Origin of the sequence: Micromonospora sp. CP22, from assembly GCF_009712475.1 — a bacterium.
In the GTDB taxonomy this organism is placed as follows: domain Bacteria; phylum Actinomycetota; class Actinomycetes; order Mycobacteriales; family Micromonosporaceae; genus Micromonospora.
This window is the reverse complement of sequence record NZ_VCJO01000014.1, coordinates 1-56,971: the sequence shown is the minus strand read 5'-3', so window position 1 is coordinate 56,971 and position 56,971 is coordinate 1. Positions and strand designations below refer to the sequence as shown.

Below are 56,971 nucleotides of genomic sequence, written 5' to 3'. Positions count from 1 at the left end.
TCTCGCTCGCGTGCACCCGACCCTCGACGGTCACCTCACCCGTCGGTGCCGGTGGCACGTCCGGCTGGGCGAGCGCCCCACCCGGGGCGGGTGGGATCCAGCCCCGGTCCACCAGGACGGCGGTGCCGTCGGCGAGCACCAGCGGGGTGACCACCTCGAAGCCGACCCGGCTGTCGACCGTGCGGCCCCGCACCAGGACGATGTTGTCCGTGTCGTACCGGCCGGTCACGGTGACCCGGGTGAAGGTCCGCTCCTGCTGCGGCGGCGCACCGACCGTGCCAGGGCCACCGGTCGGCGCGGGCACTGCCTCCCGCAACGGCACCGGGTCCATCCGCAGGCCGGCGTCGATGCGTTCGTTGACCGCCGTCCGGCCGTGGTAGCGCTCCAGCTGCCAGTTGCCGAGCAGCACCATCACCGTGGCGGCGGCCAGGGCCAGCACGAGAAGGCCCAGCCAGCGGGGCGTCAGCAGGAAGCGGTACACGCCACGAGATTACCCGTGTGACCGCCGCCACTGGTCCGAGCCGTCACCGTGCGCGCCCGCCGGGCCGTCGTAGGCAGTGGTGTCGGTGGGGGCGGGGCACGGACGGCGTCCGGTGGCGGAGCGTACCGGCGTGGGGGCGGTCCGCCACGGACTCGGCTGACCTGGACGGGACGCGGCGGCGAGGGGTGCCTGTGGGGCGTCGGGTTCAGCTATCGTCACGCGGGCGGAGCGCGCCGACGGTCGGCACGCCGACCGCTCGCGAGGAGTCGATGATGACGGGCGTGCCGCGTCTGGTGCTCAGTGCCCCCTCCTCTGGACACGGCAAGAACACGCTGGCGATCGGGCTGCTCGCCGCGTTCGCCGACCGGGGTCTCGACGTGGCCGGCTTCAAGGTCGGACCGGACCAGGTGGACGCGGCGTATCTGGGGCTCGCCAGTGGTCGACCGGGGCGCACGCTGGATCCGCGGTTGGTGGGTGCCGATCGGGTCGCCCCGCTGTTGTCGCACGGTGCGGCCGGCGCGGACCTCGCCGTGGTGCAGGGCAGCATGGGCCTGTACGACAGCCTGACCGGCCGCAGCGAGACCGAGTCGACCGCCGCCGTCGCCACCGTGCTGCGTAGCCCGGTGGTGCTGGTGGTCGACGTCGCCGCGATGGGCCAGTCGGTGGCCGCCCTGGTGCACGGCTTCCGGGCGTACGACGAGCAGTTGTGGATCGGCGGGGTGATCCTCAACCGGGTCGCCTCAGCCCGGCACGAGGCGCTGCTGCGTGAGGCGCTGGACGACATCGGCGTACCGGTCTACGGCGCGTTGCGCCGCCAGGACCTGCCCTCGGTGCTGCCGTCCCGGCGGTACGGGGTGGTGCCGGTACTCGAAGGCGCGGGCGAGGCCACCCGGGCGGTCCGGCGGTTGGGTGAGGCGGTGACCGCCACGGTGGATCTGGAGCGGCTGCTCGGGCTGGCCCGCTCGGCACCCGCGCTGGGGGTGCAGCCGTGGTCGCCGTCGGGTGCCGACGAGGTGTCCGCACCCCTGCCCGCTGGCGCCGACCGTCCGGTGGTGGCGCTGGTCGGTGGCCCGGGCGGCAGCTTCAGCCACGCCGAGACGGCAGAGCTGCTGGCAGCCGCCGGTGCCCAGGTGGTCACGCTCGACCCGTTCACCGACGAGGTGCTGCCCGCCGGGACCAAGGCCCTGGTGGTCGGTGGTGCTCTGCCCGAGTCGTACGCGGAGCAGCTCTCCGCCAACCGGCGGCTCTGCATCGCGGTCGCCGAGTTGGCCCGCACCGGGCGGCCGGTGGTCGCGGAGGGGGCCGGCCTGCTCTGGCTGGCTCGGGAACTGGACGGGTTGCCGATGTGCGGGGTGATCGACGCGATCGGCAGCCTCCGGGACGGGCTGGTGGTCGGCTACCGGGAGGCCACTGCCCAGGGTGACAGTGTGGTCGCCACGCGGGGCGAGGTGGTGATCGGGCACAAGGAGCACCGGGCGGTTCTCACGCCCCGGGGTGGGCAGCGGCCGGCGTGGAGCTGGCCGGGCGGCGCTCCGGAGGGATTCATCTGGCGGGGCGTGCACGCCTCCCAGCTCGTGCCGCACTGGGCCGCGTACCCGCGCATCGCGACGCGGCTGGTGGCCGCCGCTGCGGCCGAACCGGCCACGGTCGGGGTCGGCGACGGTGGCCCGGCCGGGCCGGCGGGTGCCGCCCTGGGCGACCCGGCGGGTGCGGCAGCCGCCGGGCCGGCCGGTGCGCCGACGGCCTGACCGTCAACCGACGATCCGGTCCGAGGGCGGGACGAAGTCCCGGACCGGTTTGCCCTTCAGCGCGTCGCGGAGGGTGTTCGCCACCGCCTCGATCGGGATCTGCGACTGCCCGTCGCCCACCGCGTTGAAGGGGTTGTCGGGGTCGGAGATGAAGCTGGCCGCCGCCAGTTCCGGTGTGTAGCCGACGAACCAGGCCGAACGGGTGCTGTCCGTGGTACCGGTCTTGCCGGCGACCGGGCGGCCCACCGTGCCACGCACGCTGTCCGCCGTGGACCAGCCGCCGCAGCTGCCCTTGGCCGGGGTGTCGCCGGTGGGACAGCGGGCCGCGTCGGTGGCCGCTCGCGCCGCGTCCGCGCTGACCACCTGGCGGCAGCGGGGCTTGGCGACCTCGCGTTCGATCCCACCCGGCGTGGTGTACATGACCGGGGTGCCGTCCCGGTTGTAGATGGCGTTGACCGGCAGCGCTTCGCAGTAGCGCCCGTCGGCGGCGACCGCCGCGTAGGCGTTGGCCATCTCCAACGGGGTGGCGTCGGAGACGCCCAGGGTGAAGGCACCCCACTTGTTGGCCTTCGCGGGGGAGGCGTGCTCGCGGTCCACGTCGGTACGCCACCGCAGCCCCAACTGCTCGGCGAGCCGGACGGCCCGTTCCGCCCCGACCTGTTCCTCCAGCCAGACGAAGTAGGTGTTCACCGACTTACCGAAACCGGACCACATGGTCTGGGTACCGCTCATCGCGCCGCTGGCGTTGGACGGCTGCCAGCCGTCGTAGACCTCGGAGCGGTAGCTGTGCGGCGCGTTGAAGGTGGTGTTCAACGGCAGGCCGGCGTCGAGGGCGGCCAGCATGGGGAACATCTTGAACGTCGACCCCGCCTGGTAGCCGGGCAGGTCGCCGCCGCCCATCAGCGGTGCCACCGTGTTCGGGTAGTTGGCCTTCACGTCGGGACCGGCCTCCGGATTGGAGCTGAGCGGGTTCTCGCTCAGGTCCAGGGAGTACCTGCGGTTCACCGCCATCGCCTTGACCCGGCCGGTGCCCGGTTCGGCCACCACGATCCCGTTGGCGAACGGGCTGCCGGTGTTGCCTTCGGTGCCGACGTTCTTCTCCGCCGCCTTCTGGATCTTCGGGTCCATGCTGAGCACGATCCGGTAGCCGCCCCGACGCAGCTTGTCCAACCGTTGGAGCCGGTTCTTCCCGAACGCCGGTTGAGCGCTCCACCAGTTCTTCAGGTAGTCGCAGAGGAAGCCCCAGCTGTTCCAGTCGTCGGGCACGGCGGCGCAGTCGTTGGGCGGGTAGGTCAGCCGCAGCCGGATCGGTTCGCTCTTCGCCGCCTGGGCCGAGTCCGGCGAGAGGTAGCCGAGCCGTGCCATGTTGTCGAGGACGTAGTTGCGGCGGGCGGTGGCGTCCTTCTGGTCGGAGGTGGCCGGGTCGTACTGGGAGGGTGACTTGACCAGCCCGGCGAGGGTGGCGGCCTCCACCGCGGTGAGGTCCTTGGGGGTCTTCGAGAAGAAGATCTCGCTGGCGGCGTAGATGCCGTACGCGCGGTGCCCGAAGTACGCCGAGTTGAGGTAGCGCTCCAGGATCTCCTCCTTGCTCAGCTCCTTCTCCAGGTCGACCGCCATACGCATCTCCTTGACCTTGCGCATCGGGGTCTGCGCGGTGGCCTCCTGCACCTCTCTCGGGTTGGTGGCGCTGTCCCGCAGCGCCATCCGGACGTACTGCATGGTGAGCGTGGAGGCACCCTGGGAGACGCCGCTGGAGCGGGCGTTCGCCACGAAGGCACGGGCGACGCCCTTCGGGTCCACCCCGTGGTGCTGGTAGAAGCGGTTGTCCTCGGCGGCCACGATGGCCAGCTGCATGTTCGGCGAGATGTCCGACAGCTTGGTGTACTGCCGGTACTCCTCGAAGAACATGGTCAGCACGGTCTTGCCGTCCGGCGCGTACAGGTAGGAGGTCTCGGCGGGCAGGGCGGTGGTCAGCAGGCGGGTCTTGCTCTCCACGGCGTGCGCGGTGGCCTTGGCGCCGACCCCGGTCACCGCGACGACGGGGTACGCGGCGGCGGCGACGACGATACCGGCGATCAATCCGGCACGGAGGAGAGGAACGAGACGACCAGCGGCAGCAAGGGGTCGATTGCTCACACCGCTAAGTTATGACATTTCCGATTCGTACATGAGAAATACTCATGAAGTGATCGGTGGTGATGCGGCCCACCCTCCGGGTTGCTGTCCCGAGCGCCGCCTTCCCGGCAGGATCGCGGTCATGCATGGTCAGCCGACCGCGACGTCCGGCGCGCCGCCGGCCGGACCGGACCTCGCTCACCACGGCGACGCCGAAGTCGCCGAGGGGCTGGTCGACCTCGCCGTCAACGTGCGGCACGCACCGCCGCCGCCCTGGCTGGCCGGACCCATCACGGCCTCGCTCGCCGACCTCGCCGCCTACCCGGACCCCCGCCCGGCACGTGCGGCGGTCGCCGCCCGACACCGCCGACCAGCGGAGGAGGTGCTGCTCACCGCAGGAGCGGCCGAGGGATTCGTGCTGATCGCCCAGGCGCTGCGTGGACTACGCCGACCGGTGGTGGTGCACCCGCAGTTCACCGAACCGGAGGCCGCGCTGCGGGCGGCCGGGCACACCGTGCGGCGGGTGCTGCTCGACGAGGCGGACGGCTTTCGGCTCCACCCCGACCGGATCCCGGCCGACGCCGACCTGGTCATGATCGGCAATCCGACGAACCCGACCTCCGTGCTGCATCCCGCTGCCGACGTCGCCGCGTTGGCCCGCCCCGGCCGGGTACTCGTGGTCGACGAGGCGTTCGCGGACACCACCGCCGCCCCCGGCGTACCCGGTGAACCCGAGTCACTCGCCGCGCGTCGGGACCTACCCGGGCTGCTGGTCGTCCGCAGCCTCACCAAGACCTGGGGGCTGGCCGGGTTGCGGATCGGCTACCTGCTCGGTGCGGCGGACCTGCTGCGCCAACTGGCTGCCGTACAGCCGCTCTGGGCAGTCTCCACCCCGGCCCTGGCCGCCGCTGCCGCCTGCGCCGGCCCGGCGGCGGCCCGGGCCGAGCGCGCCATCGCCGCGCAGCTCACCGCCGACCGCGAACACCTGGTCGCGCGGCTCAAGACCATCCCGGGCGTACGCGTGGCCGGTCGACCGGCCAGCGCCTTCGTGCTGGTACGGATCTCCGACGCCCAGCGGATCCGTGACCTGCTGCGGGAGCGTGGCTGGGCGGTGCGCCGGGGCGACACCTTCCCCGGACTCGGCACCGACTGGCTGCGGATCGCAGTTCGGGACCGGGCGACCACCGACGCGTTCATCGAGGTGCTGGCCGAGATCATGGAGGCATGATGCTGGAAGACACCATCGCGGCCGTCGGCCCGCCCGACGAACCGGCGATGAACGCCGCGCGGCAGTTGCAGGCGCGCCTGACCAAGCCGGCCGGCTCCCTCGGCGCACTGGAGGAACTGTCCGTACGCCTCGCCGGTCTGGCCGGGAGTTGCCCGCCACCGGTGCCCGCCCCGGCCGCGGTGGCGATCTTCGCCGGTGACCACGGCGTACACGCCCAGCGGGTCAGCCCCTGGCCACAGGAGGTCACCGGCCAGATGGTCGGCAACTTCTTGGCCGGCGGAGCGGTGGTCAACGCCTTCGCCCGGCAGGCGGGTGCCTCGATGACGGTGATCGACGTCGGGGTGGCCGGCCCGCTGCCGGTCGCCGTCGACGAACCGGACGCCGCCGGACCGGACACACCGAGACTGGTCGACGCCTCCGTTCGGCGGGGTACCCGGGACATGACCGTCACCGCCGCGCTGACCCGCGACGAGGCGCGAGCAGCGGTCGAGGTCGGCATCGGCGTCGCCGACGAACTGATCGCCGCCGGGGCCGGCATCCTGCTCACCGGCGACATGGGGATCGCCAACACCACTCCGGCCGCCGCCCTCGTCGCCGCCTTCACCGGAGTGGACGCCGCCGAGGCCACCGGCCGGGGCACCGGGGTCGACGACCCGACCTACCAGCACAAGATCGAGGTGGTGCGGTCCGCGCTGCGCCGCCACCGCCCCGACCCGGCGGACCCGCTCGGTGTGCTAGCCGCCGTCGGCGGGCTGGAACACGCCGCGCTGACCGGGTTCGTGCTCGGCGCTGCCGCGCGCCGCGTACCGGTGCTGCTGGACGGGGTGATCGCGGTCTCCGCCGCGCTCGCCGCAGCGGCCTTCGCGCCGGACTCCGTCGCGGCCATGGTCGCCGGTCACCGCTCCGCCGAACCCGGCGCGACGGTCGCGCTGCGTCGGCTCGGTCTCACTCCCCTGATCGACCTCGGCCTGCGGCTCGGCGAGGGCACCGGCGCGCTGTTGGCACTGCCCGTGGTCACCGGCGCGGTCCGGGTCCTGCACGAGGTGGCCACCTTCGACTCCGCCGGGGTGGCCGAGAAGTGAGCGAGCGAGACAGTCGGTTCCTCCGGCGGACCAGCAACGTCGGCGGCGCGGCCCCGCGCGAGGCCGATGAGCGAAGCGGAGCAGCGGCGTGAGCGCCAACGCGTACCCCCTCGGCCTTCGGCTGGCCGGCCTGCGCGTGGTCGTGGTCGGCGGGGGAGCGGTCGCCACCCGGCGGGTTCCGGCCCTGCTCGACGCGGGCGCGGACGTACTGCTGGTGGCACCGGAACTCACCCCGGCGCTACGCGCCCACGTCGACGCCGAGCGGCTGCGGTGGGTGCCGCGCCGGTTCCTCCCCGAGGATCTCGACGGTGCCTGGCTGGTGCACGTCGCCATCGACGACCCGGCTGCGGCGGCGGAGATCAGCGCCGCCGCCGCCGAACGTCGGATCTTCTGCGTACGCGCCGACGACCGGAACGCGGCGACGGCCTGGACTCCGGCGGTGACCCGGTACGGTCCGGTCACCGTGGCAGTGCTCGGCGGTGGCGATCCACGCCGCGCGGTGAGTGTCCGCGACGCCATTCGCGCCCTGCTCCAGACCAGGGCGAATCCGCTGTTGACGGAATCGGGCCCCCAGGCGTCGCCGCGCACCCCGCCCGGTGGTCCGGGCCAGGTCTTCCTGGTCGGCGCGGGACCTGGCGACCCGGAACTGATCACGCTCAAGGGTTGGCGGCTGCTCAGCGAGGCCGACGTGGTGGTCGCCGACCGGCTGGTGCCCGGACTGCTGCTGGACGAGTTGCGCACCGGTGTGGAACTGGTGGACGCCTCCAAGATCCCATACGGCCCGTCGCGGACGCAGGAGGAGATCAACCGGATTCTGGTGGACCGCGCGTCGGCGGGAGCCACCGTGGTCCGGCTCAAGGGCGGCGACCCGTACGTCTTCGGCCGAGGCGGAGAGGAACTGCTCGCCTGCGCGGCGGCCGGGGTGCCGGTCACCGTGGTGCCCGGCGTGACCAGTTCGATCGCGGCCCCCGCAGCAGCGGGGATACCGGTCACCCACCGGTCGGTGGCACACGAGTTCACCGTGGTGTCCGGGCACGTCGCACCGGATTCGCCCCACTCGCTGGTCCGCTGGGACGCCCTGGCAGCCTTGCGTGGCACGCTGGTGATCCTGATGGGTCTGAAGAACCTACCGTCGATCACCCAAGCGCTGCTGACGCACGGCCGACCGGCCGGGACACCGGCCGCCGTGGTGCAGGAGGCCACCACCGGAGGCCAGCGGGTCGTCCACTCGACTCTCGGTGAGGTGGCGGACGCGGTGACCGCTGCGGGGCTGAGGCCGCCGGCTGTGGTCGTGATCGGTGACGTGGTCGAGGCGTTGCGGGTGGGGTGAGCTGGGGCTGCTTCCTGGCATCGGTGGTTGGGCTTGGGGGCTGGGGGCGACCGTACCCGGCTTCGGGCGGTCAGGCTTGATCCCTGCGCCGGGCACGGTCGCCCCCAGCCCGACCTGGTTGGCGGTCTGCCCGGAGGCTTGCCCCGGTGGAGTGGGTCGTCTTGGGGGTGCCTGCCATGTGGGTGCCTGCGACGTGGGGGTGTCGCTGGTGGATGTGCCGCTGGCCGGCACCCTGGGTCGGGTGCCGGCCAGCGGTTTGTTCCCCCTGGAGAGGAAAGTCTTCGGTTGTTCGACCGGGGTCAGCTGTTCCAGTGCTCGGCGACCAGGTCAGCGGCCTGCTGTTCCCACTGGGCGTAGTGGTCCGGGTAGGCCGAGACCTGTACGGTCTGGGCGGCCACGGTGAGGGGCATGTCCTGCCAGCCGTCGACCTGCTTCAGACCCTTGAGGAACGCCAGGGTCGAGTACTCCGGGTCGGTGATCTGCTCGACCGTGCCCCAACCACTGGACGGACGCTGCTGGAACAGACCCTGCGAGTCATGGTCGTTGCGGTCACCCAGATGACCCAGGTTCTCCAACTTCGACTCCTGCAACGCCGTCGCGATCGCCACCACCGCGGCCCGCTCGTCCATGCCGGCCTTCTTCGTCGCCGCGACGATCGCCTTCGTGTTCTCGATCTGCTCATCGCCCAGGTCGACATGCGACTGACCCGTGGGGGCACCGTGCGGCAGCAACTTACCGGTGTCCGGCTTCTCGGCCTGCGCGGCGGCGACAGGAGCGGACTTGACCGGGGCGGTGTCAGCGAACGCGGCCACCGGACCGGCGAACAGACCACCGGTGACAGCCAGACCAGCAATACCCAGCACGCTCTTCCGCAGCATCGTGTTCATGGCAAAGCTCCAATCGGGGGTCACGCGCACACCCAGGGGGACGGGCACACGCACGCAAGCACCACAACAGGCGCCACAAAGGGGGAAAGAAGAAAGGGGAAACCTTCTCGATCTCGGCCCGGCACGCGGGGCAACCGCCACATCACGCCGCCGGAACCATGTACAACGACCGGCCGCCCGCCATCATTCCCGACGGCACACACCCACCATCGGCGGGCGCCGTCTTCCTCGGTCGTTCACCCGTCTACAACACCCCCGACCCGCCACCCATTCCACCCCCAGCCGACCCACCGCACCCCGCCACCCGGACACCCGGACCCAGACCGCCCACCACGAAACCACTACACCAAGATCCAACAACCGACCCGGACACCCCAGCCGCATCGGTTGAAACCGGACACCTGGCGCACCGGTGCGGAGCCTGCCCACGACGGGGGCGTGGCCCGCCGTGCCCGGCGCAGGGATCAAGCCTGACCGCCCGGAGCCGGGCACACCCCACCACACCCCAAAGCGCACACACAGCGCACGGAAGCGGCCGGAGGTGAGACCTCCGGCCGCTTCGATCTGCCCATTTGTTACTGCTTGAGCATGTTGTCCAGCAGCAGCGCGCAGCGGATCACACCGAGGTGGCTGTACGCCTGCGGGTGGTTGCCCAGACCACGCTCCGCCAGCGGGTCGTACTGCTCGGGCAGCAACCCGGTCGGACCGGCGGTGTCGATCATCTGGTGGAACAGTTCCTCGGCGTCGGTCCGCCGACCGGTGCGCAGGTACGCCTCGATCAACCACGCCGTGCAGATGTGGAACCCGCCCTCGCGGCCGGGCAGGCCGTCGTCCCAGTGGTAGCGGTAGACGACCGGCCCGCTACGCAGGTCCGCCTCGATCTTCAACACGGTGGAGAGGAAGCGAGGGTCGTCACCGGCCAGCAGCCCGGAGATCCCGATCCACAGCGACGAGGCGTCCATGTCCTCGTCGCCGTACGCGACGCTGTACGCCTCGGCGTGCTCGTGCCAGCCGAACTCAAGCACGTTGGCGCCGATCCGGTCGCGCAACTCCACCCATTCCGGCCGGTCCTCGCCGCCGTGCTGGCGAACCACGTGCAGTGCGCGGTCGACGGTCATCCAGCACATGACCTTGGAGAAGACGTGGTGCCGTGGTGGCAGACGGGCTTCCCAGATGCCGTGGTCCGGTTCGTGCCAGCGGCGGCGGACCGCCTCGACCATGTTCTCCAGCACCCGCCACTCCTCGGCGCGTACCGAGCCACGGACGTCGGCGGTGGCGGCGATCAGGTCGGCGATCGGGCCGAAGACGTCGAGCTGGAGCTGGTGGTTGGCCAGGTTGCCGACGCGTACCGGGCGTGATCCGGCGTAGCCGGGCAGGGTGTCGATGACCGCCTCGGCGCCCAGTTCGTAACCGTCGACGGTGTAGAGCGGGTGCAGCCGTTCGGGGTGACCGCCGGTGCGCTCCACGCAGCCGTCCACCCAACGGAGGAATGCCTCGGCTTCGGCGATCGAGCCCAGGTCGACCAGCGCGCGGGCGGTCATGGCGGCGTCCCGCAGCCAGCAGTAGCGGTAGTCCCAGTTGCGCACCCCGCCCAGTTCCTCCGGCAACGAGGTGGTCGCCGCCGCGAGGATCGAGCCGGTGGCCTCGTGACAGAGGCCGCGCAGGGTCAGCGCGCTGCGGGCGACCAGGTCCCGGGCGGTGGTGGGTAGGCGTAGCGAGGCCACCCACTCCTTCCAGGGGCGCTCGGCAGCGGCCTGCCGCTCGTGGATGGGCAGCCGGTGATGTTCCAGGCTGTGCGTACCGAAGCGCAGCTCCAGCACCACCTGGCCGCCGAGCGCGGCGAGGTCCACCAGGGCCTTCGCGGTCTCGTACCCGCCGTCGTTGCCGACCTCCCACTCCACGCCGGGGGAGTAGAGCGCGACCGGCTCGTTGGAGCCGAGCACCAGCAGGCCGTCGCCGACCGGCTGGAGCTGTACGGCGACCTGCGCGAACTCCGGTCGGGGCACGAACTCGAGGCGGACCCGACCGGTGCCGGTCAGTACCCGGACCAGGGTCGAGTCACCGGAGATGACCGCCGGACCGTCGGGCGTTGCCTTGGGGTCCGGCTTGTCCAGCCAGTCGGTGACGGTGAGCCCGGACCAGCGGGTCTCCACGGTCATCGTGCCCGACCGGTAGCGCTGGCCCAACGGAATGCCGCCGCGCTCCGGTGCCACGCTGAAATGCCCGGCGGGGCTGCCGCCGACCAGATCGGCGAAGATGGCTGCCGAGTCCGGCTTGGGGTTGCACAGCCAGGTCACCTTGGCGTCCGGCGTGAGCAGCGCGACCGTCCGGCCGTTGGCCAGCATCGAGTGGCGCTCGATCGGCACCGCCCGCTCACCGAACAGCCAGTGCCGCCGGGTCTCCAGCAGCAGCCCGAGTGCCCGGGCGGCCTCGATCGGCTCGGCCACCCGGTAACCGGCCTTGGTCTCGCCCGGCCCGATCTTGATGCCGACGTCGGGGCCGTGGAGGTTGCCGAAAGCGTTCTCGTCGGTGACGTCGTCGCCGATGAAGAGCACCGCGCTGGCGGAGAGCTGGGTACGCAGCTGGTCGACGGCGGTGCCCTTGTGGGTCGCCACGACGGACAGCTCGATGACCTCTTTGCCCTGCGTGACGGTGACGTCCGGCCAGGTAGCCGGGCCACTGCGTACCGCGTCGATGGCGGCGGCGGCGACCTGGGGGTCCACGCCCCGGGTGTGCACCGCGACACTGGCCGGCTTGCGTTCCAGCCGGATGCCGGGGTGGGCCGCGGCGATCTCCCGCAGGGCGTCCCGCAGCCGCGTGCGTACGGCGATCAGTTCCGGGGAGAGCCGCTCGACGAAGCCGATGTCGAACTCGGAGCCGTGGCTACCGACCAGGTGCACCTCGCTGGGCAGCCGGGAGAGCGCGGCCAGGTCCCGCAGTGCGCGGCCGGAGACGACGGCCACGGTGGTCTGCGGCAGCGCCGCCAGGGCCCGGACGGCAGCCACCGACTCCGGCAGCGGTACGGCTTTGCTGGGGTCCTCCACGATCGGTGCGAGCGTGCCGTCGTAGTCGCAGGCGACCAGGAGCTGGGGCACCCGGGCGATGCGCCCGATGGCGGCGCGCAGTTCTGGATCCACCGCGTTCGCGACGGACGTGGTGGTGCCGGTGGACGCTGCGTTCACGCCGCCTCCATGTCGGGCACACCTAGTTCGGTGAGGAAGGACTTTGCCCAATGCCCCACGTCGTGGGTGCGTAGATGGCGTTGCATTGTCCGCATACGGCGACGAGCCTCCGGCTTCTCCACGTGCACGGCCCGTAGCAGAGCGTCCTTGACCGCGTCGGGGTCGTGCGGGTTGCACAGGAACGCCTGACGCAGCTCGGTGGCGGCGCCGGCGAACTCACTGAGTACGAGTGCGCCCCCGTGGTCCGCCCTCGATGCGACGTACTCCTTGGCCACCAGGTTCATTCCGTCTCGCAGCGGAGTAACCATCATCACGTCGGCGGCGGCGTACATCGCAGCCAGTTCGGTCCGACTGTACGACTGATGCAGATAATGCACGGCTGGCACGCCAACCCGCCCAAATTCGCCATTAATCCGACCAACCTCGCGCTCGACCTTGACGCGAAGTGCCTGGTAGTGCTCCACGCGTTCGCGGCTCGGCGTCGCGACCTGCACCATAACCGCGTCCGGCACTGTCAACTTTCCGTCAGCTAGCAACTCGCGGAACGCCTTGAGGCGGAGTTCGATGCCCTTGGTGTAGTCGAGCCGGTCGACGCCGAGGATGATCGTCCGGGGGTTGCCCAGCTCCTCGCGGATCTCCTTGGCCCGCGACTGGATCGCCGGGTCGGCGGCCAACCGTTCCATCTCCTTGGTGTCGATCGAGATGGGGAACGCACCGGCCTTGACCTGGCGGCCGTCCACCTGGATCATCTGGCCCTCGTAGCGCAGCCCGAGCAGGTGGCGAGCCAGCCGGACGAAGTTCTGCGCGGCGAGCCGCTGCTGGAACCCGACCAGGTCGGCGCCGAGCAGACCGCGCAGGATCTCGGTGCGGAACGGCATCTGCATGAACAACTCGATCGGCGGGAACGGGATGTGCAGGAAGAAGCCGATCCGCAGGTCGGGCCGCAGCTCCCGGAGCATCGCCGGCACCAGTTGCAGCTGGTAGTCCTGCACCCAGACGGTGGCCCCCTCGGCGGCGACCTCCGCGGCGGCCTCCGCGAACCGGGCGTTGACCAGGCGGTACGCCTCCCGCCAGCGGCGCTTGTAGGCGGGTGTCTCGACCGCGTCGTGGTACAAGGGCCAGATCGTGGCGTTGGACTGCCCCTCGTAGTAGCGCTCCAGTTCCACCGCGCTCAACGGCACCGGGTGCAGGCGGATGCCCTCCAGGTCGAACGGGTCGGGGGCCGCGCCGGTGCCGCCTGCCCAACCGACCCAGGTGCCCTGGTGCTCGGCGAGGACGGGGTGCAGCGCGGTGACCAGCCCGCCGGGGCTGCGCCGCCACTGCCGCCCTTCGGGTGTGCTCACCTCGTCGACCGGCAGTCGGTTCGCCACTACGACAAAGGAGCTACGGACGGTCACGATCGGCCACCTCCGGGTGCTGACGGGTCCACCGCGATGAGCGTACTGAGCGTAGCTGCGGCGTCTGTTCCCCTGTGCCGGACTCACCTACCCGTCTCGAACTCGGCGAACCCTGCCGTGATCATGGTGACAGCTCAACCGGCCCAGCGGGCCGTCGGGGCGGACTCCGAGGGTCGGCGTACCTCCTGCTGGCGGGGCGATGTGGGCGCTGCGTGACGTACCTGTCAGGATTGACAACGGCGTGCGCGCGGCCGGATATCGGCCGACGGCGGCGGAGGGCATCCTGGCCCGCGCCCGCACCACGCGAATCGGCGATCGACAGCGACGGAGGAGCTCGCACCGTGGCCCAGTTCATCTACGTCCTGGACAAGGCGCGTAAGGCGCACGGCGACAAGGTCGTGCTCGACAACGTGACGCTGAACTTCCTGCCGGGCGCCAAGATCGGTGTGGTCGGTCCGAACGGTGCGGGTAAGTCCAGCCTTCTCAAGATCATGGCTGGTTGGGATCAGCCGAGCAACGGCGAGGCCCGGCTGATGCCCGGCTTCACGGTGGGGATGCTCGCCCAGGAACCGCCGCTCAACGACGCCAAGACCGTGCTCGGCAACGTCGAGGAAGCGGTCGCGGAGACCAAGGCCAAGCTGGAGCGGTTCAACAAGATCGCCGAGCAGATGGCCACCGACTACTCCGACGAGCTGATGGAGGAGATGGGTCGGCTCCAGGAGGAACTCGACCACGCCGACGCGTGGGACATCGACTCCAAGCTCGAACTCGCCATGGACGCGCTGCGCTGCCCGCCGCCGGACGCCGAAGTCACCCAGCTCTCCGGGGGTGAGCGTCGCCGGGTCGCGCTGTGCAAGCTGCTGCTGGAGGCCCCGGACCTGCTGCTGCTCGACGAGCCCACCAACCACCTCGACGCGGAGAGCGTGCAGTGGCTGGAGCAGCACCTGGCCAAGTACGCCGGCACCGTCGTCGCCATCACCCACGACCGCTACTTCCTGGACAACGTGGCCAACTGGATCCTGGAGCTGGACCGTGGCCGGGCCTACCCGTACGAGGGCAACTACTCGACCTACCTGGAGAAGAAGGCCGCCCGGTTGGCCGTCGAGGGTCGCCGCGACGCCAAGATGAAGAAGCGCCTGGCCGACGAACTGGAGTGGGTGCGCTCCAACGCCAAGGCTCGCCAGACCAAGTCCAAGGCCCGTCTGGACCGGTACGACGAGATGGCCGCCGAGGCGGAGAAGACCCGCAAGCTGGACTTCGAGGAGATCCAGATCCCGCCGGGCCCCCGGCTGGGCAACACCGTCATCGAGGCGCAGAACCTCAGCAAGGGCTTCGGTGACCGGCTGCTGATCGACAACCTCTCCTTCTCGCTGCCGCGCAACGGCATCGTCGGCATCATCGGCCCGAACGGCGTCGGCAAGACCACCCTGTTCAAGACCATCGTCGGGCTGGAGAAGCCGACGAGCGGCACGGTGCGGATCGGCGAGACGGTGTCGCTGTCCTACGTCGACCAGAACCGGCAGGGCCTCGACGGCGACAAGACCGTCTGGGAGGTCGTCTCCGACGGGTTGGACCACCTCATGGTGGGCAAGGTCGAGATGCCGTCGCGGGCGTACATCGCGGCGTTCGGCTTCAAGGGGCCCGACCAGCAGAAGCCGACCAAGGTCCTCTCCGGCGGCGAGCGCAACCGGCTCAACCTGGCGCTGACCCTGAAGATCGGCGGCAACGTCATCCTGCTCGACGAGCCGACCAACGACCTGGACGTGGAGACGCTCTCCAGCCTGGAGAACGCGTTGCTGGAGTTCCCCGGCTGCGCCGTGGTCATCTCCCACGACCGGATGTTCCTGGACCGGGTCGCCACGCACATCCTGGCCTGGGAGGGCGACGAGGAGAACCCGGCGAAGTGGTTCTGGTTCGAGGGCAACTTCGAGTCGTACGAGAAGAACAAGGTCGACCGCCTGGGCGCTGAGGCGGCTCGCCCGCACCGGGTGACGTACCGCAAGCTGACCCGCGACTGACCGGGCTGGTCTGTCGTGGCTGACCGGTTCGTCTACCACTGCACGCTGCGCTGGTCCGACCTGGACGCGTACGGCCACGTCAACAACGCCCGCTTCCTCACTCTCTACGAGGAGGCGCGGGTGGCGTTGATGTTCGTCGGTGCCCGGGCGTACGGCGTCGAGTCGTTCGCCGCCGGCGTGGTGATCCGCCGGCACGAGGTCGACTACCTGCGCCCGGTGAGCTACGCCCTCGACCGGGCCACCGTCGAGACCGCACCCACCGTGCGGATCGAACTGTGGGTGGAGCAGTTGCGTGCCGGCTCCTTCACCGTCGGCTACGAGATGTACGACGATGACCTGCTCATCAGTCGGGCGCGTTCGGTGCTGGTGCCGTTCGACCTGGTGCGGCAGGTGCCTCGGCGGCTCACCGAGCTGGAACGGACGTTCCTGCTCGGCTACGCCGTCCAGGACGGCACACCGTGAGTGCCCGCCACGGCATCGTCGACATCGCCGACGCGGGGGCGTTCCTGGCCCGGCTCGTCCGCTTGGAGCGCGCCGCCCTGGTTCGACTACGGCCGGCCGCCGTCGACGCGCGTACCGCCCTCTGGGCGCGGCTGCCGTGGGGGGTGCTGGCCGTGCGGACGGTGGCCGGCGCGGGCGCCGGTGACGTCACCGTCGCCGCCGGGCAGTTGCTCGCCGAGTTCGCGGCCGGCCGTGCGGATCTGCCGGCCCGCCGCGACGCGCAGTGGCGGTGGGCGCTGCCGCCGGCCACCAGCCGCCGGGTCGAGACGCTGCCGGGCGGGGAACTGCGCCGGTTGGCCGAGGCGGCGGCGGGGACGCTGCGCGAGGCGGCCGAGCACGGCGTCGGCGGTCGGGCGGTGGGGCAGCGGATGCTGCGCGACGCCCTGCTGGACCACGTGGCGGTGGTGGTCACTCCCGACGACGAGCCTGACCGTCCGGTGGAGGTGACCCAGCGAATGGTGCAGGGTCTGGTTCGCATGGGTTTCCTCGGTCCGTCCGGGGATTCGCCGGACAGTGACGGCGTGCAGGTACGTACGGCTGGCCGATGGGTCGGACTGGTGGGACCGTACGGAGCCATTTGGTCGCAGAAGGCCACGGATTTGGTCATACGATCGTCTGCGGCTCATGCGAACGGATGACCTCGGCTCATCCTTCCGGCCTGGGGCTGGCGTTGGGGGGGTGCTTCGTTCCGGCTGTCCGGGTACCGTCCATCCTCGGATCCACCCACTGTAGGCGACCGGATCCGCTGGGGAGTGAGGTGCGCGAGCGATGCCGTGGTGGTCATGGCGTCCAGGTCCCGCCGGTGGCGGCGACCCGGAAACTCGAAGCAGGATCATGGTGGAAGGTTCGGTCCGAGTCGGTCCTCCGGCGCCCCGCCAACCGGGTGACGACTGCCCGGCCGCGGAGCGCCCGGTGATCGCCGACATGCCGGCCACAGTCGAACAGGTCACCCTGCGCCGCATCTGCGACGCGCTGGACCTGCTCGACGTGCGTTATCTGGCTGACGGAGACGGCAACCTGTTGGCCATGTGGGAACGGCACGCGGTGCTGGTCACCCTGGAGGGGCCGGAGGACGAGATCCTCGTGCTGCGGGTCCGGCCACACGCGACGGTGCCACCGGACTGGGCGGATCGTGCCTATCGGGTGGTCAACGAGTGGAACCACACGCGACGCTTCTGCAAGGCGTACGTGGGTGACGCCACCGAGCGTGGTCAACTGCCGATCTACGCCGAGTTGCAGGTTCCGCTCGCCGCCGGTGCCCACGACGCACTCCTGGTCGAGTTGCTCGACTGTGGTGCCGCCGTGGCCACCAGCTTCGTGGACTGGCTGCACGACGAGGGCGCCCTGCTCTGACCGGCGACCACCCCGCCCGGTGGCGGGGCATGGACGTCAGCCGTGGGTCGTCGGGTCCGCCATGTCGTTCACCATGAAGTACGCCGCCCGTTCGAGGTAGTTCCACAGCTCGGTGGCGAGCGCCGGAGGCAGGTCGATGCTGTCGACCGCGCGGCGCATGTGCCGCAGCCAGGCGTCCCGCTCGGCGGCGCCGATCCGGAACGGGGCATGGCGCATCCGCAGTCGGGGATGGCCTCGTTGTGCCGAGTAGGTGTTCGGACCACCCCAGTACTGCATGAGGAAGAGCCGCATCCGGTCGGCTGCCGGGCCCAGATCCTCCTCCGGGTACATCGGGCGCAGCAGCGGATCGGCGGCGATGCCCGCGTAGAACTCCTCGACCAGCTTGCGGAACGTGGGCTCGCCGCCGACGGCGTCGAAGAACGTGACCGCCTTGCCGTGGCCGTCGGACTCACCTGCTGGATTCACCGTTCCATCCTGCCAGGCGCGCACCGGCCCTCGCCCGCTCGGTAGCGGGTGGACGGGGTGGTTCAGGTCACCACCTGGCGGGCTCGTTCCGGGCCCATGTGCCCCGGGCCGGGATCGTCGGAGGAGGTCGGATCGGTCGACCCGCCGTGGGCGACCGGCTCGTCGGCTCCGCCGGACGCGGCACGGGCGGCGTCGATGGAGGCGGCCACGGTCTGCTGGTCGGGCCAGCGCAGCGCGACGATCGACATCAGCACCACCCCGGCGGCGCTCCACACCCCGACCACGATCGGCAGTGGGAAGCGCTCGGCGAGCAATCCGGTGACCAGTACGGCGGCACCCTGGATGACCTGCACGCCGGTCGCCATGACACCGAACGCCCGGGCCCGGAAGCCGTCGGGGAGGGCCTGGACGAAGAGCCCGTTGGCCATCGGGAGCAGCCCGGCGACCGCGAAGCCACAGACGGCGGCGAGCAGCGCCACCACCACCGGCGGCGGGTCGAACAGGGCGGGCACCAGTGCCATCGGCGCGATCACGGCCAACGGTCGGAGCAGGAGCAGTCGGCGGGCCGGCGCGACGGCCCGGCCGATGATCAGCCCGCCGAGGATGAAGCCGACCGGGGTGGCCGCCATGATCACAGCCTGTGCGAGCCCGGGGTTCATGCTTTGGCCGGCATGTTCGTTGGCCCAGGCGGCGGCCAGCCCCTCGGGCACGATGGAGAAGAGCATGGCGCTGAAGACCAGGATGGCGATCGCTCGCAGCACCGGGGTCCGGAAAACCATGCTGAAGCCGGCTGCGGTCTCCCGGAGCAGGTGACTACGGTGCTCACCGGTCATCGCCGGAGGCCGGTCGCGCACCCCGAGCCGGACGATCACGGCCGACAGTCCGAAGGCGCCCGCGTTCATCAGCAGCGCGGCGGTGGGGTTGACTGTGGCGACGGCGGCACCGAGGAGGTAGCCGACCACCTGGGCGGCCTGCCCCACGCTGGCGTTGACGGACAGCCCGACGACGAGCCGGTCGCCGGGCAGGATCAGCGGCAGCAGCGCCGACCGGGCGGCCTGGCTCGGTGGATTGGCCAGCGTGGTGGCGAACAGCAACGCCAGGATCACCGGCACCGGAGCCCCGGGGATGGCGACGAGCAGCATCAGCACCATCCGGAGCAGGTCGCAGACGACCATCACCCGTCGGAACGGGTGCCGTTCGGCGATGGTGGCCAGCAGCGGGCCACCGACCAACCAGGGCAGGTAGCTGACCGCGAAGGCAGCGGCCGACAGCGCGACCGATTCGGTCTCCCGGTAGATCAGGAGGGTGACCGCCGCTTTGGCGACGTAGTCGCCGACCCAGGTCAGCGTGCTGGCCGCGAAAACCGCGCGGTACTCACGCTGGGCGAAGACCTCCCGGAAGGTGGCCGGCCCTTCCGGAGAAGGTCGCTCGTCGGACACCATCGCCTCCATCGTCCCGGTGTCTGCCACTCGTGATGGCGGCCCGGGACCATCGTCAGGTCTGCGGATCAGCGAGGACGTGACACCGCTCGGTAAGCGCGTGCACCGGATTCTGCCCGATCGTCTGACAACTGGCTAGGGCGAACGGTTGGTTGGTCGCATCTCCGACTGAACGAACGGACGATACCCGAGGGGCCGCTCAGCCGCGACCCCTGCCGGTCGGCTCAGGTGGCACCGCCCTGACCGGTCTCCTCATCCGCGCGAGTAGGTAGGCCGGCAGGGAGGCGGCCCGCCGCGATCCTCGCCGTGATGCCGGAGTTCTCCAGCGCCTCGGCCAACCGGCGGCGCAGTTCCCGGCCCACGGCGGACTGGCCGTCGGCGGTGGTCTTCACCACGGTCCGGATCACCGTGCCCTCTACCGTGATCTGCTCGACGCCGAGCACCTCCGGTGGTTCGACGATCGACGGCGTCAGCTCCGGGTCGACCGCAACCGAGGCGGCGGCGGTACGCAGCACGGCCATCGCCTCCTCGGTGCCGGCGAAACCGATCGGCAGGTCGACCACCACCAGCGCCCATCCCTGGCTCTTGTTGCCCACCCGCACGATCTCGCCGTTGCGGAGGTACCAGAGCACTCCCCGCCCGTCCCGGACGGTGGTGACCCGTAGGCCGACCGCCTCCACCACGCCGGTCGCCTCGCCGAGATCGACGTTGTCGCCCACTCCGTACTGGTCCTCGATCAGCATGAACAGCCCCGCGATCAGGTCCTTGACCAGGCTCTGCGCGCCGAAGCCGAGGGCCACACCGGCGATGCCGGCGCTGGCCAGCAGCGGCGCCAGGTCGAAGCTGAACTCCTTGAGCACCATCAGCACGGCGATGCCGAAGATGAACGCGGTGCTCAGGCTGCGGAGTACCGAACCGATCGCCTCGGCGCGCTGTCGACGACGCTCCGGGACGAAGCCACCGGAGTCGGCGGCGGTCGGGATGCGCTCACGCAGTGGGCGGAGCATGGTCGGCACACCGGCGTCGCTGGTGGTGCGGACCAGCCGCCGGATCGTGCGGTGCACCAGCCACCGGGCGACCAATGCGAGCAGCACGATCAGGACGATCCGCAGTGGCTTGACGAGGATCCAGAAGCTGCCCTCGGCGAACCACACCGAGTCCGTCCACCTGTAGACGATCTTGCAAAGAATCTCGTCCAGGCACTCCGGGCTGGGCTGGTCGTCGGTCGCCGGACTGGACGCGGCGAGGGTCGGGCTGAGGCTGCTGACGGTCACCCTGATTTCGTACCGCAGCCGGGCGGCGGGCTCACCGTCGACCCACCGACCGGCGCCACCTGGCCCGGTCGAGGCGTGAGCGGGGGAAAGCGGCGGGGGTACCCAGGATTAGTGCGTGCATTCGCGGGTCCGATCAGGGACGATTGGCGCAGCGGACGTCGGTGATCCGGCCGGCGTCGACGTGGTGTAGGGCTGCGCCCGGCACCGGTCGGCGGTGGCAAGTGGTAGCCGCTTGACCGGGAGGGTGACGCGATGCCTGACATACGACCCACGGTGGGCTCCGGCGCGCTGGTCCTCAACGCCACCTACGAGCCGCTGTGTGTCGTGTCAGTACGTCGTGCCGCGATTCTCGTGCTCTCCGCCAAAGCGGTCTGTGTGGCCGACGGCGATGGCATCCTGCACAGCGCCCGCAGCGCGCTGCCGGTGCCCTCGGTCGTCCGGCTCACCCGTTTCGTCCGGGTGCCGTACCGCACCCACGTGGGGTTGTCCCGTCGGGCCATCTTCGCCCGGGACGGCTGGCGTTGCGCCTACTGCCGGGGCCCGGCGGAGACCATCGACCATGTCTTCCCCCGTAGTCGGGGTGGCCGGCACGCCTGGGAGAACGTGGTCGCCGCCTGCGCCAGGTGCAACCACACCAAAGGCGACAAGACCCCGGCCGAGTTGGGCTGGCGACTGCACTCGTTGCCCACCGCCCCCAAAGGGATCGCCTGGCGGGTGCTCGGTCACCGCGCGCCCGACCCGCGCTGGGCCGACTGGCTGGACCTCCGCGAACCCGAAGCCGCCTGACCCAGCGAACGCTCACTCCCTGCCACGGGAGCCTCAATCAAGATCCTCCACCCAGCGGTGCTGCGGACGACATCCCCGCGCCCTCCGCGCGGAGAGTGCGCCGAACAGGTTTCGGGGGAGCCCGACCCGCGCAGGGATCAAGCCTGACCGCCCGGAGCGGGTCGGGCTCCCCCGAAACCCCACACAGCAACCACAAACTCACCGAGCCTCGACCAGAGAAGCGAACACCACGACGTTGTCCGCGTACCCGGTCTCCCCGCCGACCCAGCGCCCGCCGCAGGTGATCAGCCGCAGTTGCGGGCGGCTGAAGTCGCCGAACACCTCGTCCGTCGGCAACTGCTCCTTGTCGTACCGGTCGACCCGGTCGACCTCGAAGACCGCCACCGAGCCGTCGGAGCGGGCTACCTCGACCCGGTCACCGGCCCGCAGCTTCGACAGCTGATGGAAGACGGCCGGGCCGGTGGTGGTGTCGACGTGGCCGACGATGACGGCCGGGCCGTACTGGCCGGGGGTGGGCCCCTGGTCGTACCAGCCGGCCTCCTGGGCCCGTTCGGCGGGCGGTGCGGCGATGCTGCCGTCGGCGGCGATGCCCACGTTGTGCACCGGGGCGGTCAGGTCGATCGTGTTGATCTCGATGCCGACCGGCTCGCTCGCCGCCAGCACCGGGAACTCCTTGGGCGGCGGCGCGAGTCCGGCGATGAAGCGGTCCGGTAGCAGGCTCAGCCCGGTCAGTCGCTCGACGCCGAGCATCGTGATGATCAGCAGCATCAGCGAGCCGATCACCACGACCGGCAGTCCCGGACCGGATCGGCCGAGGCGTCGGGGCCCCACCACCCGGGCCCGGCGGGGCCTGGGCGGTAGCGGTGCGGCCGTGGGATCGGGCGTGGGGATGCTGGCCGAGCCCGCCTGCGTGGCGACCCGGGCGAACCGACCCGCCGCCGCCACCGCCCGCCGCCAGGCACGCCGGCTGGGACGGGTGGCGGTGCGACGCGGACCGGGGCCTGGTTCCGGCGCGGGTACGCGGAAGCCGGGCATGGCGACGGTGGGTCAGGAACCGGCCCGGCGTCGACTGCTCAGCAGCCCGAAGACCACCGCCCCGGTCACCGTGGCGACGCCGCCCAGCAGCAGCATCGATCCGGTGCCCCGGTCGGCGGTGCCACCGCCACCGGTCGCCGGTCCCTTGGTCGGCTGATCCATGTTGAGTACGGTCAGCGTGGTGCTGGCCGTCCGGTCGTTGTCACAGCGCAGGTGCACCGGATAGTCACCGGCGGCCTTGTTGCCGGGCACGGTGACCGACCCGGTGAGGAAACCGTTGTCCGGCCGGAGGAACACCCGGTCGAACGCGTCCGAGGTCACCTCGGCCTGGCGGTCGTTGGCGTTGTCGCAGCTGGCCCGGATGTGTACCCGGGAACCGGCCTGGACGCTGTTCGGCGTCACCTCGACGAAGACGTTCTCACCCGCGCGGGCGGCACCGGGCAGGAGCGTCACCCCGGCCAGCGCGAACGCCGCGATCAGGGCGAACGCCGCCAGGGCACGATGGACCCCTCCGTACTGTCGCAGACCCCGCATGATCCTCCCTCCCGGCACCGGCGCACCGGTCCTGCTGGGGCGACCCGCGTGCTTTCCCCCCTGCTCCGGCGGCTAACCGCCGGTGCCGGGCAGCGGGGCGACGGGCTGCCAGCCGAGTGGGGTGGAGAGCACCATGGTGCTCGACGGCTGCCCGTACGGGGCGAGTCGGTCGATGACCGCCTCGAAGTCCCCGATCGAACCGGCCGCGACCTTCAGCACGCTGCACGCGTCGCCGGTGATCCGGTGGATCTCCAGGATCTCCGGCCACCGGGGCACCTCGGGGTCGTGCAGGATGCAGCGGGCGCCATAGCAGGACATCCGGATCAGCGCGACCACCGTGCGCCCGGCCCGGGTCAGGTCGACGTGAGCGTGGTACCCGCTGATCACGCCGGTCTCCTCCAGCCGCCGCACCCGCTCGGCGACCGCGGGCGGCGACAGGTGCACCCGCCGGGACAGCTCGCTGAACGACAACCGTGCGTCGGCCTGCAACTCGCGGAGCAGGGCCCAGTCCATCTCGTCCATGCCGTGACCTTACGTCCGACAGGTGATTCCCGGCGAGCACCTTCCGTTCTAGAAGTGAACCGTGGGAAGCGCCGTTGAACAGGCATTCCATCGGATCAACCGCGCGGGAGATCATGACTGGACGGGCGACCCGGAAGGAGCGGACGCATGGAGCAGACGGAACTGCGCCCGGCGACCCGGACGGAGGTGCGTCCGGTCACCGCACGGCAGCGCGTGGCCCGCGCCGCGCGCAACGGTGGCGAACCCACCCTCGACTTCGCCGAACGGGTGCCCTACGACGCGTACGTGCAGGCCAGCACGCTGCATCAGTTGCAGCAGCCGTTGAGTGGCGACCCGGGTGAGATGTCCTTCCTGATGGTCAGCCAGATCATGGAGCTGTACTTCGGCCTGACCTGTCACGAACTTCGGGAGACCTCCCGGCTGTTGCGCGCCGACCGGGTGTGGGAGGCGTTGGCCCCGCTGCGCCGCGCCGCGCTGCACCTGGAAGGGCTCAACGCGGCCTGGCGGGGCCTGCGCTGGATGACCCCGGCCGACTTCAACCGCTTCCGCAACCTGCTCGGCGAGGGCTCCGGCTTCCAGTCGGCGATGTACCGCCACCTCGAGTTCCTGCTCGGGCTCCGGGACCCGGCGCTGATCCGCCCGTTCCGCCGGCAGAGCGAGGTGTACGCCGAACTCACCGACGCCCTGGCCACCCCGAGCGTCTGGGACGAGGTGGTCGCCCTGCTCGCCCGGCACGGTCACGAGTTGCCCGCGGAACTGCTGGAGCGGGACGTGGCCACCGAACACGAGGCGCATCCGGCCGTCGAGGCGGCCTGGGTGCGGATCTACGCGGACACCGGCCCGGAGAACCACCTGCGGCTGCTCGGTGAGGCGCTGACCGAGGTGGCCGAGCAGTTCGGTGACTGGCGGCACCACCACATCAAGGCCGTGCAGCGGACCATGGGCGCCAAGGTCGGCAGCGGCGGTTCCGCCGGGCTGGCGTGGCTGCAACGCAGCATGGCCCGGGTGGTCTTCCCGGAACTGTGGTCGGCCCGGACGGCGATGTGAGGCAGGCGTGACGAAGATGGTGAACGGGCAGGCGGACCAGGCCGCGCCGGGTCTCGATGAGGCCGAGGCGCTCCGGCTCGATGCGGCGGAGCCGGGGCACCGGCACCTGTTCCACGTGCCGCCCGCCGACGGGGGCCGTTACCCGGAGTCCGCGTACCTGGCGGGCAACTCCCTCGGCCTGCAACCGCGGGCCACCCGCGACGAACTCCTGGCCGACCTGGACGCCTGGAGCCGACTCGGCGTGGAAGGGCATCTGGCGGCGGAGCGGCCCTGGCTGCCGTACCACGAGTTGTTGACGGCCCCGGCCGCCCGACTGGTCGGCGCCCTGCCCACGGAGACCGTGGTGATGAACTCGCTGACGGTCAACCTGCACCTGCTGATGGTCAGCTTCTACCGGCCGGAGGGCGAGCGGACCCGGATCGTCATCGAGGACACCGCCTTCCCTTCGGACAGCTACGCGGTGCGCAGCCAGGCGCGGTTCCACGGCCTCGACCCGGACGCCACTGTGGTCCGGCTCGCACCGCGTCCCGGTGAGGACACCCTGCGGACCGAGGACGTCACCGGCTACCTGGCGGCCGAGGGACACACCGTGGCGTTGGTCCTGCTCGGCGGGGTCAACTATCTCACCGGCGAGCTGATGGACATCCCGGCGATCACTGCCGCCGGCCGGGCTGCCGGGGCGGTCGTCGGGTGGGATCTGGCGCACGCGGCGGGGAACGTGCCGCTGTCGCTGCACGACTGGGACGTCGACTTCGCCGCCTGGTGCTCGTACAAGTACCTGAACTCCGGGCCCGGTGCGCTGGCCGGTGTCTTCGTGCACGAACGGCACCACGGGAATCCGACGCTGCCCCGTTTCGAGGGCTGGTGGAGCACCGCGGCGGACACCCGGTTCGAGATGACGCCGGTCAGCCGGCCACCGGCCACCGTCGAGGCATGGCAGATCTCCAACCCACCGATCTTCGCGATGGGGCCGGTCCGTACGTCCCTTGAGCTGTTCGACTCGGTCGGCATGTCGGCGCTGCGGGCGCGCAGCCTGCGGCTCACCGGCTACCTGGAGCGGCTGCTGGACGAGGTCACCGCCAACCGGCCGCTCACCGTGATCACGCCACGTGAGCCGCGCCGCCGCGGATGCCAACTCTCGGTACGCCTCGGCGAGGGCAGTGCCGCCGAGCTGACCACCCGCCTGCGCCACGAGCACGGGGTGATCGCCGACGCCCGGGAACCGGATGTGATCCGATTCGCCCCGGTGCCGCTGTACTCGACGTACCACGACTGCTGGCGGGTCGCCGACGCGCTGGCCGCGACGGTCTCGGAGGTGTCCAGGTGACCGGGGAACGCGACGAGATCGCGGTGGTGGGCGCTGGTCTGGCCGGCTGCCTGCTCGCCTGCTTCCTGGCCCGCCGGGGTCATCCGGTGGCGCTCTACGAGCGGCGTCCGGACCCGCGTGGCGGGACACCCGAGCGGGGACGCTCGATCAACCTGGCGCTCTCCGAGCGGGGGCTCGACGCGCTGCGTCGGATCGGACTCGCCGAGCAGGTGATGGCGGACGCGCTGCCGATGCGGGGCCGGATGATCCACCCGGTGAACGGGGCTCCCGGCTTCCAGCCGTACAGCGTCTCCGGTGATCTGGCCATCAACTCGATCAGTCGTGGCGCGTTGAACAACGCCCTGCTGGAGGCCGCCGCCAAGCTGCCCGGGGTGCGGATCGCCTTCGACCACCGGCTGGTCGGGCTCGATCCGGCGACCGGGACGATGACCTTCGAGACACCCCAGGGCGCGGTGAGCGCGCAGGCGGGCGTGGTGCTCGGCACCGACGGCGCCGGTTCGGCAGTACGCGGGCAACTGCTCGCCCACGACCTGGTGACCGAGAGCCTCGACCTCCTCGACTACGGCTACAAGGAACTGACCATCCCGCCGCTGGGCGGTGACTTCGCCCTGGACCCGGGTGCCCTGCACATCTGGCCGCGCGGCACCTCGATGATGATCGCGCTGCCCAACCCGGACCGCTCGTTCACCTGCACCCTGTTCTGGCCCACCCACGGCACCGCCAGCTTCGCCTCGCTGGGCAGCGCGGCGGCGATCGAGCGGCATTTCGCGCAGCACTATCCGGATCTGCCGCCGATCGCGCCGAACCTGGTCGACGACTACCAGCACAACCCGGTCGGGGTGCTCGGCACGGTGCGGTGCGACCCGTGGCAGGTCGACGGGCGGGTCGCCCTGCTCGGCGACGCGGCGCACGCCATCGTGCCGTTCTACGGTCAGGGCGCGAACTGTGCCTTCGAGGACGTGGTCGAGCTGGACCGCTGCCTCGACGAGTGCGCCGAGGACTGGTCGTTGGCGCTGCCGTTGTTCCAGCACCGCCGGCAGGACAACGCCGAGGCGATCGCCCTGATGGCGCTCACCAACTTCGTGGAGATGCGCGACAAGGTCGCCTCGCCGGTCTTCCGGGCCCGCAAACGCGTCGAGCACGCGTTGGAGCGTGCCCTGCCCGGCCGGTACGTCTCCCAGTACGAACTGGTGTCCTTCTCCACCGTCCCGTACGCGCAGGTGCGGCGTCGGGTCCGCCGGCAGTACCAGGTGGTGGGCCTGGTGGCGGCCGGGCTGGTGGCGGCGGCCGGTGCGGCGGTGGCACTCGGGTTCCGGAGGCGCGGATGACGCTCTGGGATCCCCGACTGATGGCCGGGCGGGCACCGGGCGGCCCCGGTCTGCTGCGCAACTTCGTCGGCGGTGAGTTCGTCGACACCGGGACCAGGTTCGTCAAGCGCAGCCCGGTGACCGGTGAACCGGTCTTCGAGGCGGTCGAGGCGGGCCGTGCCACGGTGGACGACGCGGTGGCGGCGGCCCGGACGGCGCTGCGTGGCCCGTGGGGTCGGGCCGGGGAGCGGGAACGCGCCGAGGTGCTGCGCCGGATCGCCGACGAGTTGGAACGCCGCTTCGACGACCTGGTGGCGGCCGAGGTGGCCGATACCGGCAAGTCCATCTCGCAGGCTCGTACCCTGGACATCCCGCGTGGCGCGGCCAACTTCCGGGCCTTCGCGGAGATCGTGGCGACCGCGCCGACCGAGTCGTTCACCACGGTCACGCCGACCGGTGGTCGGGCGCTCAACTACGCGGTGCGCAAGCCGGTCGGGGTGGTCGCGGTGGTCGTACCGTGGAACCTGCCGCTGCTGCTGCTCACCTGGAAGGTCGCCCCCGCGCTGGCCTGCGGTAACGCGGTGGTGGTCAAGCCGAGCGAGGAGACACCCGCGTCGGCCACGCTGCTCGCCGAGGTGATGGCGGCGGCCGGGGTGCCGGACGGCGTGTTCAACCTGGTGCACGGCTTCGGGCCCGGCTCGGCCGGAGAGTTCCTCACCCGCCATCCGGGCGTCGACGCGATCACCTTCACCGGCGAGTCGGCCACCGGCGGTGCCATCATGCGGGCCGCCGCGGACGGGGTGAAGGCGGTCAGTTTCGAGTTGGGCGGCAAGAACGCCGGGCTGGTCTTCGCCGACGCGGATCTGGACGCGGCGGTGGCCGGTTCGGTGCGGTCGAGCTTCACCAACGGTGGGCAGGTCTGCCTCTGCACCGAACGCATCTACGTGCAGCGGCCGGTGTTCGAGGAGTTCACCGCGCGGCTCGCCGAGCGGGCCGCCGAGCTGGCGTACGGCTGGCCGGCCGACGAGGCGACGGTGAACATGCCACTGATCTCGCACGGTCACCGGGACAAGGTGCTCGGGTACTACGACCTGGCACGCGACGAGGGTGCGCGGTTCCTCACCGGCGGGGGAGTGCCCCGGTTCGACGACGCCCGCGACGGTGGCGCGTACGTGCAGCCGACGGTGCTGACCGGGCTCGGCCCGGACGCCCGCACCAACCGTGAGGAGATCTTCGGACCGGTGGTGCACGTCGCGCCCTTCGACGACGAGGACGAGGCGTACACCCTGGCCAACGGCACCGAGTACGGCCTGGCGGCGACGGTCTGGACCCGTGACGTGGGTCGCGCGCACCGGGCCGGTGCCCGACTCGACGCCGGCATCGTCTGGGTCAACACCTGGTTCCTGCGTGACCTGCGCACCCCGTTCGGTGGGGTGAAGGCCTCCGGTATCGGTCGGGAGGGTGGCGTGCACTCGCTGGATTTCTACTCGGAGCTGACGAACGTCTGTGTGGAGATGTCATGAGTGAGCGTTGCGAGCGAATCATCGGGTGCAGTGTGGTTGTGCCTCATGACGGTACGCAGCGAAGCGGAGTGGCGTCATGAGTGAGCGTTGCGAGCGAATCATCGGGTGCAGTGATGTCGAGACGGCGGCCCGGGAGCTTTCCGAGGCCCGCACGAGCGGAAAGCCGTGCCCGCCGGTACGTGGGCGGCTGGTGCCGGAGGGGGACGTCGAGACCGCGTACCGGGTGCAGCAGCGCCAGGTGGGCGAATGGTTGGCGGCGGGGCAGCGCCGGGTGGGCGCGAAGATCGGGTTGACCTCCCGGGCGGTCCAGGAGGGCTTCGGGGTGTACGAGCCGGACTTCGGGGTGCTCACCGACGCGATGGCGGTGCCCGACGGCGTCGAGGTGGCGATCGAACGCCTGCTGCAACCCCGGGTGGAGGCGGAGGTCGCCTTCGTGCTCGGCGCCGACCTGCCCGACGAGCGGGTCACCACCGTGGACGTGTTGCGCGCCGTCGACCACCTGCTGCCGGCCATCGAGATCGTGGACTCGCGGGTCGCCGGTTGGGACATCTCCATCGTGGACACGGTGGCCGACAACGCCTCCAGCGGGCTGTTCGTGCTCGGCACCACGCCCCGCCGACCGGCCGAGGTCGACCTGCGGCTGTGCGGGATGGTCCTCGAACACGCCGGTGAGCCGGTGTCGGTCGGGGCCGGCGCGGCCTGCCTGGGCAATCCGTTGCACGCGCTGGCCTGGCTGGCCGGCACCATGGCCCGCGCCGGTGACCCGTTGCGCGCCGGTGACGTGGTGCTCTCCGGCGCGCTGGGGCCGATGGTGGCGGTGACCCCCGGCGCGGCCTACGAGGCCCGGATCTCCGGCCTCGGCTCGGTGCGGACCTGCTTCACCCGGAGGGCTCAGTGAGCGCGAGGAGTGCAGCGCAGCGGAGCCCCGCAGTCGCGAACGAAGGGTGGGCTCAGTGAGCGCGAGGAGTGCAGCGCAGCGGAGCCCCGCAGTCGCGAACGAAGGGTGGGCTCGGTGAGCGCGAGGAGTGCAGCGCAGCGGAGCCCCGCAGTCGCGAACGAAAGGAAGCCCAGCGGCGTGACGACGGGTGTGGCGGTGATCGGGTCGGGCAACATCGGCACCGATCTGATGATCAAGGTACTGCGGCTGTCGGATTCGCTGCGGATGGTGGCGATGGCCGGTATCGACCCCGACTCCGACGGCTTGGCGCGGGCCCGACGGCTCGGTGTGGCCACCACGGCCGACGGGGTGGCGGGCCTGGTCGCGATGCCCGAGTTCGCCGACGTGGAACTGGTCTTCGACGCCACCTCGGCGGGCGCGCACCGGCACAACGACGCGGTGTTGCGGGCCCACGGGCGGACCGTGATCGACCTGACCCCGGCGGCGATCGGCCCGTACGTCGTGCCACCGGTCAACCTGGAGGAACACCTCGGCGAGACCAACCTCAACATGGTCACCTGCGGTGGGCAGGCGACCGTGCCGATCGTCGCTGCGGTGCGGCGGGTGACGCCGGTGGCGTACGGGGAGATCGTCGCCTCGATCGCCTCGCGGTCGGCGGGCCCCGGCACCCGTGCCAACATCGACGAGTTCACCGAGACCACGGCCCGGGCGATCGAGGTGGTCGGCGGTGCCGACCGGGGCAAGGCGATCATCGTGCTCAACCCGGCCGACCCGCCGTTGCTGATGCGCGACACCGTCTACTGCCTCTGTCCGGATCCGGACGCCGACCGGGACGCCATCGCCGCCTCCGTCGGCGAGATGGTGGCCACCGTGCAGGAGTACGTGCCCGGCTACCGGCTCAAGCAGGACGTGCAGTTCGACCGGGTCGACACCTACGTGCCGTCGCTGGGACGGCACCTCACCGGGTTGCAGGTCGCGGTCTTCCTGGAGGTCTCCGGCGCCGGTCACTACCTGCCCGCGTACGCCGGGAACCTGGACATCATGACCTCGGCCGCGCTGCGTACCGCGCAGCGGCTGGTCGCCCTGCGGAAGGTGGTTGCCGGGTGAGCGCGCGGAACACGGTGAGGCCCACGGCGGCCGGTGGCGGGAGGCAGCGGTGACCCAGCTGTACATCCAGGACGTGACGTTGCGCGACGGCATGCACGCCATCGCGCACCGCTACACCGTCGACCAGGTCCGGGTGATCGCCGCGGCACTCGACGCCGCCGGGGTCGCCGCGATCGAGGTCGCCCACGGCGACGGTCTGGCCGGGTCCAGCGTCAACTACGGCCACGGCGCGGCCAGCGACGCCGACTGGATCGCGGCGGCGGCCGAGGTGATGACGCGGGCGAAGCTGACCACCCTGCTGTTGCCCGGCATCGGCACCATCGCCGACCTGAAGGCCGCCCGGGCGCTCGGGGTCACCAGCGTCCGGATCGCCACCCACTGCACCGAGGCCGACATCTCCGCCCAGCACATCTCGTGGGCCCGGGAGAACGGCATGGACGTGGCCGGCTTCCTGATGATGTCCCACATGAACGATCCGGCCGGACTGGCCGCGCAGGCCAAGCTGATGGAGTCGTACGGGGCGCACTGCGTCTACGTCACCGACTCCGGCGGTCGGCTGCTGATGTCCGACGTCGCGCAGCGGGTCGACGCGTACCGGCAGGTCCTCGAACCGACCACCCAGATCGGCATCCACGCCCACCACAACCTCTCCCTCGGGGTGGCCAACAGCGTGGTCGCCGTCGAGCACGGCCGGATCGCCGGTGACGGCCCGGTCGGGTCGCCGGGCGGCCGGACGGTCCGGGTGGACGCCTCGCTCGCCGGTATGGGCGCCGGTGCCGGCAACGCGCCCCTGGAGGTCTTCGTCGCGGTCGCCGAACTGCACGGCTGGCAGCATGGCTGTGACGTCTTCGCGCTGATGGACGCCGCCGACGACATCGTCCGCCCGTTGCAGGACCGGCCCGTCCAGGTCGACCGGGAGACCCTCTCCCTGGGGTACGCGGGGGTCTACTCCAGCTTCCTGCGCCACGCCGAACGGGCCTCGGCCCGCTACGGGGTGGACGTCCGGTCGATCCTGGTGGAATTGGGCAGACGCCGGATGGTCGGCGGGCAGGAAGACATGATCGTCGACGTGGCGCTGGACCTGGCTGGCAAGGAGAACCGATGATCGGGCCGGACATCGCAGGGATCGCCGAGACGCTCGGCGCGGCCGCCGACACGGCGACCGCGATCGGTCAGCTCGCCGCCGAGACCGGGCTGGACGTCGATGCCGCGTACGCGGTGCAGACCGCCCTGGTGCAGCGCCGACTGGACCGGGGCGAGCGGCTCGTCGGCGTGAAGATGGGCCTGACCAGCAAGGCGAAGATGGCCCAGGTCGGGGTGGACGAGGTGATCTGGGGTCGGCTCACCGACGTGATGCGGATACCCGACGGCGGCACGGTCGACGTGGCCGACTTCATCCATCCCCGGGTCGAGCCGGAGGTGGCGTTCCTGCTGGATCGGCTTCCCGAGCCGGGCGAGCCGGTCGGTGACTTCACCGACGCGGTGCGGGCGGTCGCTCCGGCGATCGAGCTGATCGACTCCCGGTACGCGAACTTCACCTTCTCCCTGCCGGACGTCATCGCCGACAACACCTCGGCGGGCGCGTTCGTTATCGGCCCGTGGTCGCCGGTGCCGGACGGCCTGGACAACCTGGGTGTGTTGCTGGAGATCGACGGACGGCTGTCGCAGGTGGGCTCGACGGCGGCCATCCTCGGTGACCCGCGCCGGGCACTCGACGAGGGTCTCCGGCTGGCGGGGCGGCACGGGGTGCGGCTGCGGGAGGGCTGGGTGTTCCTGGCCGGTGCGGCGACCGCTGCTGTTCCGCTGCGTGCGGGTGCTCATGTCCGGGCTGTCGTCGAGAAGCTCGGTACGGCTTCGTTGCGGGCGTCGTCATGAACGGTGTGGGGGTTCCGGGCGGGCCGCCCGGAACCCCTGACGTGGTCGGTCCTGTCGCGCCGGTGCGAGGTGGTCGTCATGAGTGACAGGGCTCGGGTGGTGGCTGGGAAGGCCGTGCCTCGGGGGGCGTTTCCGCACGTCAAGGTGGCAGGCGGGTTCGTCTTCGTGTCGGGTACGTCGTCCCGGCGACCGGACAACACGTTCGTGGGCGTGTCGGTGGACGAGTTCGGCACGACCGACCTGGACATCCGGGTCCAGACGCGGGCGGTGATCGAGAACATCGCGGACCTGCTGCGGTCGGTCGGCGCCGAGTTGACCGACCTGGTCCAGGTGACCACCTACCTGGTCAACATGAATGACTTCGGTGGCTACAACGAGGTGTGGGCGGAGTTCTTCGACGCGACCGGGCCGACCCGGACGACCGTCGCCGTGCACCAGTTGCCGCATCCGCACCTGCTGATCGAGATGCAGGCCGTCGCCCTGCTCCCAGAAGGAGGCCAGTCATGAGTGAGATCGCCGAGCCGTTCAGCTTTCCCGGGTGGATCGCGGAGAACCAGCACCTGCTCAAGCCGCCGGTCGGCAACAAGGAGATGCTGCCCGGCTCCGAGGACTTCATCGTGATGGTGGTCGGTGGACCGAACCAGCGGACCGACTTCCACGTCGACCCGTACGAGGAGTTCTTCTACCAGGTGAAGGGCAACATGCACATCAACCTGATGCTGCCCGAGGGCCCGCGTACGGTGCACGTGCGCGAGGGGCAGATGTGGATGTTGCCCCGGAACACACCGCATTCGCCGCAGCGGCCGGAGGCCGGCTCGATCGGGGTGGTGATCGAGCGGGTACGCGAGGAGGGGACGCTGGAGAAGTTCCAGTGGTACTGCCCCGAGTGCTCGCACAAGGTGCACGAGGTCGAGTTGCAGGTGCGGGACATCGCCGCCGACCTGCCCCCGGTCTTCGCGGCGTTCTACGCCGACGAGTCCGCGCGTACCTGCGACAACTGCGGCACCCTGCACCCGGGTAAGGGCTGATGGCGGGTCCAGCGTCGCCGGTGGTGGACGTGCACACGCACGTCGTACCGAAGGGATGGCCGGACCTGGCCGCGACCTGCGGCGGGTCCGGCTGGCCCTGGCTCCGGATCGACTCGGAGCGCGCCGCCATGATCATGGTCGGCGAGACGGCGTTCCGCCCGGTCGGCGCCGAGTGCTGGGACGCCGACACCCGGCTGGCCGACATGGCCGCCGACGGAATCGACGTGCAGGTGGTCTCGCCCACGCCGGTCTTCTTCTGCTACGACCGTCCCACCGACCAGGCGGTGAAGGTGGCCCGCATCTTCAACGACCTGACGCTGGAGGTCACCGCCGGAGGCGACGGTCGGCTGCTGCCGTTCTGCCAGGTGCCGTTGCAGGACCCGGACGCCGCCTGCGCCGAGGTGGACCGCTGCCTCGCGGCCGGTCACGTCGGTGTCGAGATCGGTAACCACGTGGGCGAGCGGGATCTGGACGACGCGGGCATCGTGACGTTCCTGACCCATTGCGCCGAGGTCGGTGCGCCGGTCTTCGTCCACCCCTGGGACATGGCCGGTGGTCCCCGGTTGGACCGTTGGATGGCCCGCTGGCTCACCGGGATGCCCGCCGAGACCCACCTGTCGGTGCTGGCGATGATCCTCGGCGGGGTGTTCGACCGGGTGCCGGAGACGTTGCGGATCTGCTTCGCCCACGGTGGTGGCAGCTTCCCGTTCTGGCTGGGGCGTGCCGACAACGCCTGGCACCGCCGCGGTGACCTGGTACGCGGTGCGTCCGCCGCCCCGCCCAGCTCCTACGTCGACCGGTTCTACGTCGACTCGGTGGTCTTCTCGACTCCGGCGTTGCGCCTGCTCGTGGACACCATGGGTGCCGATCGGGTGCTGGTGGGCAGCGACTACCCGTACCCCCTGGGGGAACGCCCGGCCGGTGCGGTGGTCCACCAGGCCGACTTCCTCACCGACGCGCAGCGTGCCGACCTGCTCTCCGCCAACGCCCTCCGCTTCCTCGACCGACTTCATATATAAGATCTCGGATCCGGTATATACTCGGTGCCGTGAAGACGGTTATCGACCTTGATGATGAGTTGCTCGAGCGGGCCCGTCGTGAATTGGGTACCAAGAGCAAGAAGGACACCATCCATGCTGCGCTCCGGATGGTCGCCGAGCGCGGCGAGCGGATGGAGGCGATCCGCGAGTTGCTCTCCATCGATCGGGACTGGACCGGACTGCTGGCGGACGACAAGACACCGGACGGCGAGCGGGACGCCGCGTGAGTCCTCCACCCGGCCTGTACCTGATCGACACCTCGGCCTGGGGTCGTCTTCGCCAACCGATCGTCGGAAAGCGGATCCGAGCACTACTCGAAGAGAGATTGGCCGCGACCTGCCTCCCGCTGGATTTGGAGGATGGACGCAGCGCTCGCGACTGCAGAGATGCGATGACAGTGCATGCCCGCCGCGCGGAGCTGATGATCGACCTTCCGATCACGTCGGCCGTGGCAACCCGAGCCTGGGACCTGCAACTGGCGTTGACCGCCCGGGGACACCACCGAGCCGCGAGCCCGGTAGATCTCATGGTGGCCGCCTCGGCCGCTGAGTACGCGGCGACCGTTCTCCACTACGACCGGGACTTCGACCTGTTGGCGGAGGTGGGTGGACCGCGCTCGGAGTGGGTGTCCCCACCGGGAACTCTCTCCTGAGGCGCTGACACCCGTGTCGAGGCGGCGTGGCGCGGCCGGAGCGGGCAGGATGGCGGCATGGCCGAGCCGCACGATCTGACCGCGCTGGAGCAGGCCGCCGCGATCGCCCGTGGCGAGCTGTCCAGCCTGGAACTGGTCGAGCATCACCTGCGGCGGGTGGACGCGCTCGGCGACACGGTCGGTGCCTTCGTCACCGTCACCGCGCAGTTGGCCCGGGATGCCGCCCGGGCCGCCGACGCGGTGCCGGCGGACCAGCGTGGACCACTGCACGGGGTGCCGACGGCGATCAAGGATCTGACCCTGACGGCCGGTGTCCGCACCACCTTCGGCTCGGCCGCCTTCGTCGACTTCGTGCCGCCCGTCGACGCCGACGTGGTGCGCTTCATGCGGGCCGCGGGGATGGTCAGTCTCGGCAAGACCACCACCTCTGAGCTGGGCTGCTCGCTGTACTCGGAGACCCTGGTGGCACCGCCGGCCCGCAATCCGTGGGCGTTGGCCAACACCGCCGGTGGATCGAGCGGTGGCGCGGCGGCGGCCGTGGCGGCGGGCCTGGTGCCGGTGGCACAGGGCTCCGACGGGGGCGGCTCCCTGCGGATCCCCGCGTCGCTGTGCGGGCTGATCGGCTACAAGCCCAGCCGAGGACTGGTCTCCGGTGGTCCGCTCGGCTTCGGTGCCTTCGGCCTGCCGACCCATGGACCGCTCGGCCGCACCGTCGCCGACGTGGCCGCGCTGCTGGACGTGCTGGCCGAGCCGGTGCCCGGCGAGCCGTACCTGCCGCCGGCACCGCCGCCGGGCGGCTATCTCGCCGCCGCCCGCGCCGCCGAGCCGGGCAGGTTGCGGGTCGGCCGGTTCACCACCCCGATGCTCGCCGACGAACCGGTCCACCCGGACTGCGTCGCGGCGGTGGACCGGGCCGCCGCGCTGCTCGCCGCCGCCGGGCACGAGGTCGTGGAGGTGTCGGCACCGCTCGGCCCGCAGGTGTGGCCGCTGTTCGAGATCGTCTGGTACGTCCTCGCGCTCACCCCGGTGCCGCCGCAGCGGGAGTCCGAACTGCTGCCCCTGACCCGGTTCCTGCGGACGCAGGCCGCCGAGATCTCCGCCGGCACCCTCACCGCGACCCTCGGCGAGATCCAGGCGCAGGTACGCCTCGGTGTCCGCCGCACCGCCGGGTGCGATCTGCTGCTCTGCCCGACCCTCGCGGCGCCACAGGTGCCGGTCGGCTGGTTCACCCAGGGACGCACCCCGGCGGAGGACTTCGACCGGCAACGCCGCTTCTCCCCGTACTGCGCGGTGTTCAACGTCACCGGCCAACCCTCCGTTTCGTTGCCGGTCGGTGTGACCGCCGAAGGGCTGCCGGTCGGCGTGCTGCTCACCGGTCACTACGGTGACGATGCGAGACTGATCGCGACCGCTGCGCAACTGGAGTCCTCCAGTGGCGGGTGGGATCGGCACCCCGCAGTCTGGCGGAGCGTCGGCTCCGCTAACGTGAATGACAGCGGAGTCGGGAGGTCACCACGATGATCGGCCACCCGATTCGATCAAAGGTCTCTCTTTCCGCCTGGGGGCGTTGGGATTGTCTGTAACCGACACGTTGCTGGTCTTCGTCGGCATCCCGGCAGCCATCGTGCTGGTGATCACCGGCCTTGTCTACGCGGGTAGCCAGGGCCACGGTGGTGGCGGTGCCAAGCGTTACCGGCCTGGCCGACCGTTCAGCTTCACGCCGGTGTGGTTCCTCGGGCGGCCAGAGGAGCTGGCCGACTCCGCGGGCACCTCGCTGTCGGTGGGGGCACAGGCGCCCGCGCTGACCAGCAGCACGCAGGGACAGGTCGGCGCCGAAGCACCGACCGGTGGAACCGGAGGCGCAAGTGACCGTTGGTGAGAAGCAGCACGCGGCCGGGACGGACACCCCGCCCGACGTGCTCGACGGGCCGTTCTCGACCCGCCAGCTGCTGCGCATCGACGAGGCGCTGCGGCTGGCCGACCGGACCACCGGCCTGGTCTTCTCCGTCTACGTGGGTGGCCTCGACGAGCCGATCCGGGAGCACGCCGAGCGGTTGCACCGGCAGCTCGCCGAGCCCGACCTGTCGGTGCTGATCGCGATCTCGCCCAACCAGCGGCAGCTGGAGATCGTCACCGGTCGGTACGCCCGCAAGCGCGTCCCGGACACGTACGCCAAGATCGCCGCCTTGTCGATGGTGGCCGCGTTCGGTGGCGGCGACCTCGCCGGCGGCATCATCCAGGGCCTCGACCAGCTCTCCCGCTACGCCGGTAAGGGCTGAGCCCGACCTCTACGACAAAAGCCCGGCCCGCCTCGCGTGCGGCCGGGCTTTTGCGTGCCCAGGATCACGCGCCCATTCTCACCGTGGCCAGGCAGCGAAGCCGGCGTGGGCTCCTACCCACGCCGGCTTCGAGGTCTGCGTGCGGTCAGGCCGCCCGGGCGTCGCAGGCCTGTGCGGCGAGCGCCCGGACCACGCCGTCGCGGCCCTCGGCGACCAGCCGCCGCAGCGGGCCCGGGTGGCCCTCCTGCGCCAGCCAGGCGTCGGTGGCCTCGACGGTCTCCTCCTCCACCAGGTACGCGGGGTACATGAGCATGGCGAACTCCTGCGCCGGCTCGCTGTCCCGGGTCGCCCAGACCTGCCCGACCGAGGCGAAGTACCGGTCCCGGTAGGGCGTCACCAGCTCCACCTGCGTGGGGTGGCTGAAGCCCTGCAACAGTGCCCGGTGCCGCCAGTTCGGCAACGCCTCCGGGCCGGTCAACTGGGCCCACACGGCGGCCTTGTTGGCCTCGGTCGGCACCAGCGCGTGCGCGTAGGCGGCCTCCCGTTCACCGCTGGAGGTCTTGTCCCGGGCCAGCTCCGCCTCGATCTCCGCCGGGCCGGCCACGCCGTTGGCCACCAGCGCCTGCAACACGCTCCACCGCAGCTCGGTGTCGATGGTCAGCCCGGGGGTCACCTGGGTGCCCTCCAACCAGCCGCGCAGCACGGCCAGGTCCTCGTCGGACCGGGCCGCCGAGACGTACGCGCGGGCCCAGGCCAGCTGGAAGCCGCTGCCCGGCTCGGCCGCGGCGAGCGCGGTCTTCGCGGTGCGGGCCAGGTCGGCCCAGCCGGTGGGCGCCCAGTCCCGCTCGGCGTAGAAGGTCAGGGCGCTGCTGACCTGGCGCAGCGTCGCGGTGACCAGGTTGATGTCCGTCTCCGCGGGCAACCCGGCCAGCACCAGGGCGACGTAGTCGCGGGTGGCCAGTTCGGCGTCGCGGGTCATGTCCCAGGCGGCCGTCCAGCACAGTGCTCGGGCCAGCGACGACTCCAGACCGGCGATGTGCTGCACCACCGTCGACATCGACCGCTCGTCCAACCGCAGCTTGGTGTAGCTGAGGTCGTCGTCGTTGAGCAGCAGCACGTCGGCGGCGGGCACGCCGGTGAGTTCGGTCAGCTCGGTCAGCTCGCCGTCGACGTCGACCTCGTACCGTTCACGGCGCACCAACCGACCGTCGCGGAGGTCGTAGAGACCCACCCCGATCCGGTGCGTACGCAGGGTCGGGTGGCCCTCCGGTGCCTCCTGACGGACCAGTACCTGCTGGTACGCGCCGTCCGCGCCGATGGTCAGCTCGGGACGCAGGGTGTTGACCTGCGCGGTCTCCAGCCACTGGGAGGCGAATGTGGTCAACTTGCGGCCGGAGGCGGTCTCCAACTCGGACAGCAGGTCGTCGAAGGTGGCGTTGCCCCAGGCGTGCCGGGCGAAGTAGGCGCGTAGACCGGCCAGGAACGCCTCCTCGCCGACGTAGGCGACCAGCTGCTTGAGCACGCTGGCGCCCTTGGCGTACGTGATGCCGTCGAAGTTGACCTCGACGGCCTCCAGGTCGGGCATCTCGCAGTAGACCGGGTGGGTGGAGGAGAGCTGGTCCTGCCGGTAGCCCCAGTTCTTCCGGATGGACAGGAAGGTCGTCCACGCCTCGGTGAAGCGGGTGGCGTGCGTGTTGCACCAGTGGCTGGCCCACTCGGCGAACGACTCGTTCAACCACAGGTCGTTCCACCAGCGCATGGTGACCAGGTTGCCGAACCACATGTGCGCCAGCTCGTGCAGCACGGTGTTGGCCCGCTGCTCGTACTCGAAGTCGGTGACCTGGGAGCGGAACAGGTAGTGCGACTCGGCGTGGGTCACGCAGCCGAAGTTCTCCATCGCACCGGCGTTGAAGTCCGGCACCCACAGCTGGTCGTACTTGGGCAGCGGGTAACGCACCCCGAACTGCTCGTGGAAGAAGTCGAAGCCCTGCGTGGTGACCAGGTTCAGCTCGTCGGAGTCGAGGTACTGCGCCATGCTCGCCCGGCAGAAGTAACCCAGGTCGATGCCGTCGTGGGTGTACCTGACCTCGTGGTACGGCCCGGCGCACAGCGCGGTGATGTAGGTGCTCATCCGGGCCGAGGTGGCGAAGTGCACGGTCTTGTGGCCCTCGCCCGCCGGCTCCTCACGCTCCACCGGCATGTTGGAGATCACCTTCCAGTGCTCCGGAACGGTGGCGTGCCAGGTGTAGACGCTCTTCAGGTCCGGCTGGTCGAAGCAGGCGAAGACCCGCTGCGCGTCGGCCGTCTCGAACTGGCTGTAGAGGTAGGTCTCACCGTCGACCGGGTCGACGGACCGGTGCAGCCCCTGCCCCGAGTTGGAGAACGCGAAGTCCGCGTCGACGATCAGCGTGTTCTCGCCGGCCAGGCCGGTCAGCGTGAGCCCCTTCTCGGCGGAGAAGTCGGTCAGGTCCACCGGGTCGCCGTTGAGCGTCGCCGAGCGGACCGATTCGGCCGCCACCTCGATGAAGGTGCTGGCACCCGGTTCTGCGCAGCGGAACCGCACTTCTGTGGTCGACCGGAAGGTACGACCGTCGGCGGCGTGAACGGCACTGGACAGGTCCAGATTGATGTCGTACCCGGTCACGTCGAGCAGGCGGGCCCGCTCGGTCGCCTCGACCTGCGTCAGGTTGCGCACTCCCGGCACTGTTCGTCTCCATCCCACTAACGCCGTCCGTCACGGTCGCATGGTCCGTCGACCGCTCGTGACGGCCGGTCCGGGCCTGAGTCTTCCATGTACGGGTAGGTAGTGGTGGGCGAGGTCACGGGTCGATCCTGGGTAAGGGCGGTGAAACGGGAGCAAGATCGGAAGTACGCCGGTGCACCCGGCGTCACCAGCGCGAAAGGGACCCCGTCGTGAACGAGCGCGTCACCGTAGACATGTGGTTCGACCCGATCTGCCCCTGGGCGTGGCTGACATCCCGGTGGCTGCTGGAGGTGGAACGGGTTCGCCCCGTCGACGTCCGCTTCCACGTGATGAGCCTGTCGGTCCTCAACGAGGGCCGGGAACTGTCCGACGACTACCGGGAGTCGATGCGTCAAGCATGGGGTCCGGTGCGGGTCTGCGTCGCCGTGCAGGAGCGACACGGCGCCGACGCGGTGCGGGCGCTCTACACCGCCCTGGGTGCTCGCATCCACCTCGGCAAGGAGTCGCTCGGACCGGAGCTGTACGTCGCCGCCCTGACCGATGCCGGCCTGGATCCGGCGCTGGCCGAGGTGGCCGGGGACCGCGACCTCGACGCGCCGCTGCGGGCCAGCCACGAGGCGGGGATGCGGCCGGTCGGCACCGACGTCGGCACCCCGGTCATCCACGCGCCCGGGCCCGACGGTCGGCAGGTCGCCTTCTTCGGGCCGGTGATCACCCCGGCACCCAAGGGCGAGGCCGCCGGTCGTCTCTGGGACGGTGTCCTGCTCGTCGCCGGCACCCCCGGCTTCTTCGAACTCAAGCGCAGCCGCGACCTGGAGCCGATCTTCGACTGACCGGTGTCGCCGACGCCGCGCTCCGGGCCGGCCAGGCGTCACCGGTGCCTTCCGGGGTTCGTTTGACCGGGTGTCCGCGGCGAAACCGGCGGGCGGCACCCGTGCCCGCTGGCCGCAGCCCGTCAGCTCGTGGAGGTGCCAGATGGCCAGACACCGTGCCCCGGCCGACGATCCCTGGACTCGTGAGGAGCGCCCCGGCGGTGCCGTAGCGGCGGCGCGGCTGAGCTGGCCGGCCCCCCGACAGGAGCGGCCCGCGCGTTGGTCGACGCCGGGGGAGGAGCCGACGGAGCGGGTGCCCAGCCCGCAGCCGGGGCTGTGGGGGGACACCCCGCCCGCCCGCCGTGACCGGTCCCCGAACTCGTCCGGGGTGTTGGGCAGGCCGACCGTGGTGGGGGTCGCCCGGGTGCCGGTGACCTCCCGGCTGACGCCGCCGGGGCGGGAGGTCCGTAACCAGGGCCCGCGACCGATCTCCACGGGCCGTCCGGTCGTGGTGCCCGCGTCCGGGGGCCGGCATCGGCGGGCGGTGGACCCCGGGCGGTGACCGGGGCGCCTGCGCACTGGCGGGCGTCGAGCAGGCACGCTTTCACCTGGTGGGCTATGGGTGGGTCCGGCGGCGGGCCCCGACCGGCCGCCGGTAGCGTCAACGGTCATGACGGTCGTGCACCCGATCACCCGAGCCTGGATCACCACCGGTGGTACCGGCGCCCAGAACTACGACGAGTTCGCCGACGACGCGGAGATCACCGCGATCATCGAGGCGAATCCGCACAGCGCCCTCGGCATCGAGATGCCGCACAAGGCCCCGGAGAGCCTCGGCAAGTCGTTCGCCGACGCCCTGCCGGACGCGGTGCGCCGACTCGCGGAGGCGAAGGCCGACGGCAGCTACACCCCGGCCGAACAGGTGGTGGTGCTGTACCGCATCAGCGCGCCGGGCGAGGAGACCGCCTACGGCCTGTTCGCCCTGGTCGACACCGACCAGATCTCCACCAATGCCGACGAGCCCGGCCTGGTCATCCGCAACGAGGACGTCTTCATCGCGAAGGTGCGTGAGCGGGTCGCGCTGGCCGAGGCGTTGGGCCACCTGCTCTCGCCTGTACTGCTGCTGCAGACCGGCCGTGGCGACGAGCTGCACGCCGCGCTCGCGGCGGCCACCGAGGCGGCCGGGGCGCCCGCCGCCACCGACACCGACCAGGCCGGGCGTACCCACGCCATCTGGCTGGTCGGCCCCGGCCCGCAGCAGGACGAGCTGACCGCCCTGGCCGGTGGTGGCGAGTTGGTGGTCGCCGACGGCAACCACCGCAGCCTGGCCGCGCAGATCGGTGGCATGTCCCGGTTCCTGGCGGTCGTCACCACCCCCGCGTCGGTGGCCATCCAGCCGTACAACCGCCTGGTCAGCGAGCTGACCACCACGCCGGGAGAGCTGCTGGAGCGGCTGGCCGCCGCTGGCGCGCAGATCGCGGCCCTCGACGGTCCGGCCGAGGTCCCGGCGACCGGCGGCACCGTCGTGCTCCAGCTTCCCGACCAGGCGTACGCGGTGACGCTGCCGCATACCGGTGACAGCCGCCTGGAGAACCTCGACCACGCCCTGGTCGAGCGGCTGCTGCTGCGGGACGCCCTCGGTCTGGATCCGGGCGACAAGCGGATCACCTACGTCGGCGGTGACTACCCGGCGAGCTGGCTCACCGGCGAGGTCGAGGCCGGTCGGGCCGAACTAGCCATCCTCATCGCCCCGGTGACCGTCGAGGATTTCGTCGCGGTCAACCTGGCCCGGCAGAAGATGCCCCGCAAGAGCACCTGGTTCACCCCGAAGGCACGCGGCGGCCTGGTGGTCGCCGAGTTGCCCGAGCGCTCCTGAACCGTCCGGCCCGTCTCACCGGCGCCGCCCCGGCGGTACGCGGTGGGACGGGCCTGACAGACTGCGCGGTATGCGCGTCTACCTGGGATCCGATCACGCCGGTTTCGAGTTGAAGGTGCACCTGGCCAACCACCTGGCCAAGCAGGGCTACGAGGTGGTCGACGTCGGCCCGCACGCCTACGACCCCGAGGACGACTATCCGGCCTTCTGCCTGCACGCCGGCACCCGCGTGGTGGCTGATCCGGGCAGTCTGGGTGTGGTCATCGGCGGCTCGGGCAACGGCGAGCAGATCGCCGCGAACAAGGTGGCGGGGGTGCGGGCGGCGCTGGCGTGGAGCGTCGAGACCGCCCAGCTGGGTCGGCAGCACAACGACGCCAACGTGGTCGCCGTCGGTGCCCGCCAGCACACCCTCGACGAGGCCACCGCCATCGTCGAGGCGTTCCTGACCACGGCGTTCTCGGGCAGCGAGCGGCACGCCCGTCGGATCGCCCAGGTCGCCGACTACGAGCGCACCGGGCAGCTGCCCGACCTGCCCTGATCCACGAGGCCCCGACCAGCACGTCTGATCCGGGTTCGGGTGGCCGCCGAGGTGTGACCACCCGGCCCGGACAGAGGCGCCTCAGCGGCGGGGGAGTTCGTCGCGCGGGGTCCAGTTACGGCGGACGATCACGACCCGCTCCGCCGCCTCGGCGAGATCCTCGTCGGTGGGTCGGGCGGCGTCCCGGGCCCGCATCGCGGCGGTCACGCTCACCTGCGACGAGCCGGACCCGACCAGCCCACGCAGCCCGCGCTCACTCTCCTCGGGAGCGCCGTTACGTCGCCCACGCGGGGCCTCGGCACCGTCGTGCACCCCGGCCGTGGTGGCTGCCGCCGCAGCGTCGCCCGCGCCACCCTGAGCGCCGTGATGCCGGTGTCGCCGTCGCCGCCGTTCCCCGCCGTCCGCCACCCCCCGACCGTACCTTCGCCCGGTCGATCATGCAGTTGTGGTCGTGGCAAACCGCACCATCCGCCACTGCTGCACGATCGACCGGCGGTGACACCGTCAGAAGACCTCCATGGCGGAGGGGGAACGGTGCCAGCCGAAGGCGGGGCTGGCGGCGGCGAGCGCGCCGGGGCGTAGCTCGCGCAACCGCCCGGCATCGGCCAGCGCGACCGGTGTCACGCCGCCGAGGAACAGCTCACCGAGGCAGCGTACGTCGCAGGCCAGGTCGGCCGGTCCGCTCGCCGGGGTGCAGCTGGCCCCGGTCGGCCCGCCACGCAGCCGCCACCGACCGGTGTTCTCCGGCAGCAGCTCGTCGGTCACCTCGATGACCACGTCGACGTCGGCGGCGTAGCGCCGGGCGGCGAGTGCGCCCGGCACGTCCACCACCCGTACCCACAGCGCGTCGACCAGCCGGAAGTCGAGCCGACGCGGTTCGTTGACCAGCCGCAGCAGCGGCTCGTCAACGGCGGCCCGCATCCAGGACAGCCGACGGGTCAGGTCGAGCGAGAGCAGCATCCGCCAGATCGCCCGGTACCCGGCCGGGGTGCTCGCCACCACCTCGTCGACCGTGACGAGGCTGTTCGGACCGGCGTCCGCCCAGTCGGACTTGGTGCGGAACAGGCCGTACCCGTCGACTCCGTCGGGCCCCTCGTGCAGCACCACCCGTCGCGCGGTGGCACCGCCACGGTGGGCCTCCGGGTCGACCAGCACGTACCGCCACCAGCGGTCGTCGCGCGAGGACCAGCCGGGACGATCGGCGCGGACCGCGTCGTACACCCGGGCCAGGTCGGCCTGTCGGTCGGCGGGCGAATCCAGGCGCAGCCGGCCCTCGTCCGGCGTCGGGGCCGGCAGCCGCAGTTCGGTCGTCTCGCCGGAGACGTGGAACCGTTGCGCGGCCAGGCCGTAGCCGAAGCGCGGATAGATCCGGCCCTCGCTGGCCCAGAGGACCGCGATCGGTTCCCGGCTGCTGTCGTGAATCTGACGTAGTTGGCGGTGCATCATCGCGGTGAGCAGGCCCCGTCGACGGTGCGTGGGCGCGACCGCCACCAGGGTGACGTGCGCCGCAGGAACCGCCCCGCCGGGTACGCCCAGGTCCCGGGTGTACGCCGCAGCGCTGGCCACCAATTCTGATCCGTCGCGCACCAGCAGGGCCCGCTCCGGTTCGAAGATCGCGCGTTCGGCCTCGTGAACCTCGGGCTCGACATTCTGATGGAAGACAGCGGCGAGGAAACGACCGACCTCGTCGTAGTCCTCGGCGCGGGCAGCCTCGATGGGCAGGGTGGAGATGGTCACCGCTCGTGTCTAGCCGATCGGTGTGGGTCGGGCGACCGATTTGCGGGCTGGCTACCCTCGAAGTCTCCAGCGGCGTCCGGGGGCGCCGCCGGTGACAGGGGAGGGGACGACATGGCCGAGCAGACGCAGCCGTGGGCGGAGCGAACCGTCGAGGTGCCGCCGCAGCCCGTTGACGGGGTGCCGCCGCAGCGCGACCCGTACCGCCGTGGGGTGGCGCAGGTCGGTGCGCGGGCACCGCGTACCGAACCGTTCCCGACGGTGGAGCACACGCCGACCGGCACCGGCTGGCCCGGCGAACCGGAGCCGCGCAGGCCGTTGAGCTGGCACGTGGCCCGCCTGAAGCGCGGCGGTGAGTGGAGTGCCGCCGGGGCGCTGTTCGCGTTCGTGTGCTGGGGGATCTGGGCGATCTCCGGCGGCGGCGACCTCGTCGGACCGGTGGTGATCTTCGTGTTGAGCATGCTGGTCGCGGCGGGTCTGTTCACCCTGGCCAGGCTGCTCGGCCGGGTGGTGCTGGAACGGCAGCTGGGCCGGGTGCGGCGCACCGCCCGTGGCGCGCACCTGGTCACGGCGGTCTTCCTGACCGGTCTCGGTGTCGCGTACCTGCAACAGACGCAGTGGGTCATGGACGCCTGGAACTGGCTGACCACCTGAGGTCCACCGCCCCGCGAGCGGGGCGCGGCCCGACGGGTCGGCCACCCCGGTGGCGACGCCGGGCGGACCGACCCGTCGGCCGGTCCGCCCGGGAATGGTCGCGTGGCACCGCGACCGAGGTCGTCACTCCACCAGGACCGCGGGCTTCATACCCAGCCCGACGTGATTCATCCCCCGTTGCTGCCCTTCCTCGGGCGGCCCGGGGGCGCCGTCGATCAGGCGTCGAGATACGCCAGCACGGCCAGCACCCGACGGTTGTCGTCGTCGGAGGGCGGCATGTCGAGCTTGGTGAAGATGTTGTTGATGTGCTTGCTCACCGCCTTCTCGGTGATGCGGAGCTTGGTGGCGATGGCGGCGTTGGAGCGCCCCTCGGCCATCTCACCGAGCACCTCCCGCTCCCGGGCGGTGAGCACCGCCAGCGGCTCCCGGCGGGCGAGCAGTTGGGCGATCACCTCGGGATCCATGGCGCTGCCGCCCGCGGCGACCCGGCGGACGGCGTCGACGAACTCGCCGACGTGGGAGACGCGATCCTTGAGCAGGTAACCCACCCCGCCCTGCGGCGTGCTGAGCAGCTCACGCGCGTACAACGGCTCGACGTGCTGGGAGAGCACGAGGATCGGCAGCCCGGGTATCCGGGTCCGGGCGGCGATCGCGGCCTGTAGACCCTCGTCGGTGAAGGTCGGTGGGAGACGGACGTCGATCACCGCCACCTCGGGCCGGTGCGTGACCAGGGCGGGCAGCAGAGCCGGACCATTGTCGACGGACGCGACGACGTCGAAGTCGAACGCCTGCAACAGCCGGGTCAGTCCGTCACGAAGGAGTGCGTGGTCTTCGGCGATGACAACGCGCACGGTAGCTCCATGGTGACGACGGTGGGCCCGCCGGGCGGGCTCGACAGCGCCATCGTGCCATCGAAGGCGGCGAGGCGACGCTCGATACCGCGCAGGCCGGTGCCGGCGGCGGCATCGGCACCACCGGCACCGTCGTCGGTCACCACCAGCACCAGCCGTCCCTGCCCGTGGCGCAGCGACACCCACGCGTGCTGCGCGCGACTGTGCCGCACCACGTTGGTCAGGGTCTCCGCCACGGCGAAGTACGCCGCCGACTCGACCGGAGTGTCGAGCCGGCCGGGTAGGTCCGCGTCGACGGTGACCGCCACGGGAAGGCTGAGCGCCAAGGCACGCACCGCGCCCTCCAGGCCACGTTCCGCCAGGACGGGCGGGTGAATGCCGCGTACGAGATGCCGCAGCTCGACCAACGCCGTACCGCTCGCCGCACGCGCCTCATTGAGCATCGCGTGCGCCGCGGTCGGATCCCGGTCGATCATTTCGTCGGCGAGGCCGATCATCATGCCCAGCGAGACGAGCCGGGCCTGGATGCCGTCGTGCAGGTCCCGCTCGATGCGGCGCAACTCGGCGGCCTGAGCGTCCACCGTGCCGGCGCGCGTGACCGTCAGCTGGGTGACGCGCATCCGGAGTTCGGCGGCCCGGGTGGGCGCGAGGAGAAGCCGCGCGAAGGAGGCGTCGACGCGTCGCAGCCACGGCGCTACCCACAGGCCGACGGCCAGGATGGCGGCACCCTGCGGCAGGCAGAGCAGTGCCTCACCGGACGTGTCGACGGACCAGACGGTGCCGTAGCCGTACCAGCCGGTCCCCAGCCAGATCCACAACGGGGTCAGCGTCAGCCCCATCAGCCCGTACAGCGGTATGGCCAACGCGATCGCGCCGAGGACGATCGCGACGACGGCCCCCGGCACCAGCCAGGCGAGATCCCGCCAGGTGGCCGGGTCGGTCACCGTCCACCGGAAGCGTCGCCAACCGCCGGGCACGGCCCGCTCCGGAGGCGGATGGTACGGACGAGCCACCGGCACACCCGACCGGGCGGCGAGCCGCCGCTCAAGATCGGCGCGTTTCCTGACCAGCGTCGTCGTCCACGACACCAGCGCCATGCCCAGGAAGGGCACCGGAACCAGCACCAACGCGACGATCGACAGCACCAGCAGCGGACCGTTCGTGAGGGCCAGACCGATCGCGGCCACCCCGGCCAGCACCGAGTGCAGCCCTCGACGGACCCACGGGGGCATCCGGTCACCAGCTCCGACCACATCCACCCGTCACATTCTGCCCACGGTGACCGCGTTCGTCGGTGGTGCCAGCACCACCTCTACAGCGGGGGATAGCGCTCCTGACGATGTAGGCCGAGGGCGCTTGGCTGAAGCCATGACTACCATCACCACGACCGGCAGCGACTTCGCCGTACTCTCCCGCCGGATCGTCGCCGCGGGACTGATGCGGCGTCGGCCCGCCTACTACGCCCTCCGCCTGGGTGTCGTCGCGGTCATGTACCTCGGTGGCTGGGCGGCCTTCCTCGCCATCGGCTCCTCCTGGTGGCAGATGTTCACGGCCGTGTTCCTCGCGGTCACGTTCGCCCAGGTGGCGCTGGTGGCGCACGACCTGGCGCACCGGCAGGTGTTCCGCACCAAACGACCCAGTGAACTCGCCGGACTCATCGCCGGAAACCTCGGCGTCGGGATGAGCTACGGCTGGTGGATGGACAAGCACACCCGCCACCACAACAACCCCAACCACGACGACCTCGACCCCGACGTGGCCCCCGAGGTGCTCATCTGGGCAGCCGAGGCGGCAACCGGCCGACGCGGGTTGAAGGGCTTCATCACCCGGCACCAGGCCGCGCTGTTCTTCCCGCTGCTGACGCTGCTCGCCGTCAGCCTGAAGGTGTCCAGCGTCAAAGCCCTGCGCGACGGCACGGTGCGGCGACGCGGCACCGAGAGCGCCCTGCTGGTGCTGCATGCCGTCGGCTACCTCACCGCACTCCTGGTGGTCCTCAGACCGCTTCAGGCGGTCGCCTTCCTCCTGCTGCACCAGGCCGTGTTCGGCGTCTACCTAGGCCTGACCTTCGCGCCCAACCACAAGGGCATGCCGCACCCGACCGGCGACGAGGACTTCCTGCGCAAGCAGGTGCTGACCTCCCGCAACGTCCACGGCAACTGGCTGACCGACGTGGCGCTCGGCGGCCTGAACTACCAGATCGAACACCACCTGTTCCCCGGCATGCCGACGCCCAACCTGCGCAAGGCCCAACCCATCGTGCAGGCGTACTGCGCCGAGATCGGGGTGGCCTACGAACAGACCGGCCTCATCGACTCCTACCGGCAGGCGTTGCGTCACCTGCACGAGGTGGGCGCCCCCGCCCGCGCCGAACACGCGGCACGCTGAGCCGACGTCGCCTGGTCAGCAGCGGATACACCGTGGAGGAACCAGGCGGCCGCGCGCCAACTCCTCGACCTGGGCGAAGTTCACGACACGGTCGCACTCGTCATCGGTCAGCTTGTTGATTAGGGCCTTGGCGGCCTGGGCCTGCGGGGTGGTGGGCAACGCGCCGGCGGCGAGTTCCGGTAGCAGCAGCTCGTAGCCCACCCGGGCTCGGGGCGAATACCGATGACGGGTACGCGCCAGCGCACGCCGGACAACCACTCCGTGGAACGGACCGGGCGTGGATATCGTCCTGGGCGACGGATCCTGACCCGGCTCACGACAGTGCTCTTCTTCTCGATGAGGTGTCGTACGGTCATGGCATTCTGCTGGCCATGGCTGACCGACCAACGGTCGAGTGGCGTCGCCACCTTGACGAGCAGACCGCGCAACTCCGTGCTGGGACCCTCGACGAGTGCGACGCCTGGGCAGTGCGACTCTTCCCGGATTCACTCATCGCCGCGACCGACGCCGCGCTGGATGACTTCGAGCGGGCCCTCACGCTGATCGACGTCAGGTCGGACGTCGCCGTGCTCGCCGAGGTCGAGCGGGTGGTTGTCGCGCTCAACGGCGTCGACGAGCGCCACGGTGGCTCCGGTTACGAGACGGGGGAGCGCGAGGAACTGTGCGACTACATCGACGCGGCACTCACCGACGCGGGCGTCGACGTCGCCGCTGTGGCAGCCGGCAGCGGGCTCAAACGGTGGGAGATCACCGACCGCTGGCGTGACTGGTAGTCGGTCCGGCGGTGCCGCAGCGATCGCCCCGGCATCGACGGTGGTCGGCCAGGCTGGCGCTCGTCACGGGCGGACGTGCTGGTCACGACCAACCCGACGTCGGGCCCGATGCTCAAGGACCCCGTAGGTGACCATGAGGGTCAATCCGGCCAGCAACAGCACGGCACCGGTCCACCGGCTCGGAGTGCGCCAACCGCTGGGCGCTACCTCCGTGAGGGTTCCGAGCCCCACGAGAACGTAGAAGCCCATGCATGCTGCCCCTGCTGCCCACAGCCGGGGGTAACGCAGGGTCCGTCCGAACAGCCGAACGGTTGACACGCGTCGGCTCCGGACGGCCACCCAGGCAGCGCATCCGACCAAGGCCACAGCGGCGCCGGCAAGCAAGACATCCATGATCATATCGCCGCCTCGTAGGTCGTCACAGCCGGTGCTACTGGCGCAAGAGATCAAAGAGAGCTGAAACGCGGACGGCCCAGGGTCGGCGATTGTGCCGTTGACCTGGGCCGGAGGGTGTGGAGCGGGCGACGGGAATCGAACCCGCACCGTCAGTTTGGAAGACTGAAGCTCTGCCATTGAGCTACGCCCGCGTACGCCCGGAGGACCGGGTGCGCCCGACAGCCTACCCAATACCCGCGGCGGGCGCGCGGCCGTATCCCCGTGCCGCGCCGATGCCCGCAACATCCGGGTTGTCGCCGCCGTGCTGGCAGCGCCATCCGGGCAACCGCCGCCCGCTGTCTGCTGCTCGGATGCCTGGTTCTCCTCGTTCGGCGCGTTGGGTGACTCCCCGGCAACCTGATGTCGGAGGGACGGCATAGACTGCTCGTCGCCACGGGGTGTGGCGCAGCTTGGTAGCGCACTCGCTTTGGGAGCGAGGGGCCGTGGGTTCAAATCCCGCCACCCCGACTGCCGCAAGCACCGGACGGCGGCACCTGGACGACCGGCACATCGGGCACGCCCGCTGTCGGCCCCGGGTGCTGCTGGTCCGCCGTGGCGGCTCGCCTACACTCGATGGGCCGAAAGTGCGCCCAGACTCAACCGAGATCCGTCAAGGAGTACGCCTGTGAAGAGCACCGTCGAGACTCTGAGCCCGACGCGCGTGCGGCTCGCCATCGAGGTGCCGTTCGTCGAGCTCGAGCCGAGCCTCAAGAAGGCGTACCGGGAGATCGGTCAGCAGATCCAGATCCCCGGCTTCCGTAAGGGGAAGGTGCCGCCTGCGATCATCGACCAGCGGGTCGGCCGGGGCACCGTGCTCAACGAGGCGGTGCAGGAGGCGATCCCGCAGAACATCCTCACCGCCGTGCGTGAGCACGACCTGAAGACGCTGGGGCGTCCCGAGGTCGAGATCACCGAGTTCAACGACGGTGACTCGCTGAACTTCACCGCCGAGGTCGACGTCCGGCCGGAGATCACCGTGCCGGACCTCAGCTCGATCGAGGTCACCGTCGACGAGCTGCAGGTCGGCGACAACGAGATCGACGAGCAGGTGAACAGCCTGCGTGAGCGCTTCGCCACCCTGAAGACCGTCGAGCGTCCTGCGGCCGAGGGCGACTACGTGCAGATCGACCTGCGGGCGACCGTCGACGGCGAGGAGGTGCCGGGCGGCTCGGCCAGCAACATCTCGCACGAGGTGGGCAGCAAGCAGCTCCTGCCGGGGCTCGACGAGGCGGTCGTGGGCCTGTCCGCCGGCGAGGAGACCACCTTCACCACCCAGCTGGTCGGCGGCGACTTCGCCGGCCGTGACGCTGAGGTGCAGGTGACCGTGCGTACGGTCAAGGAGAAGGAGCTGCCCGAGCTGAACGACGAGTTCGCCCAGCTCGCCAGCGAGTTCGACACCATGGAGGAGCTGCGGGCGGACCTGCGCGAGCGGGTCAGCCGGGGCAAGCGGGTCGAGCAGATCTACGCGGCTCGGGACAAGGCGCTGGAGCAGCTCGTCGAGGCTGCCGAGGTGCCGGCGCCGGAAGGTGTGATCCGCGACGAGGTGGAGAGCCGCAAGCAGGCGATGGTCGACCAGCTGGAGCGCATCGGCGCTTCGATGGAGGACTACCTCGCCGCCGAGGAGAAGACCGAGGAGCAGATCGACGCCGAGCTGAGCGAAGCCGCCACCCAGGGCGTCAAGGTGCAGCTGCTGCTGGACACTCTCGCGGACGCCGAGGACGTGCAGGTGTCCGACGACGAGTTCGGTCACGAGATCGTCCACCGGGCCCAGCGTGCCGGCATGGCCCCCCAGCAGTACTACGACCAGCTTGTCCGCTCCGGCACCGCTGGCGCGGTCTACGGCGACGTCCGGCGGGGCAAGGCGCTGGCCTCGGTGATGGAGCGCATCACGATCAAGGATTCGGCCGGCAACGTGGTCTCCTTGGACGCGCTGCGTGAGGCGAGCGAGCAGGAGCACTCGCACGAGCACTGATCGTTGGGTGGGGCCACCGTCCGCCGGTCATGGTGGGTGGTGGCCCGATCCCTTTTCCGGGTACGTCTTCCGCCTTGCTGCGCTGAGAGCGAACAGTGCCCGGACCGGGCGTATGGCGACCGGCCCAGCGGTTAGTGTCGGACACGACGGTACGGAGAGCGAAGGGCTGCCATGACCGACATGCACATCCCAGCGAAGCCAATTCGGGCAGTTGATGCCCGCGGCGGCGACACTATTGGCAACCTCGACGACTCGGTCTACAACCGGTTGCTCAAGGAGCGGATCGTCTTCCTGGGCAGCGAGGTGACCGACCAGGTCGCCAACCGCATCTGCGCGCAGCTGCTGCTGCTCGCCGCGGAGGACCCGGACCGCGACATCAATCTCTGGATCAACTCGCCTGGTGGCTCGGTCTACTCCGGCATGGCCATCTACGACACGATGCAGTTCATCGACAACGACGTGTCTACCGTGGCGATGGGCATGGCCGCGTCAATGGGCCAGCTGTTGCTCTGCGCGGGTACGAAGGGCAAGCGTTACGCCCTCCCGCACGCTCGGATCATGATGCACCAGCCCTCGGGTGGGATGGGCGGCACCGCCGCCGACATCGCGATCCAGGCCGAGCAGATGCTGTACACCAAGCGGATGTTCCAGGAGCGCGTCGCCTTCCACACCGGTCAGCAGCCGGCGCAGATCGAGGCGGACTCGGACCGGGACCGCTGGTTCACCGCCCAGGAGGCCGTCGACTACGGCTTCATCGACAAGGTGATCACGGGGGCCGCCCAGGTTCCCGAGGGCGCCGGGACCCTGAGCTGATCGAGGAGCAGACGATGACCGACCTGAGCCTGCCGCCCCAGTTCGGGGCCGTGCACAACCGCTATGTTCTGCCGTCGTTCGTCGAGCGGACGTCGTACGGGGTCAAGGAGTCCAACCCGTACAACAAGCTCTTCGAGGACCGCATCATCTTCCTCGGCGTGCAGGTGGACGACGCGTCGGCCAACGACGTGATGGCCCAGCTGCTCACCCTGGAGGGGACGGACCCCGACCGGGACATCATCATGTACATCAACTCGCCGGGTGGCTCGTTCACCGCGATGACGGCGATCTACGACACGATGCAGTACGTCCGGCCGGACATCATGACGGTCTGCCTCGGCCAGGCCGCCTCGGCGGCCGCTGTGCTGCTCTCGGCGGGCACGCCGGGCAAGCGGATGGCGCTGCCGAACTCGCGCATCATCATCCACCAGCCGGCCACCGAGGGTGGCTACGGCCAGGGGTCGGACATCGAGATCCAGGCCAAGGAGATCCTGCGGATGCGTACGCAGCTGGAGGAGATGCTCTCCCGGCACTGCAACCGCCCGGTCGAGCTGGTGCGCAAGGACATCGACCGCGACAAGATCATGACGGCTGAGGAGGCCCGCGAGTACGGGCTGGTCGATACGATCCTCACCAGTCGTAAGAAGGGTTTGCTGGCCGCGAACGCGGCGAGCTGACCGGCACCGGGTCAGAGGTCGGTCGGGCTCGTTGCCGGCCGACCTCTGACACACCCGTTTTGGGGGTCGGAGAAACCTCCGGCAGCGGGTAACGTCGGGTCCGTACCGCTTCGCCGGGCGACCGGCGGGTGGGTAAGAGACGGGCGGAGCGTCAGCGTCCGCAGGTCGTGGCCGGGGTTCCGGCCGATGAGTGCAGGGAGAACGTAGGTGGCACGGATCGGTGACGGCGGCGACCTACTGAAATGCTCCTTCTGCGGGAAGTCGCAGAAGCAGGTCAAGAAGCTCATCGCGGGCCCCGGGGTCTACATCTGTGACGAGTGCATCGATCTCTGTAACGAGATCATCGAAGAGGAGCTGGCCGAGTCCGGCGAGGTGAAGTGGGAAGAGCTTCCCAAGCCGATAGAGATCTGCCAGTTCCTCGACAACTACGTCGTGGGGCAGGAGCAGGCCAAGAAGGCGCTCGCCGTCGCGGTCTACAACCACTACAAGCGGATCCAGGCCGAGGCGGCCGGCGCGCCGGGTTCCGGCAACGACGGTGTCGAGCTGGCCAAGTCGAACATCCTGCTGCTGGGCCCGACCGGGTGCGGCAAGACCCACCTGGCGCAGACCCTGGCCCGGATGTTGAACGTGCCCTTCGCGATCGCCGATGCCACGGCGCTCACCGAGGCCGGCTACGTCGGCGAGGACGTGGAGAACATCCTCCTCAAGCTGATCCAGGCTGCGGACTACGACATCAAGCGGGCCGAGACCGGCATCATCTACATCGACGAGGTCGACAAGATCGCCCGCAAGTCGGAGAACCCGTCGATCACCCGGGACGTCTCGGGTGAGGGTGTCCAGCAGGCGCTGCTGAAGATGCTCGAGGGCACCGTCGCGAACGTGCCCCCACAGGGCGGTCGTAAGCACCCCCACCAGGAGTTCATCCAGATCGACACCACCAACGTGCTGTTCATCTGTGGTGGGGCCTTCGCTGGTCTGGATCAGATCATCGAGGCGCGTACCGGGCACGGCGGCACCGGCTTCGGTGCCCGGCTCCGGGCCGTTTCCGACCGCTCCACCGACGACATCTTCAGCCAGGTGATGCCGGAGGACATGCTCAAGTTCGGGCTGATCCCCGAGTTCATCGGCCGACTTCCGGTGATCACGAGCGTCCGGAGCCTGGACCGCGGCGCGTTGGTGCGCATCCTCACCGAGCCGCGTAACGCACTCGTGCGGCAGTACCAACGCCTGTTCGAGCTCGACGGCGTCGAGTTGGAGTTCGAGCGGCCTGCCCTCGAAGCCATCGCCGACCAGGCCATGCTCCGTGGGACGGGTGCTCGCGGGCTGCGGGCCATCATGGAGGAGGTGCTGCTCTCCGTGATGTACGAGGTGCCCAGCAACCCCGACGCCGCACGCGTGTTGATCACGCGGGAGGCCGTGCTGGAGAACGTGAACCCGACAATCGTTCCGCGTGAGTTCACGGGTCGCCGGGCTCGGCGTGAGCGCGAGGAGAAGTCGGCCTGATCCCAGGTCTCGACACTGCGGCCGACGGCAGTCGCCCCGTACGCTGGCAGCCATGCGCGTCGCTGTCTGCCAGCTGAACTCCCGCGACGACCGAGAGGCGAATCTCGCCGCCGCGGAGGCCCTGATCGATCGTGCCGCCGAGGCCGGTGCCGACCTGGTGCTGCTCCCGGAGTACGTCGACTATCTCGGCCCCGGTGCGGGGATGCCGGCGCCGGAGTCCGTGGACGGCCGAGTGGGTTCCTTCTTCGCCGCCGCCGCCCGTCGACGGGGCGTCTGGCTGATCGCCGGCTCCTTCCACGAGGCCGGACCCGACCCGGACCGCACCTGGAACACCACGCTGGTCTTCGACCGCTCCGGCACGCTCGCCGCCACCTATCGCAAGATCCATTTGTACGACGTGGAGATCCCCGGGCGCGTCTCCTACCGGGAGTCGGCAACCGTCGCTCCCGGTGACCAGCCGGTCGTGGTGGATGTCGAAGGGCTCCGGGTGGGCTTGTCCATCTGCTACGACCTGCGTTTTCCGGAGCTTTACCGGCAGCTGGCCACCACCGGCGCCGCGCAGCTGCTGGTCGTCCCGGCGGCCTTCATGATGCACACCGGGCGGGATCACTGGGAGGTGCTGCTGCGGGCCCGTGCCATCGAGAACCAGTGCTTCGTAGCGGCAGCCGGGCAAACCGGTGACCACGATCCCGGCCGTACCTGTTACGGACGGAGCATGGTGATCGACCCGTGGGGGACGGTCCTGTCCCAGGTGCCCGACGGCCCGGGGCTCGCGGTGGCGGACATCGACCTGGACTGCCTGGACCGTATCCGCGCCGAGTTGCCGAGCCTGGCGAACCGACGGCTCTGACGCGGTTAACCCTGGAGCAGTACGCCGACCAGAGCGAAGCCGGCGATGGCGGCGGCGGTGATCAGCAGGGCGGTGCTCATTCGGGACGGGCCACGCTGGGCCAGACGGCGGATCGAGACGAGCACCGCGAAGACCACGAAGGCCCCGATGACCAGTTGCCAGATCGGTAACAGGAGGCCGAGCAGCGCGTCCTCGGCGAGGACCGGGCTTACGGGCCGGGACACGTCATCCATGCCAGACACAATGGCACGCCGGAACGCCTCGTGGTCGTCGGCGCGAAGACAGTCCGCCGAGAGCTGGGTCCGGGGGCACTCGGGCCGGGGCGAACCCCGCTCCCGTACGCGGGGGACAGCCGGTGTTCGTCGGGCTTCTCCGAGGCCGCATCAGCGACATCGACGGAGGTTGATTTGCCTTATCCGGGGCGTCCGCGTAACTTTCTCTCTGCACGCGGGAGGCCGGGGCAAACCGGCCGAGAACGGGCGCCAGCAACGCGGAGACCACGTCGATGCGAGGCTGAGACCGGGCGGTGCGGAGTGGCTCTGCAAGATGGGGTTGCGATCGCGAGGCCGACCGGGTAAGGTTCTGGAGCCGGCAGGAGCCGGGCGGGTCACCTTGAGTGATCGGCCGGTCTGCGGCTCTCCACGACAGCACCGAACGCCGAAAGGCGGGCGATGGCGTGGGCCCGAGCTTGTGACGAGATTCCTGATCCTTCAGGTTGATCTCGAAGCGTGGCTCGGATAGTTTGGAGCGGTTGCCCCAGACACGGTTCCCTTATCGGGGCCAGATCTGGTGTGTGGTTGTTCTTTGAGAACTCAACAGGGTGCTTGATAAGCCAGTGCCAATTTTGTTTGATTCCTGGGCTGGCCAGGCGTGTGTCTGGTTGGTTTGGATTCCTTTGGCAACATTTTTTGTTGTCGGGGTTGGATTTCTTTGA

55 protein-coding genes and 2 tRNA genes (1 of these 57 cut by a window edge) are annotated in these 56,971 nt (G+C 70.6%); 38 read left to right on the top strand and 19 right to left on the bottom strand.

Annotation, left to right across the window (positions count from 1 at the left end; translation table 11 throughout):
* On the bottom strand, positions 1 to 481 hold the 5' portion of the coding sequence (locus FF096_RS20570; protein ID WP_309223672.1) for an SURF1 family protein. 338 nt of this gene lie to the left of the window's left edge; only the first 481 of its 819 coding nucleotides appear in the window; it begins with the start codon at positions 479 to 481; the stop codon falls past the left edge of the window.
* Between the two features lie 272 nt (positions 482 to 753).
* Here FF096_RS20570 and FF096_RS20565 point away from each other — a divergent pair, with 272 nt between their 5' ends.
* A complete protein-coding gene (locus FF096_RS20565) occupies positions 754 to 2,229 on the top strand; it encodes a cobyrinate a,c-diamide synthase (RefSeq protein ID WP_155220927.1) in 1,476 nt (491 codons plus the stop codon).
* A 3-nt stretch (positions 2,230 to 2,232) separates the two neighbouring features.
* On the opposite strand, the gene FF096_RS20560 is transcribed toward FF096_RS20565, so the two are convergent.
* Positions 2,233 to 4,365: a transglycosylase domain-containing protein gene (locus tag FF096_RS20560; protein ID WP_309223671.1), complete on the bottom strand. Its 2,133-nt coding sequence runs from the start codon at positions 4,363 to 4,365 to the stop codon at positions 2,233 to 2,235.
* A gap of 121 nt (positions 4,366 to 4,486) precedes the next feature.
* On the opposite strand from FF096_RS20560, the gene cobC reads away from it, so the two are divergent.
* From cobC to cobA, 3 genes are all read left to right on the top strand, one after another.
* Positions 4,487 to 5,572, top strand: coding sequence for an Rv2231c family pyridoxal phosphate-dependent protein CobC (cobC, locus tag FF096_RS20555; protein WP_155220925.1), 1,086 nt, complete (start codon positions 4,487 to 4,489; stop codon positions 5,570 to 5,572).
* Positions 5,572 to 6,654 (top strand): nicotinate-nucleotide--dimethylbenzimidazole phosphoribosyltransferase, encoded by a 1,083-nt coding sequence (cobT, locus tag FF096_RS20550; RefSeq protein WP_155221045.1) that lies wholly within the window; start codon positions 5,572 to 5,574, stop codon positions 6,652 to 6,654. Before cobC ends, cobT begins: the two co-directional genes overlap by 1 nt.
* Positions 6,655 to 6,742: 88 nt before the next feature.
* Positions 6,743 to 7,984 carry a uroporphyrinogen-III C-methyltransferase gene (gene cobA / locus FF096_RS20545; RefSeq protein WP_309223670.1) on the top strand — a complete coding sequence of 414 codons (1,242 nt, stop codon included), beginning with the start codon at positions 6,743 to 6,745 and terminating at the stop codon, positions 7,982 to 7,984.
* A 299-nt stretch (positions 7,985 to 8,283) separates the two neighbouring features.
* Here the strand turns inward: cobA and FF096_RS20540 are convergent, their stop codons facing one another.
* The 3 genes from FF096_RS20540 to FF096_RS20530 form a co-directional block, all read right to left on the bottom strand.
* Positions 8,284 to 8,871, bottom strand: a complete 588-nt coding sequence (locus FF096_RS20540) for a hypothetical protein (protein ID WP_155220923.1) — start codon at positions 8,869 to 8,871, stop codon at positions 8,284 to 8,286.
* 575 nt (positions 8,872 to 9,446) lie between these two features.
* Positions 9,447 to 12,053: a trehalose-phosphatase gene (otsB, locus tag FF096_RS20535; protein ID WP_309223669.1), complete on the bottom strand. Its 2,607-nt coding sequence runs from the start codon at positions 12,051 to 12,053 to the stop codon at positions 9,447 to 9,449.
* Complete coding sequence (locus FF096_RS20530; RefSeq protein ID WP_309223668.1) at positions 12,050 to 13,450, bottom strand: trehalose-6-phosphate synthase; 1,401 nt, start codon at positions 13,448 to 13,450, stop codon at positions 12,050 to 12,052. The genes otsB and FF096_RS20530 overlap by 4 nt, the downstream gene beginning before the upstream one ends.
* A 341-nt stretch (positions 13,451 to 13,791) precedes the next feature.
* Between FF096_RS20530 and ettA the strand changes: the two genes are divergently transcribed.
* The 4 genes from ettA (at position 13,792) to FF096_RS20510 (ending at position 17,322) form a co-directional block, all read left to right on the top strand.
* Positions 13,792 to 15,468: an energy-dependent translational throttle protein EttA gene (ettA, locus tag FF096_RS20525; protein WP_309223667.1), complete on the top strand. Its 1,677-nt coding sequence runs from the start codon at positions 13,792 to 13,794 to the stop codon at positions 15,466 to 15,468.
* A 15-nt stretch (positions 15,469 to 15,483) separates the two neighbouring features.
* Positions 15,484 to 15,930, top strand: coding sequence for a thioesterase family protein (locus FF096_RS20520; RefSeq protein WP_309223666.1), 447 nt, complete (start codon positions 15,484 to 15,486; stop codon positions 15,928 to 15,930).
* Positions 15,927 to 16,607 (top strand): hypothetical protein, encoded by a 681-nt coding sequence (locus FF096_RS20515; protein WP_309223665.1) that lies wholly within the window; start codon positions 15,927 to 15,929, stop codon positions 16,605 to 16,607. The genes FF096_RS20520 and FF096_RS20515 overlap by 4 nt, the downstream gene beginning before the upstream one ends.
* A 130-nt stretch (positions 16,608 to 16,737) precedes the next feature.
* Positions 16,738 to 17,322, top strand: coding sequence for a YbjN domain-containing protein (locus FF096_RS20510; RefSeq protein WP_155220921.1), 585 nt, complete (start codon positions 16,738 to 16,740; stop codon positions 17,320 to 17,322).
* A gap of 36 nt (positions 17,323 to 17,358) precedes the next feature.
* Here FF096_RS20510 and FF096_RS20505 read toward each other — a convergent pair whose 3' ends face one another.
* The 3 genes from FF096_RS20505 to FF096_RS20495 all read right to left on the bottom strand — a co-directional run bounded on the left by FF096_RS20505 (position 17,359) and on the right by FF096_RS20495 (position 20,500).
* Entirely contained in the window at positions 17,359 to 17,787 is a 429-nt protein-coding gene (locus tag FF096_RS20505; protein ID WP_309223664.1) for a globin, read from the bottom strand.
* A 62-nt stretch (positions 17,788 to 17,849) separates the two neighbouring features.
* On the bottom strand, positions 17,850 to 19,229 hold the full coding sequence (locus FF096_RS20500) for an MFS transporter (protein ID WP_155220920.1): 1,380 nt from the start codon (positions 19,227 to 19,229) through the stop codon (positions 17,850 to 17,852).
* Positions 19,230 to 19,450: 221 nt separating this feature from the next.
* Positions 19,451 to 20,500 carry a mechanosensitive ion channel family protein gene (locus FF096_RS20495; protein ID WP_375335365.1) on the bottom strand — a complete coding sequence of 350 codons (1,050 nt, stop codon included), beginning with the start codon at positions 20,498 to 20,500 and terminating at the stop codon, positions 19,451 to 19,453.
* A gap of 252 nt (positions 20,501 to 20,752) precedes the next feature.
* Between FF096_RS20495 and FF096_RS20490 the strand changes: the two genes are divergently transcribed.
* Complete coding sequence (locus FF096_RS20490; RefSeq protein WP_099853138.1) at positions 20,753 to 21,286, top strand: HNH endonuclease; 534 nt, start codon at positions 20,753 to 20,755, stop codon at positions 21,284 to 21,286.
* Positions 21,287 to 21,484: 198 nt separating this feature from the next.
* Here the strand turns inward: FF096_RS20490 and FF096_RS20485 are convergent, their stop codons facing one another.
* The 3 genes from FF096_RS20485 to FF096_RS20475 all read right to left on the bottom strand — a co-directional run bounded on the left by FF096_RS20485 (position 21,485) and on the right by FF096_RS20475 (position 23,377).
* Complete coding sequence (locus FF096_RS20485; RefSeq protein WP_155220917.1) at positions 21,485 to 22,321, bottom strand: class F sortase; 837 nt, start codon at positions 22,319 to 22,321, stop codon at positions 21,485 to 21,487.
* A gap of 12 nt (positions 22,322 to 22,333) precedes the next feature.
* Positions 22,334 to 22,855: a hypothetical protein gene (locus tag FF096_RS20480; protein WP_230462801.1), complete on the bottom strand. Its 522-nt coding sequence runs from the start codon at positions 22,853 to 22,855 to the stop codon at positions 22,334 to 22,336.
* Between the two features lie 72 nt (positions 22,856 to 22,927).
* The gene (locus FF096_RS20475; protein WP_155220915.1) at positions 22,928 to 23,377 is read right to left on the bottom strand and encodes an Lrp/AsnC family transcriptional regulator; all 450 of its coding nucleotides are present in this window, start codon (positions 23,375 to 23,377) and stop codon (positions 22,928 to 22,930) included.
* A gap of 147 nt (positions 23,378 to 23,524) precedes the next feature.
* Between FF096_RS20475 and FF096_RS20470 the strand changes: the two genes are divergently transcribed.
* From FF096_RS20470 to FF096_RS20395, 16 genes are all read left to right on the top strand, one after another.
* On the top strand, positions 23,525 to 24,424 hold the full coding sequence (locus FF096_RS20470; protein WP_155220913.1) for a tryptophan 2,3-dioxygenase: 900 nt from the start codon (positions 23,525 to 23,527) through the stop codon (positions 24,422 to 24,424).
* 16 nt (positions 24,425 to 24,440) lie between these two features.
* A complete protein-coding gene (gene kynU / locus FF096_RS20465) occupies positions 24,441 to 25,751 on the top strand; it encodes a kynureninase (RefSeq protein WP_155221029.1) in 1,311 nt (436 codons plus the stop codon).
* Positions 25,748 to 27,079, top strand: a complete 1,332-nt coding sequence (locus FF096_RS20460) for an NAD(P)/FAD-dependent oxidoreductase (protein ID WP_309223663.1) — start codon at positions 25,748 to 25,750, stop codon at positions 27,077 to 27,079. Before kynU ends, FF096_RS20460 begins: the two co-directional genes overlap by 4 nt.
* 20 nt (positions 27,080 to 27,099) lie before the next feature.
* A complete protein-coding gene (locus FF096_RS20455) occupies positions 27,100 to 28,581 on the top strand; it encodes a 2-hydroxymuconic semialdehyde dehydrogenase (RefSeq protein WP_155221025.1) in 1,482 nt (493 codons plus the stop codon).
* Positions 28,582 to 28,657: 76 nt separating this feature from the next.
* The gene (locus tag FF096_RS20450; protein WP_155220911.1) at positions 28,658 to 29,479 is read left to right on the top strand and encodes a 2-keto-4-pentenoate hydratase; all 822 of its coding nucleotides are present in this window, start codon (positions 28,658 to 28,660) and stop codon (positions 29,477 to 29,479) included.
* Between the two features lie 177 nt (positions 29,480 to 29,656).
* Positions 29,657 to 30,586, top strand: a complete 930-nt coding sequence (locus tag FF096_RS20445) for an acetaldehyde dehydrogenase (acetylating) (protein ID WP_309223662.1) — start codon at positions 29,657 to 29,659, stop codon at positions 30,584 to 30,586.
* Positions 30,587 to 30,635: 49 nt separating this feature from the next.
* Positions 30,636 to 31,691 (top strand): 4-hydroxy-2-oxovalerate aldolase, encoded by a 1,056-nt coding sequence (gene dmpG / locus FF096_RS20440; RefSeq protein WP_309223661.1) that lies wholly within the window; start codon positions 30,636 to 30,638, stop codon positions 31,689 to 31,691.
* On the top strand, positions 31,688 to 32,461 hold the full coding sequence (locus FF096_RS20435; protein WP_155220909.1) for a 2-keto-4-pentenoate hydratase: 774 nt from the start codon (positions 31,688 to 31,690) through the stop codon (positions 32,459 to 32,461). The genes dmpG and FF096_RS20435 overlap by 4 nt, the downstream gene beginning before the upstream one ends.
* Positions 32,462 to 32,539: 78 nt before the next feature.
* Positions 32,540 to 32,968 (top strand): RidA family protein, encoded by a 429-nt coding sequence (locus FF096_RS20430; protein WP_155220907.1) that lies wholly within the window; start codon positions 32,540 to 32,542, stop codon positions 32,966 to 32,968.
* Positions 32,965 to 33,489, top strand: a complete 525-nt coding sequence (locus FF096_RS20425) for a 3-hydroxyanthranilate 3,4-dioxygenase (protein WP_155220906.1) — start codon at positions 32,965 to 32,967, stop codon at positions 33,487 to 33,489. The genes FF096_RS20430 and FF096_RS20425 overlap by 4 nt, the downstream gene beginning before the upstream one ends.
* Positions 33,489 to 34,508 (top strand): amidohydrolase family protein, encoded by a 1,020-nt coding sequence (locus tag FF096_RS20420; protein WP_155220903.1) that lies wholly within the window; start codon positions 33,489 to 33,491, stop codon positions 34,506 to 34,508. Before FF096_RS20425 ends, FF096_RS20420 begins: the two co-directional genes overlap by 1 nt.
* A 29-nt stretch (positions 34,509 to 34,537) precedes the next feature.
* Entirely contained in the window at positions 34,538 to 34,756 is a 219-nt protein-coding gene (locus tag FF096_RS20415; protein ID WP_309223660.1) for a type II toxin-antitoxin system VapB family antitoxin, read from the top strand.
* Positions 34,753 to 35,181: a PIN domain-containing protein gene (locus FF096_RS27535; protein ID WP_375335364.1), complete on the top strand. Its 429-nt coding sequence runs from the start codon at positions 34,753 to 34,755 to the stop codon at positions 35,179 to 35,181. The genes FF096_RS20415 and FF096_RS27535 overlap by 4 nt, the downstream gene beginning before the upstream one ends.
* 57 nt (positions 35,182 to 35,238) lie before the next feature.
* Complete coding sequence (locus FF096_RS20405) at positions 35,239 to 36,702, top strand: amidase (RefSeq protein ID WP_155220899.1); 1,464 nt, start codon at positions 35,239 to 35,241, stop codon at positions 36,700 to 36,702.
* A gap of 70 nt (positions 36,703 to 36,772) precedes the next feature.
* Entirely contained in the window at positions 36,773 to 37,060 is a 288-nt protein-coding gene (locus tag FF096_RS20400; protein ID WP_155221016.1) for a hypothetical protein, read from the top strand.
* Positions 37,047 to 37,460: a DUF5130 family protein gene (locus tag FF096_RS20395; protein WP_309223659.1), complete on the top strand. Its 414-nt coding sequence runs from the start codon at positions 37,047 to 37,049 to the stop codon at positions 37,458 to 37,460. The genes FF096_RS20400 and FF096_RS20395 overlap by 14 nt, the downstream gene beginning before the upstream one ends.
* A gap of 145 nt (positions 37,461 to 37,605) precedes the next feature.
* Here FF096_RS20395 and pepN read toward each other — a convergent pair whose 3' ends face one another.
* Entirely contained in the window at positions 37,606 to 40,155 is a 2,550-nt protein-coding gene (gene pepN / locus FF096_RS20390) for an aminopeptidase N (RefSeq protein ID WP_309223658.1), read from the bottom strand.
* A 218-nt stretch (positions 40,156 to 40,373) separates the two neighbouring features.
* On the opposite strand from pepN, the gene FF096_RS20385 reads away from it, so the two are divergent.
* From FF096_RS20385 to FF096_RS20370, 4 genes are all read left to right on the top strand, one after another.
* Complete coding sequence (locus FF096_RS20385) at positions 40,374 to 40,997, top strand: disulfide bond formation protein DsbA (RefSeq protein ID WP_309223657.1); 624 nt, start codon at positions 40,374 to 40,376, stop codon at positions 40,995 to 40,997.
* 142 nt (positions 40,998 to 41,139) lie between these two features.
* The gene (locus FF096_RS20380) at positions 41,140 to 41,538 is read left to right on the top strand and encodes a hypothetical protein (protein WP_155220897.1); all 399 of its coding nucleotides are present in this window, start codon (positions 41,140 to 41,142) and stop codon (positions 41,536 to 41,538) included.
* 108 nt (positions 41,539 to 41,646) lie between these two features.
* A complete protein-coding gene (locus FF096_RS20375) occupies positions 41,647 to 42,852 on the top strand; it encodes a DUF1015 family protein (RefSeq protein WP_155220896.1) in 1,206 nt (401 codons plus the stop codon).
* Between the two features lie 70 nt (positions 42,853 to 42,922).
* Positions 42,923 to 43,390, top strand: a complete 468-nt coding sequence (locus FF096_RS20370) for a ribose-5-phosphate isomerase (RefSeq protein WP_155220894.1) — start codon at positions 42,923 to 42,925, stop codon at positions 43,388 to 43,390.
* Between the two features lie 81 nt (positions 43,391 to 43,471).
* Here the strand turns inward: FF096_RS20370 and FF096_RS27340 are convergent, their stop codons facing one another.
* Both FF096_RS27340 and FF096_RS20360 read right to left on the bottom strand, forming a co-directional pair.
* On the bottom strand, positions 43,472 to 43,798 hold the full coding sequence (locus FF096_RS27340; RefSeq protein ID WP_309223656.1) for a hypothetical protein: 327 nt from the start codon (positions 43,796 to 43,798) through the stop codon (positions 43,472 to 43,474).
* Positions 43,799 to 43,894: 96 nt separating this feature from the next.
* Positions 43,895 to 45,127 carry a GNAT family N-acetyltransferase gene (locus FF096_RS20360; protein ID WP_375335363.1) on the bottom strand — a complete coding sequence of 411 codons (1,233 nt, stop codon included), beginning with the start codon at positions 45,125 to 45,127 and terminating at the stop codon, positions 43,895 to 43,897.
* A 111-nt stretch (positions 45,128 to 45,238) separates the two neighbouring features.
* On the opposite strand from FF096_RS20360, the gene FF096_RS20355 reads away from it, so the two are divergent.
* A complete protein-coding gene (locus FF096_RS20355; RefSeq protein WP_155220893.1) occupies positions 45,239 to 45,778 on the top strand; it encodes a hypothetical protein in 540 nt (179 codons plus the stop codon).
* 215 nt (positions 45,779 to 45,993) lie between these two features.
* Here FF096_RS20355 and FF096_RS20350 read toward each other — a convergent pair whose 3' ends face one another.
* Positions 45,994 to 46,629: a response regulator transcription factor gene (locus FF096_RS20350; protein WP_309223655.1), complete on the bottom strand. Its 636-nt coding sequence runs from the start codon at positions 46,627 to 46,629 to the stop codon at positions 45,994 to 45,996.
* Positions 46,581 to 47,888, bottom strand: coding sequence for a sensor domain-containing protein (locus FF096_RS20345; protein ID WP_309223654.1), 1,308 nt, complete (start codon positions 47,886 to 47,888; stop codon positions 46,581 to 46,583). The genes FF096_RS20350 and FF096_RS20345 overlap by 49 nt, the downstream gene beginning before the upstream one ends.
* Positions 47,889 to 47,997: 109 nt before the next feature.
* Here FF096_RS20345 and FF096_RS20340 point away from each other — a divergent pair, with 109 nt between their 5' ends.
* Positions 47,998 to 49,014, top strand: coding sequence for an acyl-CoA desaturase (locus FF096_RS20340; RefSeq protein WP_155220892.1), 1,017 nt, complete (start codon positions 47,998 to 48,000; stop codon positions 49,012 to 49,014).
* A 15-nt stretch (positions 49,015 to 49,029) separates the two neighbouring features.
* Here FF096_RS20340 and FF096_RS20335 read toward each other — a convergent pair whose 3' ends face one another.
* Positions 49,030 to 49,272, bottom strand: a complete 243-nt coding sequence (locus FF096_RS20335; RefSeq protein ID WP_230462800.1) for a hypothetical protein — start codon at positions 49,270 to 49,272, stop codon at positions 49,030 to 49,032.
* 113 nt (positions 49,273 to 49,385) lie between these two features.
* Between FF096_RS20335 and FF096_RS20330 the strand changes: the two genes are divergently transcribed.
* Positions 49,386 to 49,787: a hypothetical protein gene (locus FF096_RS20330; RefSeq protein WP_155220889.1), complete on the top strand. Its 402-nt coding sequence runs from the start codon at positions 49,386 to 49,388 to the stop codon at positions 49,785 to 49,787.
* A gap of 513 nt (positions 49,788 to 50,300) precedes the next feature.
* Here FF096_RS20330 and FF096_RS20325 read toward each other — a convergent pair.
* Positions 50,301 to 50,374: transfer RNA gene (locus tag FF096_RS20325), tRNA-Gly, on the bottom strand.
* 242 nt (positions 50,375 to 50,616) lie between these two features.
* Between FF096_RS20325 and FF096_RS20320 the strand changes: the two genes are divergently transcribed.
* The 6 genes from FF096_RS20320 (at position 50,617) to FF096_RS20295 (ending at position 56,037) form a co-directional block, all read left to right on the top strand.
* Positions 50,617 to 50,690, top strand: a tRNA-Pro gene (locus FF096_RS20320).
* 157 nt (positions 50,691 to 50,847) lie between these two features.
* Positions 50,848 to 52,194 (top strand): trigger factor, encoded by a 1,347-nt coding sequence (gene tig / locus FF096_RS20315; RefSeq protein WP_196222591.1) that lies wholly within the window; start codon positions 50,848 to 50,850, stop codon positions 52,192 to 52,194.
* A gap of 171 nt (positions 52,195 to 52,365) precedes the next feature.
* Entirely contained in the window at positions 52,366 to 53,007 is a 642-nt protein-coding gene (locus FF096_RS20310; RefSeq protein ID WP_155220887.1) for a ClpP family protease, read from the top strand.
* 14 nt (positions 53,008 to 53,021) lie between these two features.
* Entirely contained in the window at positions 53,022 to 53,684 is a 663-nt protein-coding gene (locus tag FF096_RS20305) for an ATP-dependent Clp protease proteolytic subunit (protein WP_155220884.1), read from the top strand.
* Positions 53,685 to 53,891: 207 nt separating this feature from the next.
* Complete coding sequence (gene clpX / locus FF096_RS20300; RefSeq protein WP_309223653.1) at positions 53,892 to 55,187, top strand: ATP-dependent Clp protease ATP-binding subunit ClpX; 1,296 nt, start codon at positions 53,892 to 53,894, stop codon at positions 55,185 to 55,187.
* 52 nt (positions 55,188 to 55,239) lie between these two features.
* Positions 55,240 to 56,037 (top strand): carbon-nitrogen hydrolase family protein, encoded by a 798-nt coding sequence (locus FF096_RS20295; protein WP_155220882.1) that lies wholly within the window; start codon positions 55,240 to 55,242, stop codon positions 56,035 to 56,037.
* A 5-nt stretch (positions 56,038 to 56,042) separates the two neighbouring features.
* Here FF096_RS20295 and FF096_RS20290 read toward each other — a convergent pair whose 3' ends face one another.
* A complete protein-coding gene (locus FF096_RS20290; RefSeq protein WP_155220881.1) occupies positions 56,043 to 56,270 on the bottom strand; it encodes a hypothetical protein in 228 nt (75 codons plus the stop codon).
* Positions 56,271 to 56,971 lie beyond the last annotated feature (701 nt).

Coding starts and splice junctions, on each gene's coding strand:
- FF096_RS20540 (WP_155220923.1), bottom strand. CDS start 8,871: ATGAACACGATGCTGCGGAAGAGCGTGCTGGGTATTGCTGGTCTGGCT.
- FF096_RS20330 (WP_155220889.1), top strand. CDS start 49,386: ATGGCTGACCGACCAACGGTCGAGTGGCGTCGCCACCTTGACGAGCAG.
- FF096_RS20500 (WP_155220920.1), bottom strand. CDS start 19,229: ATGGTGTCCGACGAGCGACCTTCTCCGGAAGGGCCGGCCACCTTCCGG.
- FF096_RS20475 (WP_155220915.1), bottom strand. CDS start 23,377: ATGGACGAGATGGACTGGGCCCTGCTCCGCGAGTTGCAGGCCGACGCA.
- FF096_RS20370 (WP_155220894.1), top strand. CDS start 42,923: ATGCGCGTCTACCTGGGATCCGATCACGCCGGTTTCGAGTTGAAGGTG.
- FF096_RS20435 (WP_155220909.1), top strand. CDS start 31,688: ATGATCGGGCCGGACATCGCAGGGATCGCCGAGACGCTCGGCGCGGCC.
- cobC (WP_155220925.1), top strand. CDS start 4,487: ATGCATGGTCAGCCGACCGCGACGTCCGGCGCGCCGCCGGCCGGACCG.
- FF096_RS20420 (WP_155220903.1), top strand. CDS start 33,489: ATGGCGGGTCCAGCGTCGCCGGTGGTGGACGTGCACACGCACGTCGTA.
- FF096_RS20355 (WP_155220893.1), top strand. CDS start 45,239: ATGGCCGAGCAGACGCAGCCGTGGGCGGAGCGAACCGTCGAGGTGCCG.
- FF096_RS20470 (WP_155220913.1), top strand. CDS start 23,525: ATGGAGCAGACGGAACTGCGCCCGGCGACCCGGACGGAGGTGCGTCCG.
- FF096_RS20510 (WP_155220921.1), top strand. CDS start 16,738: ATGCCGTGGTGGTCATGGCGTCCAGGTCCCGCCGGTGGCGGCGACCCG.
- FF096_RS20450 (WP_155220911.1), top strand. CDS start 28,658: ATGAGTGAGCGTTGCGAGCGAATCATCGGGTGCAGTGATGTCGAGACG.
- FF096_RS20375 (WP_155220896.1), top strand. CDS start 41,647: ATGACGGTCGTGCACCCGATCACCCGAGCCTGGATCACCACCGGTGGT.
- FF096_RS20290 (WP_155220881.1), bottom strand. CDS start 56,270: ATGGATGACGTGTCCCGGCCCGTAAGCCCGGTCCTCGCCGAGGACGCG.
- FF096_RS20380 (WP_155220897.1), top strand. CDS start 41,140: ATGGCCAGACACCGTGCCCCGGCCGACGATCCCTGGACTCGTGAGGAG.
- FF096_RS20295 (WP_155220882.1), top strand. CDS start 55,240: ATGCGCGTCGCTGTCTGCCAGCTGAACTCCCGCGACGACCGAGAGGCG.
- FF096_RS20340 (WP_155220892.1), top strand. CDS start 47,998: ATGACTACCATCACCACGACCGGCAGCGACTTCGCCGTACTCTCCCGC.
- FF096_RS20455 (WP_155221025.1), top strand. CDS start 27,100: ATGGCCGGGCGGGCACCGGGCGGCCCCGGTCTGCTGCGCAACTTCGTC.
- FF096_RS20480 (WP_230462801.1), bottom strand. CDS start 22,855: ATGCGGGGTCTGCGACAGTACGGAGGGGTCCATCGTGCCCTGGCGGCG.
- kynU (WP_155221029.1), top strand. CDS start 24,441: ATGGTGAACGGGCAGGCGGACCAGGCCGCGCCGGGTCTCGATGAGGCC.
- FF096_RS20310 (WP_155220887.1), top strand. CDS start 52,366: ATGACCGACATGCACATCCCAGCGAAGCCAATTCGGGCAGTTGATGCC.
- FF096_RS20565 (WP_155220927.1), top strand. CDS start 754: ATGACGGGCGTGCCGCGTCTGGTGCTCAGTGCCCCCTCCTCTGGACAC.
- cobT (WP_155221045.1), top strand. CDS start 5,572: ATGCTGGAAGACACCATCGCGGCCGTCGGCCCGCCCGACGAACCGGCG.
- FF096_RS20430 (WP_155220907.1), top strand. CDS start 32,540: ATGAGTGACAGGGCTCGGGTGGTGGCTGGGAAGGCCGTGCCTCGGGGG.
- FF096_RS20425 (WP_155220906.1), top strand. CDS start 32,965: ATGAGTGAGATCGCCGAGCCGTTCAGCTTTCCCGGGTGGATCGCGGAG.
- FF096_RS20305 (WP_155220884.1), top strand. CDS start 53,022: ATGACCGACCTGAGCCTGCCGCCCCAGTTCGGGGCCGTGCACAACCGC.
- FF096_RS20405 (WP_155220899.1), top strand. CDS start 35,239: ATGGCCGAGCCGCACGATCTGACCGCGCTGGAGCAGGCCGCCGCGATC.
- FF096_RS20490 (WP_099853138.1), top strand. CDS start 20,753: ATGCCTGACATACGACCCACGGTGGGCTCCGGCGCGCTGGTCCTCAAC.
- FF096_RS20485 (WP_155220917.1), bottom strand. CDS start 22,321: ATGCCCGGCTTCCGCGTACCCGCGCCGGAACCAGGCCCCGGTCCGCGT.